Source organism: Leucobacter sp. (genome assembly GCF_053528595.1).
The window spans coordinates 1-55534 of record NZ_JAIVPF010000043.1; the positions used below are offsets into that span (position 1 = coordinate 1).

At 70.0% G+C, this 55534-nt stretch carries 57 protein-coding genes; 42 read left to right on the forward strand and 15 right to left on the reverse strand.

Annotation, left to right across the window (positions count from 1 at the left end; all coding sequences use genetic code 11):
- Positions 1-236: 236 nt before the first annotated feature.
- From ACWKZU_RS09045 to ACWKZU_RS09065, 5 genes are read left to right on the forward strand one after another with little or no spacing between them, the layout of a single operon-like run.
- Positions 237-1343 (forward strand): metal ABC transporter substrate-binding protein, encoded by a 1107-nt coding sequence (locus tag ACWKZU_RS09045; RefSeq protein ID WP_449281997.1) that lies wholly within the window; start codon positions 237-239, stop codon positions 1341-1343.
- Positions 1340-2146: a metal ABC transporter ATP-binding protein gene (locus tag ACWKZU_RS09050; RefSeq protein ID WP_449281998.1), complete on the forward strand. Its 807-nt coding sequence runs from the start codon at positions 1340-1342 to the stop codon at positions 2144-2146. The genes ACWKZU_RS09045 and ACWKZU_RS09050 overlap by 4 nt, the downstream gene beginning before the upstream one ends.
- Positions 2146-3165 carry a metal ABC transporter permease gene (locus ACWKZU_RS09055; RefSeq protein ID WP_449281999.1) on the forward strand — a complete coding sequence of 340 codons (1020 nt, stop codon included), beginning with the start codon at positions 2146-2148 and terminating at the stop codon, positions 3163-3165. Before ACWKZU_RS09050 ends, ACWKZU_RS09055 begins: the two co-directional genes overlap by 1 nt.
- On the forward strand, positions 3162-3989 hold the full coding sequence (locus ACWKZU_RS09060) for a metal ABC transporter permease (RefSeq protein ID WP_449282000.1): 828 nt from the start codon (positions 3162-3164) through the stop codon (positions 3987-3989). The genes ACWKZU_RS09055 and ACWKZU_RS09060 overlap by 4 nt, the downstream gene beginning before the upstream one ends.
- A gap of 32 nt (positions 3990-4021) precedes the next feature.
- Positions 4022-4423, forward strand: a complete 402-nt coding sequence (locus ACWKZU_RS09065; protein WP_449282001.1) for a Fur family transcriptional regulator — start codon at positions 4022-4024, stop codon at positions 4421-4423.
- A 40-nt stretch (positions 4424-4463) separates the two neighbouring features.
- Here ACWKZU_RS09065 and ACWKZU_RS09070 read toward each other — a convergent pair whose 3' ends face one another.
- The 3 genes from ACWKZU_RS09070 to ACWKZU_RS09080 form a co-directional block, all read right to left on the reverse strand.
- Positions 4464-5228, reverse strand: coding sequence for an anti-sigma factor (locus ACWKZU_RS09070; RefSeq protein WP_449282002.1), 765 nt, complete (start codon positions 5226-5228; stop codon positions 4464-4466).
- Positions 5225-5824 (reverse strand): ECF RNA polymerase sigma factor SigK, encoded by a 600-nt coding sequence (sigK, locus tag ACWKZU_RS09075; RefSeq protein WP_449282003.1) that lies wholly within the window; start codon positions 5822-5824, stop codon positions 5225-5227. Before sigK ends, ACWKZU_RS09070 begins: the two co-directional genes overlap by 4 nt.
- Positions 5825-5890: 66 nt before the next feature.
- Positions 5891-7612: a cytochrome c biogenesis protein DipZ gene (locus ACWKZU_RS09080; RefSeq protein ID WP_449282004.1), complete on the reverse strand. Its 1722-nt coding sequence runs from the start codon at positions 7610-7612 to the stop codon at positions 5891-5893.
- A gap of 214 nt (positions 7613-7826) precedes the next feature.
- Between ACWKZU_RS09080 and ACWKZU_RS09085 the strand changes: the two genes are divergently transcribed.
- The 6 genes from ACWKZU_RS09085 to ACWKZU_RS09110 all read left to right on the forward strand — a co-directional run bounded on the left by ACWKZU_RS09085 (position 7827) and on the right by ACWKZU_RS09110 (position 13575).
- Complete coding sequence (locus tag ACWKZU_RS09085; RefSeq protein WP_449282005.1) at positions 7827-8516, forward strand: fasciclin domain-containing protein; 690 nt, start codon at positions 7827-7829, stop codon at positions 8514-8516.
- A 423-nt stretch (positions 8517-8939) separates the two neighbouring features.
- A complete protein-coding gene (locus tag ACWKZU_RS09090; protein WP_449282006.1) occupies positions 8940-9716 on the forward strand; it encodes an amino acid ABC transporter ATP-binding protein in 777 nt (258 codons plus the stop codon).
- 100 nt (positions 9717-9816) lie between these two features.
- Positions 9817-10695 carry a glutamate ABC transporter substrate-binding protein gene (locus tag ACWKZU_RS09095; RefSeq protein WP_449282007.1) on the forward strand — a complete coding sequence of 293 codons (879 nt, stop codon included), beginning with the start codon at positions 9817-9819 and terminating at the stop codon, positions 10693-10695.
- Positions 10696-10779: 84 nt separating this feature from the next.
- Positions 10780-11430 carry an amino acid ABC transporter permease gene (locus ACWKZU_RS09100; RefSeq protein WP_449282008.1) on the forward strand — a complete coding sequence of 217 codons (651 nt, stop codon included), beginning with the start codon at positions 10780-10782 and terminating at the stop codon, positions 11428-11430.
- Positions 11427-12350: an amino acid ABC transporter permease gene (locus ACWKZU_RS09105; RefSeq protein WP_449282009.1), complete on the forward strand. Its 924-nt coding sequence runs from the start codon at positions 11427-11429 to the stop codon at positions 12348-12350. Before ACWKZU_RS09100 ends, ACWKZU_RS09105 begins: the two co-directional genes overlap by 4 nt.
- Positions 12351-12354: 4 nt before the next feature.
- Entirely contained in the window at positions 12355-13575 is a 1221-nt protein-coding gene (locus ACWKZU_RS09110) for a pyridoxal-phosphate dependent enzyme (RefSeq protein ID WP_449282010.1), read from the forward strand.
- Here the strand turns inward: ACWKZU_RS09110 and ACWKZU_RS09115 are convergent.
- The 3 genes from ACWKZU_RS09115 to ACWKZU_RS09125 all read right to left on the reverse strand — a co-directional run bounded on the left by ACWKZU_RS09115 (position 13561) and on the right by ACWKZU_RS09125 (position 16275).
- Positions 13561-14574, reverse strand: a complete 1014-nt coding sequence (locus ACWKZU_RS09115) for an aldo/keto reductase family protein (RefSeq protein ID WP_449282011.1) — start codon at positions 14572-14574, stop codon at positions 13561-13563. The two genes, ACWKZU_RS09110 and ACWKZU_RS09115, sit on opposite strands and share 15 nt — an antisense overlap.
- A gap of 81 nt (positions 14575-14655) precedes the next feature.
- Entirely contained in the window at positions 14656-15480 is an 825-nt protein-coding gene (locus ACWKZU_RS09120; RefSeq protein ID WP_449282012.1) for an SGNH/GDSL hydrolase family protein, read from the reverse strand.
- Positions 15481-15585: 105 nt separating this feature from the next.
- Positions 15586-16275 (reverse strand): GntR family transcriptional regulator, encoded by a 690-nt coding sequence (locus tag ACWKZU_RS09125; protein WP_449282013.1) that lies wholly within the window; start codon positions 16273-16275, stop codon positions 15586-15588.
- 97 nt (positions 16276-16372) lie between these two features.
- Here ACWKZU_RS09125 and ACWKZU_RS09130 point away from each other — a divergent pair, with 97 nt between their 5' ends.
- The 16 genes from ACWKZU_RS09130 to ACWKZU_RS09205 all read left to right on the forward strand — a co-directional run bounded on the left by ACWKZU_RS09130 (position 16373) and on the right by ACWKZU_RS09205 (position 29933).
- Positions 16373-17407, forward strand: a complete 1035-nt coding sequence (locus ACWKZU_RS09130; protein WP_449282014.1) for a flavin reductase family protein — start codon at positions 16373-16375, stop codon at positions 17405-17407.
- A complete protein-coding gene (locus ACWKZU_RS09135; RefSeq protein WP_449282015.1) occupies positions 17404-18966 on the forward strand; it encodes an aldehyde dehydrogenase family protein in 1563 nt (520 codons plus the stop codon). Before ACWKZU_RS09130 ends, ACWKZU_RS09135 begins: the two co-directional genes overlap by 4 nt.
- Positions 18967-19007: 41 nt before the next feature.
- The gene (locus ACWKZU_RS09140) at positions 19008-20060 is read left to right on the forward strand and encodes an LLM class flavin-dependent oxidoreductase (RefSeq protein WP_449282016.1); all 1053 of its coding nucleotides are present in this window, start codon (positions 19008-19010) and stop codon (positions 20058-20060) included.
- On the forward strand, positions 20057-20833 hold the full coding sequence (locus ACWKZU_RS09145) for an alpha/beta fold hydrolase (protein WP_449282017.1): 777 nt from the start codon (positions 20057-20059) through the stop codon (positions 20831-20833). The genes ACWKZU_RS09140 and ACWKZU_RS09145 overlap by 4 nt, the downstream gene beginning before the upstream one ends.
- Entirely contained in the window at positions 20811-21227 is a 417-nt protein-coding gene (locus ACWKZU_RS09150) for a carboxymuconolactone decarboxylase family protein (protein WP_449282018.1), read from the forward strand. Before ACWKZU_RS09145 ends, ACWKZU_RS09150 begins: the two co-directional genes overlap by 23 nt.
- Positions 21228-21285: 58 nt before the next feature.
- The gene (locus ACWKZU_RS09155; RefSeq protein ID WP_449282019.1) at positions 21286-22356 is read left to right on the forward strand and encodes an extracellular solute-binding protein; all 1071 of its coding nucleotides are present in this window, start codon (positions 21286-21288) and stop codon (positions 22354-22356) included.
- Positions 22353-23228, forward strand: coding sequence for an ABC transporter permease (locus ACWKZU_RS09160; protein ID WP_449282020.1), 876 nt, complete (start codon positions 22353-22355; stop codon positions 23226-23228). The genes ACWKZU_RS09155 and ACWKZU_RS09160 overlap by 4 nt, the downstream gene beginning before the upstream one ends.
- Before the next feature lies 1 nt (position 23229).
- A complete protein-coding gene (locus tag ACWKZU_RS09165) occupies positions 23230-24030 on the forward strand; it encodes an ABC transporter permease (protein ID WP_449282021.1) in 801 nt (266 codons plus the stop codon).
- Between the two features lie 29 nt (positions 24031-24059).
- A complete protein-coding gene (locus tag ACWKZU_RS09170) occupies positions 24060-25172 on the forward strand; it encodes an ABC transporter ATP-binding protein (RefSeq protein WP_449282022.1) in 1113 nt (370 codons plus the stop codon).
- Position 25173: 1 nt separating this feature from the next.
- Positions 25174-25596 (forward strand): cupin domain-containing protein, encoded by a 423-nt coding sequence (locus tag ACWKZU_RS09175; protein WP_449282023.1) that lies wholly within the window; start codon positions 25174-25176, stop codon positions 25594-25596.
- Positions 25593-26228: an amino acid synthesis family protein gene (locus tag ACWKZU_RS09180; RefSeq protein ID WP_449282024.1), complete on the forward strand. Its 636-nt coding sequence runs from the start codon at positions 25593-25595 to the stop codon at positions 26226-26228. Before ACWKZU_RS09175 ends, ACWKZU_RS09180 begins: the two co-directional genes overlap by 4 nt.
- 271 nt (positions 26229-26499) lie before the next feature.
- Positions 26500-26736, forward strand: a complete 237-nt coding sequence (rpmB, locus tag ACWKZU_RS09185) for a 50S ribosomal protein L28 (protein WP_105805590.1) — start codon at positions 26500-26502, stop codon at positions 26734-26736.
- Positions 26736-26903 carry a 50S ribosomal protein L33 gene (rpmG, locus tag ACWKZU_RS09190; protein WP_017884003.1) on the forward strand — a complete coding sequence of 56 codons (168 nt, stop codon included), beginning with the start codon at positions 26736-26738 and terminating at the stop codon, positions 26901-26903. The genes rpmB and rpmG overlap by 1 nt, the downstream gene beginning before the upstream one ends.
- Before the next feature lie 2 nt (positions 26904-26905).
- Positions 26906-27211, forward strand: a complete 306-nt coding sequence (rpsN, locus tag ACWKZU_RS09195) for a 30S ribosomal protein S14 (protein WP_017884002.1) — start codon at positions 26906-26908, stop codon at positions 27209-27211.
- A gap of 330 nt (positions 27212-27541) precedes the next feature.
- Complete coding sequence (locus tag ACWKZU_RS09200) at positions 27542-27820, forward strand: HU family DNA-binding protein (RefSeq protein ID WP_053383214.1); 279 nt, start codon at positions 27542-27544, stop codon at positions 27818-27820.
- A gap of 124 nt (positions 27821-27944) precedes the next feature.
- The gene (locus tag ACWKZU_RS09205; protein ID WP_449282025.1) at positions 27945-29933 is read left to right on the forward strand and encodes a cytochrome c oxidase assembly protein; all 1989 of its coding nucleotides are present in this window, start codon (positions 27945-27947) and stop codon (positions 29931-29933) included.
- 93 nt (positions 29934-30026) lie between these two features.
- Here ACWKZU_RS09205 and dcd read toward each other — a convergent pair whose 3' ends face one another.
- From dcd to ACWKZU_RS09240, 7 genes are all read right to left on the reverse strand, one after another.
- Positions 30027-30632 carry a dCTP deaminase gene (dcd, locus tag ACWKZU_RS09210; protein ID WP_449282026.1) on the reverse strand — a complete coding sequence of 202 codons (606 nt, stop codon included), beginning with the start codon at positions 30630-30632 and terminating at the stop codon, positions 30027-30029.
- 68 nt (positions 30633-30700) lie between these two features.
- On the reverse strand, positions 30701-31414 hold the full coding sequence (locus ACWKZU_RS09215; protein ID WP_449282027.1) for a helix-turn-helix domain-containing protein: 714 nt from the start codon (positions 31412-31414) through the stop codon (positions 30701-30703).
- A 58-nt stretch (positions 31415-31472) separates the two neighbouring features.
- Positions 31473-32528: a ketopantoate reductase family protein gene (locus ACWKZU_RS09220; protein ID WP_449282028.1), complete on the reverse strand. Its 1056-nt coding sequence runs from the start codon at positions 32526-32528 to the stop codon at positions 31473-31475.
- Positions 32525-32833: a Dabb family protein gene (locus ACWKZU_RS09225; RefSeq protein ID WP_449282029.1), complete on the reverse strand. Its 309-nt coding sequence runs from the start codon at positions 32831-32833 to the stop codon at positions 32525-32527. The genes ACWKZU_RS09220 and ACWKZU_RS09225 overlap by 4 nt, the downstream gene beginning before the upstream one ends.
- A complete protein-coding gene (locus tag ACWKZU_RS09230; RefSeq protein ID WP_449282030.1) occupies positions 32830-33921 on the reverse strand; it encodes a ketopantoate reductase family protein in 1092 nt (363 codons plus the stop codon). Before ACWKZU_RS09230 ends, ACWKZU_RS09225 begins: the two co-directional genes overlap by 4 nt.
- A gap of 67 nt (positions 33922-33988) precedes the next feature.
- Positions 33989-34711, reverse strand: coding sequence for an SDR family NAD(P)-dependent oxidoreductase (locus ACWKZU_RS09235; protein WP_449282031.1), 723 nt, complete (start codon positions 34709-34711; stop codon positions 33989-33991).
- Between the two features lie 117 nt (positions 34712-34828).
- Complete coding sequence (locus ACWKZU_RS09240; RefSeq protein WP_449282032.1) at positions 34829-35275, reverse strand: VOC family protein; 447 nt, start codon at positions 35273-35275, stop codon at positions 34829-34831.
- A gap of 213 nt (positions 35276-35488) precedes the next feature.
- On the opposite strand from ACWKZU_RS09240, the gene ACWKZU_RS09245 reads away from it, so the two are divergent.
- The 8 genes from ACWKZU_RS09245 (at position 35489) to ACWKZU_RS09280 (ending at position 46200) form a co-directional block, all read left to right on the forward strand.
- Positions 35489-36268 carry an SDR family NAD(P)-dependent oxidoreductase gene (locus tag ACWKZU_RS09245; RefSeq protein WP_449282033.1) on the forward strand — a complete coding sequence of 260 codons (780 nt, stop codon included), beginning with the start codon at positions 35489-35491 and terminating at the stop codon, positions 36266-36268.
- A gap of 247 nt (positions 36269-36515) precedes the next feature.
- On the forward strand, positions 36516-37538 hold the full coding sequence (locus tag ACWKZU_RS09250) for an ABC transporter permease (protein WP_449282034.1): 1023 nt from the start codon (positions 36516-36518) through the stop codon (positions 37536-37538).
- Positions 37539-37589: 51 nt separating this feature from the next.
- Positions 37590-38699, forward strand: a complete 1110-nt coding sequence (locus tag ACWKZU_RS09255; RefSeq protein WP_449282035.1) for a substrate-binding domain-containing protein — start codon at positions 37590-37592, stop codon at positions 38697-38699.
- Between the two features lie 77 nt (positions 38700-38776).
- Positions 38777-41278: an ATP-binding cassette domain-containing protein gene (locus ACWKZU_RS09260; protein WP_449282036.1), complete on the forward strand. Its 2502-nt coding sequence runs from the start codon at positions 38777-38779 to the stop codon at positions 41276-41278.
- A gap of 70 nt (positions 41279-41348) precedes the next feature.
- Positions 41349-42239 (forward strand): sugar phosphate isomerase/epimerase family protein, encoded by an 891-nt coding sequence (locus ACWKZU_RS09265; protein WP_449282037.1) that lies wholly within the window; start codon positions 41349-41351, stop codon positions 42237-42239.
- A 67-nt stretch (positions 42240-42306) separates the two neighbouring features.
- Positions 42307-43536 carry an MFS transporter gene (locus tag ACWKZU_RS09270; RefSeq protein WP_449282038.1) on the forward strand — a complete coding sequence of 410 codons (1230 nt, stop codon included), beginning with the start codon at positions 42307-42309 and terminating at the stop codon, positions 43534-43536.
- Between the two features lie 54 nt (positions 43537-43590).
- Positions 43591-44703, forward strand: a complete 1113-nt coding sequence (locus ACWKZU_RS09275) for a ketopantoate reductase family protein (protein WP_449282039.1) — start codon at positions 43591-43593, stop codon at positions 44701-44703.
- 138 nt (positions 44704-44841) lie between these two features.
- Positions 44842-46200 carry a M24 family metallopeptidase gene (locus ACWKZU_RS09280; protein ID WP_449282040.1) on the forward strand — a complete coding sequence of 453 codons (1359 nt, stop codon included), beginning with the start codon at positions 44842-44844 and terminating at the stop codon, positions 46198-46200.
- 56 nt (positions 46201-46256) lie between these two features.
- Here ACWKZU_RS09280 and ACWKZU_RS09285 read toward each other — a convergent pair whose 3' ends face one another.
- Entirely contained in the window at positions 46257-47018 is a 762-nt protein-coding gene (locus ACWKZU_RS09285) for an SDR family NAD(P)-dependent oxidoreductase (protein WP_449282041.1), read from the reverse strand.
- A gap of 379 nt (positions 47019-47397) precedes the next feature.
- On the opposite strand from ACWKZU_RS09285, the gene ACWKZU_RS09290 reads away from it, so the two are divergent.
- From ACWKZU_RS09290 to ACWKZU_RS09320, 7 genes are all read left to right on the forward strand, one after another.
- The gene (locus ACWKZU_RS09290; protein ID WP_449282042.1) at positions 47398-48189 is read left to right on the forward strand and encodes an SDR family NAD(P)-dependent oxidoreductase; all 792 of its coding nucleotides are present in this window, start codon (positions 47398-47400) and stop codon (positions 48187-48189) included.
- Positions 48190-48265: 76 nt separating this feature from the next.
- The gene (locus ACWKZU_RS09295) at positions 48266-49072 is read left to right on the forward strand and encodes an SDR family NAD(P)-dependent oxidoreductase (RefSeq protein WP_449282043.1); all 807 of its coding nucleotides are present in this window, start codon (positions 48266-48268) and stop codon (positions 49070-49072) included.
- 18 nt (positions 49073-49090) lie between these two features.
- Positions 49091-49519: a cupin domain-containing protein gene (locus ACWKZU_RS09300; RefSeq protein WP_449282044.1), complete on the forward strand. Its 429-nt coding sequence runs from the start codon at positions 49091-49093 to the stop codon at positions 49517-49519.
- A 267-nt stretch (positions 49520-49786) separates the two neighbouring features.
- A complete protein-coding gene (locus ACWKZU_RS09305) occupies positions 49787-51031 on the forward strand; it encodes a sugar ABC transporter substrate-binding protein (RefSeq protein WP_449282045.1) in 1245 nt (414 codons plus the stop codon).
- Positions 51032-51152: 121 nt separating this feature from the next.
- Entirely contained in the window at positions 51153-52133 is a 981-nt protein-coding gene (locus ACWKZU_RS09310) for an ABC transporter permease (RefSeq protein WP_449282046.1), read from the forward strand.
- A gap of 18 nt (positions 52134-52151) precedes the next feature.
- Complete coding sequence (locus tag ACWKZU_RS09315) at positions 52152-53684, forward strand: sugar ABC transporter ATP-binding protein (RefSeq protein ID WP_449282047.1); 1533 nt, start codon at positions 52152-52154, stop codon at positions 53682-53684.
- A gap of 34 nt (positions 53685-53718) precedes the next feature.
- Complete coding sequence (locus tag ACWKZU_RS09320) at positions 53719-54672, forward strand: aldo/keto reductase (RefSeq protein ID WP_449282048.1); 954 nt, start codon at positions 53719-53721, stop codon at positions 54670-54672.
- On the opposite strand, the gene ACWKZU_RS09325 is transcribed toward ACWKZU_RS09320, so the two are convergent.
- A complete protein-coding gene (locus ACWKZU_RS09325) occupies positions 54669-55277 on the reverse strand; it encodes a TetR/AcrR family transcriptional regulator (protein WP_449282049.1) in 609 nt (202 codons plus the stop codon). The two genes, ACWKZU_RS09320 and ACWKZU_RS09325, sit on opposite strands and share 4 nt — an antisense overlap.
- Positions 55278-55534: the final 257 nt, after the last annotated feature.

A 55534-nucleotide genomic window follows, 5' to 3' on the forward strand; every position in this document is an offset into this window, starting at 1 on the left:
CCTCCCTCCCTCCCGCCCTCCCCCGTCTGTCCGTCCCTCCCCCTTCGCACCTTCTTCGCGCGTCAGTAGTTGTCACCAAACCGCGCGTGAGACAGCCACTACTGGCGCCCGGAGGATGGCGTCCGGAGGATGGCGCGGGGTGCTGGCGCGGGGCGGAGTGCGGCCCCGCCGCTCGTGTTGCGAACGGTTCTCATCTGTCGCTATAGTGATACCGGTTCTCATTTAGAAAGTTCGGTATGCCACGCACCTCTCTCCCCCGCCACCCGCTCCGACTCGCCGCCCTCGGAGGCGCCGCGCTCGCCGCCGCGCTCCTGCTGAGCTCGTGCAGCGGCGGCGGATCCAGCGCCGCGGATTCGGGATCGGACCGCCTGCGAGTGGTCGCGACCACCACGCAGCTCGCCGATTTCGCGCAGCAGGTGGGGAGCGACGACATCGACCTCACCGGGCTGCTGGCGCCCGGCGCCTCGGCGCACCACTTCGACCCGACCCCGGCCGACCTGCTCGCACTCGGCGAGGCCGATGTGCTCATCGTGAACGGAGCGGGGCTGGAGACCTTCATCGACTCCGCGGTCGAGGCCTCGGGCTTCGACGGGGAGATCATCACCGCGAGCGAGGGCATCGACCTCGAGGAGGCGGAGGCGATCACCGCCGAGGGCGGCGATGCGCACGATCACGACCACGAGGCGGAGGAGCACGCCGCCGAGGATCACGACCACGCCGAGGAGGAGCACTCCGAAGACGAGCACGCCGAGGACGAGCACGACCACGGCAGCGTCAATCCCCACATCTGGACCTCGCCGCGCAATGCGGTGGGCATGGTGCAGGAGATCGCCACCGGGCTCGCGGCGGCCGATCCCGCCCACGCCGACGGCTACACCGAGCGCGGCGACGCGTACGTCGCGCAGCTCGACGAACTCGACGGCTGGATCTCGGCCCAGTTCGATCGCGTTCCGGCGGACGAGCGGGTGCTGGTGAGCGGCCACGACTCCCTGCGCTACTATCTGCACGACTACGGCATCGAGTTCGCGGGTTCCATCCTGCCGAGCTTCGAGGACAACGCCGAGCCGAGCGCTGCCGACATCGACGCCCTCGTCGCCTCGATCCGGGAGCACGGCGTCAAAGCCGTCTTCGTGGAGTCGTCGATGAGCCCGAAGCTGGCGCAGACCATCGCCCAGGAGGCCGGGGTGGAGGTGGTCGACGCGGAATCGCTCTACGCGGACTCGCTCGGCGCTCCGGGCAGCGAGGGCGAGACCTACATCGGCGCGACCCTGCACAACACCCGGGTGATCCTCGAGGCCTGGGGAGCCGAGGTCGACCCGGTACCCGCTACTCTGCAGGGATGACGTTCGCATCCTCCGACCGCCGCGGCATCGCTCTCTCGCTGAGCGATGCCGCGTTCGGCTATGCCGGGGAGACCCGCGTGCGGTCCCTCACGCTCGAGGTGCCCGAGGGCGCCGCGGTCGCGCTGATCGGGCCCAACGGATCGGGCAAGTCGACCCTGCTGCGCGGCATCCTGGGGCTCGCGGACCTCACCGCGGGGAGTGTGCGGGTGCTCGGCACCTCCCCGGACCGCGCCAGGCGCAGCGTCGGCTCGCTGCCGCAGGCCGACACCCGTGACGCCTCCCTGCCCGTCACGCTGCGGCAGGTGGTCGCGATGGGGCTGTACCGCTCCCGCGGCGCGCTGCGCCCGATCGGCCGCGAGGGGCGCGCGGCCGTCGCCCAGGCGCTCGAGCGCGTCGGGCTGGCGGCCTTCGCGGGGCGGCGCTTCGGCGAGCTCTCGGGCGGCCAGCAGCAGCGCGGGATCCTGGCGCGCGCCCTCGTCTCGGATCCCCGGCTGCTGCTGCTCGACGAGCCGTTCAACGGCCTCGACCGCGAGAACCGCGAGACGCTGCTGAGCCTCGTGCGCGAGCTGCGCGACGAGGGCCGCACCGTGATCGTCTCGACGCACGACCTCGAGATCGCCCAGCAGGCGTGCACGCACGTGCTGCTGCTCTCCTCCGGGCACCACCCGGGAGAGCCCGGGCACCCGGCCGCGTTCGGGCCCCTCGACGAGGCGCTCACCCTCGACGCGGTGCAGCACGCCTTCCAGGACACGACCGTCGAGCTCGATCAGCACACGGTGACCACCACGCGGGAGACGGAGTAGTGACCGCGGGGATCGTGGCGCTCGGCGCGGCGGTCGCCTCCGTCGACGGCGGATCCGGCTCCCTCGCCGCCGCATTCGCGCCGCTCGAGGTCTTCGCGCTGCCCTTCATGTGGCGCGCCCTGCTCACGGTCGCGGTCCTCGCGCTGGCCGCCGGCGTGGTGGGCCTCCTCATCAGCTTCCGCGAGCTCGAGTTCGTGAGCGACGGCCTCGTGCACGCCGTGTTCCCGGGCCTCGTGGTGGGCGCAGCGATCGGCGGCACCGCCGCCGTGCTGCCGGGGGCCGCGGTCGCGGCGGTGCTGGCGGCGGTGCTGTTCACGGTGATCGAGCGGCGGGGCGGGATCGGCGCCGACGCCGCGATCGCCGTGGTGCTGACGGGCCTCTTCAGCCTCGGCGTGGTGCTGGTCTCGCGCCAGGAGGGCTACGTCTCGCAGCTGCAGGAGCTCCTCTTCGGCCGGCTGCTCACCGTGACCGCGGCGCAGCTGTGGCAGATCCTCGTCGTCGCGGCGGTCGCGATCCTCATCGTCGTCCTCACCTGGCGGGCGCAGCTCTTCCGCGCCTTCGACGCGGCGGGCGCCGAGGCCGCCGGCTTCCGACCCCTCGCCGCCGATCTCGCGCTCGGCATCGCCGTGGCGCTGCTCGTGGTGGCGGGCGTGCAGGCGCTCGGCGTGCTCATGGTCATCGCGCTGCTCACCGTGCCGATGGCAGCGGCGCGGCTCCTCACCCGGGGCTTCGCGCTGCTGATCCCGATCGCGATCCTGCTGCCGCTCCTCGCGGGCGTGCTGGGGCTGTGGCTCTCGTTCGAGTGGTCGGTGGGGGCCGGGGCGACCGTATCGCCCGGCGCCGTGGTCGTGCTGCTGCTCGTGGCGCTGTACCTGGTCGCGGCGCTCGCGCGGGTCGTCACGACTCGGATCAGGATCCCCGCCCGGACGAGGAACGCGGATCCGGTCCGGGCGACGACCGGGAACCGCGCGGGGGCCGCCGCTTCCGCGGCGGGCGCGACGACCGGGAACGGCGCATGAGCTACTTCACGCTCGCCGCGCTCGAACTGGCCCTGCTCGGCCTGCTCTCCGGCCTCGCGGGCACGCTGATCGTGCTGCGCCGGCGCTCGTTCTTCGCGGTGGCGCTCAGCCACGCCACCTTCCCGGGTGGCGTCGTGTTCGCGATCGTCGGCTGGAACCTGCTGCTCGGCCAGGCGCTCTTCGCCCTGCTGCTCGTGCTCGTGATGACGCTGCTGGGCCGCATCCCCGGGCAGGGTCGGCAGGTGACGAGCGGCGTGGTGCTCTCGTTCGGCTTCGCGCTCGGGACGCTGCTCGCGAGCCTCAACCCCGGGCTGGGGGTGCCCGTCGAGGCGCTGCTCGTCGGCTCGCCGCTCGGGGTGACCGCCGGAGACGTCCTCGCCACGGCCGGTGTGCTGGCGGCGGCACTCGCGGTGCTCGCGCTGACGTGGCGCCGGATCCTGTTCCACACCTTCGACCCGGTCGGTTACGCCGCCGCGGGGTTCCGGGTGTGGCCCGTCGACCTGGTGGTCACCGCGGTGATCGCCGCGGCCGTCGTGGTGTCGATGCCGGCGGTCGGGGCGATCCTCGGTGTGGCCGTGCTCATCGGGCCGGCCGCCACCGCGCGGGTGCTCGTGTCGCGGCTCGAGTGGATCCCGCCGCTCTCCGCGGCGATCGGGATCGCCGGGGGCGTCGCGGGGCTCTGGATCTCGCGCGAATTCGGCGTCGCGGCGGGGGGCTCGGTGGGGCTCGTGATCACCGGGATGTTCCTGCTGGCGCTCGTGGCGAGGGCATGCCTGCAGCGAACCCGGCGCTCTTCTGCCCGGAACTTCGCTACGGTGGAGTGAGGATCGGCGGGAGGTGCGTGATGGAGCCGAAGATGCAGCCCAAGCGGAACACGTGGCAGCGCGAGGCGGTGCGGGCGGCGCTCGCCGAGCACCGGGGCTTCGTGAGCGCCCAGCAGCTGCACCAGGCGCTGCGCGACGGGGGGTCGACCATCGGCCTGGCCACGGTCTATCGAGCGCTGGCCGGTCTCGCCGAGTCGGGCGAGGCCGACTCGCTCCAGTCGCCGGAGGGTGAGAACCTGTTCCGGTCCTGCATCACGCCCGGCCATCACCACCACCTGATCTGCCGCAGCTGCGGGGAGACGCGGGAGCTCTCGGCCGCCGTGGTCGAGGAGTGGACGAGGCGGGTGGGCGCCGAGCACGGCTTCACCGAGATCGAGCACGTCGTGGATCTCTTCGGCCTCTGCGCGCGCTGCCGCGCCGCCGCTGACGCGTAGCCGGCCCCGGCGTGCGCGGATCCGCCGGGGCGATACGCTCCTAGGCGGTCGCGATGACGACGATCGGGTCGGTCGTCGGCAGACCCGTGGGCGAGCCGCCGCGATCCTCGACCGTCACCGCGAGCGCGTCGCCCGGTTCGAAGCCCTGAGCGAGCACGGCCGCGCCCCCCGTGTCGTCCGCGCGCATGACGCCGAGCGAGATGGGCCGGTCGCCGCGCACGATCCACAGCTCGTAGTCCCGCTCGGCGGGGGCGGCCGGCATCCCCTCGGTCACGAGCACCGCCTGCCGTACGGAGTCGGACCAGTGCAGCGTCGCCTCCCCGCCGCCCTCGAGCTCGATCGTCGCCGTGCGCGCATCGCCGGCCGATTCGACCTCCTGGAGGGCGACGGAGGCCGGGTCCTGCGGCGCGAGCGCGCCGCGCAGCGGCAGCGCGAGTGCCGCCACCAGCAGCACGGCGACCGACGCCGCCAGGGCGAACCAGCCCGCCAGGCGGCGGCGCGACCGGGCGATGCCCGTCCCGGCGCGCCTCGTGTCCTCGTCGGCCGCGTCGCTCCCAGGGGGTGCGGTCGCCTCGAACTGCGGGGTGCCCGAGATCAGATCGAGGATCGCCCCGCGCGCCGCGGCGGGCGGGGCGACCTCCGCGGCCGTCGCACCGAGCGCTGCGGCGGTCTCGCGGTCCTCGTCGACCACCGGCTGCCACTCCGGATGCGCCGCCAGCGCCTCCGAGAACGCCTGCTCCTGTTCGGGCGAGAGCGCGTGCAGCGCGCGCGCTGCGGAGAGCTCGCGGAATTGCCGCTCGTTCATCGCGTCGCCTCCATTTCGTTCCTGAGCCGGGTCAATCCATCTCGGATGCGTGTCTTGACGGTGCCGAGCGGGGTTCCGAGCAGCACCGAGATCTCGCTCTGGCTGTACCCGCCGAAGTAGGCGAGCACGATGGCGCGGCGCTGGGGTTCGGGGAGCCCGTCGAGCCCCCGCACCGCCCGGGTCCCCTCGATCAGGAGCTCCACCTCATCCTCGACGCCGGGCTGCGCCTGAGCCAGGTCCCTCGCCCCGGCTGCGAGATCCCTGCGCCGCGCGGCCTGAGAGGCGCGCACCCGATCGACGGCCCGGCGATGCGCGATGGTGAGGAGCCACGTGCGAGCGCTGCCACGATCCGGATCGAACGAGGCCGCGGACTGCCAGGCCTCGAGGAAGACCTCCTGCAGCACCTCCTCGCTCTGGGAGCGGTCGACCAGTACACGGAGGATCAGGCCGAACACCCGAGCGGAGAGCAGATCGTAGAGCCCGGCGAAGGCGCGCTGATCGCCGTGGGCGGCGCGCGCCAGCGCCTCGTCCGCGGGATCGGCCCCCGAGCCGTCGTCCGCCATCTCGATTCCGTCGATGACCATCGTGTCCAGCATGCCCCATTCACCTCCGATCCGTCCGGTCCCGTGCGTGCGAGTCGTCGTCGCCCCGCGGTACGGCGCCTACCCGAAGGTGAACGAGTAGACGCGCACGTCCTTCGGCACCCGCACCTCGAGGGTGCCGGAGCCGGGGTCGCGATCCTCGACGAGACGGTAGGAGCGCGGGGTGCCGGTGATCTCGACGGACCGCGTGCCGCCGCCCTCCACCTCGACGTCGAGGGTGCCGCTGCCCGCGATCACCGCGCGCACCTCCTGGCCGCGGTACTCGAGCCTGATCCCGCCGCCCTCGTCGGTCGTCGGCGTGGCGAACTGGGTCTCGATCGTCCACCTGCCGTCGAGAGCGAAGGTGTCGGGCCGCGGATCCTCCGGAAAGGCGTACTCGCGGTCGCCCGCGCGGTACTCCTCGGGGCCCGCGAAGTTGCGGTCCTTGGACCAGCCGAGGAAGGTCTCGGGGGTCGTGCTGCCGAGTTCGGGCGTGCGGTCGGCGACCTCCGTCTCGGGCGGGAGCCGCACATCGGGGTCCGCGTCTCGCAGCAGCTCGCGGATGAGCTGTTCGGTGGCCTCGTAGTTGCCCTCGCCGAACGAGATGTGGCGCACGACGCCCCGCGCATCGATGAGGTAGTGCGCCGGCCAATACCGATTGCGGTAGTTCGTCCAGGTCGACAGCCGGTTGTCGAGAGCCACCGGGTAGGTGATCCCGAACTCCCGGGCGCCCGCCTCGACGTTCGCGCGGTCCTTCTCGAAGGCGTACTCCGGCGAGTGCACCCCGATGACCTCGAGTCCCGCGTCCCGGTACGCCTCGTCCCACGCGACCACGTGGGGGATGGAGCGCTGGCAGTTGATGCACGAGTAGGCCCAGAAGTCGATGAGCACGACCTCTCCCCGCAGCTCCTGCAGATCGATGCCGCCGCCGTCGGGGGTGTTCAGCCAGCCGTCGATGCCCCTGATGGACGGGGCGGTCCCGCACGACTCCAGTTCTGCGGCGCCGTTCGTGCACCGGTCGAGTTCGCGGTTCTCGTCGGTGACGAGACCCCCGAGGTTCAGCGCGCTCCTGCCGGCATCGCTCTCGGCGAGCCCCTTCTGGAAGCCTGCGGTGTAGTCGGGCAGGAGCCGCTGCAGGGCCTGCGGCGCATCGAAGGCGAGCCCGACGGCGAGAGCGACCAGCGCGACGCCGCCCACGATGCGGACGGTGCGCTCGCGCCTGCGGAAGCCGCGGATGCGCTGCGCGACGCCGCGCCCCGCGAGCGCGAACCCGAGCAGCGGGATCGCGACGCCGATCGCGAACGAGACGGTGAGCAGCACCGTCTCCGGGCCGATCCGGCCGGTCGCGCCGGCGACGATGATCGCGGCGAGCACGGGACCCGCGCAGGGCACGAAGACGGTGCCGAGCGCGAGGCCCATGCCGAAGCCGTTGCCGCCCTCCCCGACCTTGCGGCGGGGCAGGCGCTGGAAGGGCTTCTCGAGCAGCTGCTCGAAGCCGGGGAACAGCATGCCGACGCCGATGACCAGCAGCACCGCCACCCCCGCCCAGCGGATCGCGCCCTGCGGGATCCCCAGCAACCCCAGCAGCAGAGAGCCGAGCAGGGTGACCACCGAGAAGCTCAGCACGAGCCCCGCGATGATCCAGTACGGTCGGCTGCGCTTCGCGGGAATCACCTCGGGCGTCTTTCCCGGCGCGGCGGGCTGCGCTCCCGCTGTCAGGAAGATGACCGGCAGCACCGGAAGGATGCACGGCGAGATGCCGGTGATGAGTCCGCCGAGCAGACCGATGAGCACGATATCCATGAGTAGCCCTCTCTGTTGCGGAAGTCTTCGGAGCGGAGGGCGGATCGGATGGGTGCGGCTCGGTGGCCCCGGTCGGCGTCCCCGCCGCCGTGATCCTGCCGGCGACGTCGTGTGCCGGAGAACGTTCTCGACGGATATCCCATCCGATCCCGCGACGGCTCCGAAGACGTTCACAAGCCGCGGAGATCCGCGGATCATCATCTGAGGAGGAACCATGTTCACGAAGAAGAAGACCCTCGGCGCCGCCTTCGCACTGACGCTGGCCGGGGCAGCGGTGCTGACCGGCTGCTCGATGGGTGCGCCGATGGACGATGCCGCCGAGGATCAGACCTCGGAGCAGCCCCGGGAGAACGCGGCCGGCGAGGACGCCGGCTCGTCGGATTCGTCGATGGAGTCCGCCGACCCGGCGGCGAACCTCGTCGGACCGGGCTGTGCGGCCTACGCCGAGGCGGTACCCGACGGCGCCGGCTCGATCCAGGGCATGTCGCAGGACCCGGTCGCGGTCGCGGCCTCGAACAACCCGATGCTCACCACGCTCGTCGCTGCGGTCAGCGGCCAGCTGAACCCCGACGTCGACCTCGTCGATACCCTGAACGGCGACGAGTTCACCGTCTTCGCTCCGGTCGACGACGCGTTCGGCGAGATCGACGCCGCGACCATCGACACGCTGAAGACCGACAGCGAGATGCTCGCCGGGATCCTGACCTACCACGTGGTGCCCGGTCAGATCGAGCCCGCCGATATCGCAGGCACCCACACCACCGTCCAGGGAGGGGACCTCGAGGTGACCGGTTCGGGCGACGAGCTCATGGTCAACGACGCGAGCGTCGTCTGCGGCGGCGTGCAGACCGCGAACGCGACCGTCTACCTGATCGACGGCGTGCTGATGCCCCCGGCCGAGTGAGTGCCCGGCGCCCGATCTCGCAGAGGCCCGGTGGCACGACGACGCGCCCGTTGCTCGCTCAGGCGAGGCGGGCGCGTCGCCGTGCGCGGCCCGGTCGTGCGCGTCTCGGCCGTGCCGCGAGTCCCGCGGCGGCGACCGGCGGCGACCGGTGCGGGCGCCGGTGCGGGAACCGGGCGCAGGCGCCGCCCGAGCCCCCCGCGTGCACTCCTCCGGCCCCGCTCGGGAGCCCGGCAACGGTCCCATTCCGATTGAGATACGGAATGGTAACGATTTCTCAGATTCGCGCGCGAGGGATCGGGTCCGGTCGCTCCCGATCCATGGTTTTGTGTCCCCTGAACAGGGGTTTCGTGCTCCCAATATTGCATTTGGAGGATGGGCGCAAGACCCTGTTCCCGGGCCGCGAATCGTCCTAGTATCTGCCCCATGGCAAAGACGACAGCGATCAGAGTGGCTCGCGACGATCGGGAACCACTGGTCATCATCAGCGACGTGAACAAGCACTACGGCGATCTGCACGTGTTGAACAACATCAACACCCAGGTGGGCCGGGGCGAGGTGGTCGTGGTGCTCGGCCCCTCGGGTTCGGGTAAATCGACCCTCTGCCGGGCGATCAACCGTCTGGAGACCATCGACTCCGGCACGATCACGATCGACGGACAGCCGCTGCCCGAGGAGGGCAAGGGGCTCGCGAAGCTCCGCGCCGACGTGGGCATGGTCTTCCAGTCCTTCAACCTCTTCGCGCACAAGACGATCCTCGAGAACGTGACGCTCGGCCCGATCAAGGTGCGCGGGCTGAGCCGGAAGGCCGCGGAGGAGAAGGCGATGGCGCTGCTCGACCGCGTCGGCATCGCGAACCAGGCGAAGAAGCTGCCCTCGCAGCTGTCCGGCGGCCAGCAGCAGCGCGTGGCGATCGCGCGCTCCCTCGCGATGGATCCGAAGCTGATCCTGCTCGACGAGCCGACGAGCGCGCTCGATCCCGAGATGATCAACGAGGTGCTCGACGTGATGATCAGTCTCGCCAACGAGGGCATGACGATGGTCGCGGTGACGCACGAGATGGGCTTCGCGCGCCGGGCCGCCGATCGGATCGTGTTCATGTCGGACGGGCAGATCGTGGAGGAGGCGACGCCGGAGCAGTTCTTCACCGACCCGCAGACCTCGAGGGCCAAGGACTTCCTCTCGAAGATCCTCAACCACTGACCACCCACCCCGTGCCGGCCGTGTGCCACCGCACCCGGTCGGAGCGAAATCAGAGGGACCGGCACGAACCGGACTCCAACGAAGAAAAGGCAGGAATCTCATGCGAATCGCAAAGTATGCAGCAGTGATCGTGGCCGCGGGGGCGCTGGCGCTCTCCGCCTGCGCCTCCGGATCCCCGAACGCGGGCGACGGCGAGGACGCCGGCCCGGCACCGGTCGAGGAGACCAGCTTCGAGGCCGGCACCACGATGGCCGAGCTGAACGAGGCGGGCAAGATCACGATCGGCACGAAGTTCGATCAGCCGCTGTTCGGCCTCATGGGCCCGTCGGGCACGCCCGAGGGCTTCGACGTCGAGATCGGCAAGCTCATCGCCGCGAACCTCGGTCTCTCCGAGGACCAGATCGAGTGGAAGGAGGCGGTCTCCGCGAATCGCGAGCCCTTCATCCAGAACGGCGAGGTCGACATCGTCGTGGCCACCTACACGATCAACGACGAGCGCAAGCAGGTCATCTCGTTCGCGGGGCCGTACTACCTCGCCGGTCAGGATCTGCTGGTGCTGCAGGGCAACCCGGACGGCATCGCGGGCGTCGACGACGTGAAGGGCAAGAAGGTCTGCTCGGTCACCGGCTCGACCTCGGAGCAGAACCTCAAGGACGCCGGCGTCGAGGTGCTTGCGACCGACACCTACTCGAACTGCCTCGAGCCGCTGCGCTCGGGCGAGGTGGTCGCGGTGTCGACCGACAACGTGATCCTCGCGGGTCTCGCCGACCAGAACCAGGGCGAGTTCGAGGTCGTCGACAACCCCTTCACCGAAGAGCCCTACGGCATCGGCCTGCAGAAGGACGACGAGGAGTTCCGCAACTTCATCAACGACGTGCTCGAGCAGTCGTTCGAGGACGGCGAATGGGCCGCGGCGTGGGAGCGGACGGCGGGCAAGGTGCTCTCGACGCCCGAGCCGCCGGCGATCGACCGCTACTGAGCGCGGCCGCCGGGTGAGCGCGACGACGCGCTCGCCCGGCGCACTCCTCAGACCCACCTGTTCCCAACGAAGGGATCCTCTACCGTGGACGTCCTGATCGCGAACGCCGGCGACGTGTTCGCCGGGTTCTTCATGACCCTCAGGCTGCTGCTCTTCGGCGGCCTCGGTGCGATGGCGATCGGCCTCGTCGTCGCCACCATGCGAATCTCCCCCGTGGCGTCGCTCCGCGCGTTCGCCACGGTCTACACGGAGCTCGTGCGCAACATCCCGCTCACGCTGCTGCTGTTCTTCATGGTGTTCGTGCTGCCGCTCATCGCCACGAGCAAACCCCCGTACGAGGTGCTCGCGTCGATCGGCCTCGCCATCTACACCTCGCCGTTCGTGGCCGAGGCGCTGCGCAGCGGCATCAACGGCGTGCCGGTGGGGCAGGCCGAGGCGGCCCGCTCGATCGGCCTCGCCTTCGGGCAGACGCTGACCCTGATCGTGCTGCCCCAGGCGCTGCGCATGGTGGTGCCGCCGCTCATCAACGTGTTCATCGCGCTCACGAAGAACACGTCGGTCGCCGGCGGCTTCTTCGTGGTCGAGCTCTTCGCGACGGCGCGGCAGCTCACCAACGCCAACGGGCAGGCGGTGATCCCGATCCTGGTCGGGGTCGCGTGCTTCTATCTGCTGATCACCATTCCGCTCGGCCTCATCGCCGGGCAGATCGAGAAGAAGGTGCGGGTGCTGCGATGAGTCACGCAACGGTTCTCTACGACGCCCCGGGTCCCCGGGCCCGCACGCGCTCGCGCATCATCTCGGTGGTCGGCGTGATCGCGGTGGCCGCGCTCCTCGGCTGGGTGATCTGGCGGCTCGCTCAGCCGCAGGTCGCCGTCAACGGCAACGTCACCCCGAGCATGCTCGACGGCTCCCGCTGGAACGTGCTCGCCTACGGCGAGGTGTGGCAATACATCGGCTCCGGCGTCTGGAACACGCTGCGTGCGGCGGCGGTGGCGATGGTCGGCGCGCTGCTCGTGGGCGTGCTCTTCGCGTTCGGGCGGCTGGCGGACACCGCCCTCATTCGCGTCCCCACGACCGTGCTGCTCGAGTTCTTCCGCGGCATGCCCGTGCTGCTGATGATGCTCTTCATCCTGCTGGTCGCCTCCACCGGCGCCTTCTGGGCCGTGGTCATCGCGCTCATCATCTACAACGGCGCGATCGTCGGCGAGGCGCTGCGCGCCGGCATCGTCTCGCTCAACAAGGGGCAGCGCGAGGCGGGTCTCTCCATCGGTCTCACCCCCGTGCGCACCCGGCTCATGATCGAGTTCCCGCAGGCCTTCGTGCAGATGCTGCCGATCCTCATCGCGCAGATGGTGGTGCTGCTGAAGGACACCTCGCTCGGATACATCGTCGCCTACCCCGAGCTGGCCAAGACGGTGAAAGACATGGCCAACTACTACGGCAACGGGTACATGTTCACCTTCTGGCTGGTCGCGGTGCTGATCTACCTGGCCATCAACCTCGCGGTGTCCTGGTTCGGGCGCCGCATGGCCCGGTTCGCAGCCGCCCGGGGCGGCAAGGCGGGCGCGGCACCCGGTGCGGTCGGGGGCGGTGGGGACGGCACGGCGGCGGCAGAGGGCGTCGCAGCACCCGGCGCCGCTCCGCAGAAACCCTGATCCGGTGACGCCGGCGAACGGGCGGGCGGGTGCGGCGGTCGGATCCTCGGCCCCCGCACCCGCCTATCTCGACCCCGCGACCGGTGATCACCACCCCCTGCACGAGCCGCGCTGGCGCTCGGCGACGGGCGGGCCGCTGCTCATCACCCCGAGCGAGGGGATGGGACCGGCCGACATCGACACGGCCGAGCGCAGCCTGTGGCGGTATCGCGCCGCCCTGGCGCTGGAGATCGAGCGGCCCATCAGCCTCGGCGAGGGGTGCACGCCGCTCGTGGAGCGCGAGTGGACGCACGGCCGACCGCTCTTCAAGCTCGAGTGGTTCTCGCCGAGCGGCAGCTTCAAGGATCGCGGCGCGAGCGTGATGCTCTCGGCGCTGCGGCAGCAGGGCGTGCGCGCGGTGATCGAGGACAGCTCCGGCAACGGCGGCGCGGCGATCGCGGCCTACGGCGCCGCGGGCGGGCTCGACGTCACGGTGTTCGCCCCCGCTTCGACCTCTCCGGCCAAGCTCGTGCAGGCGCGCGCGTACGGGGCGCGGATCGAGCCGGTCGAGGGCCCGCGCGAGGCGGCGCAGGCGGCCGCGATCGCGGCCGCCGAGCGGGGCGAGGGCTTCTACGCGAGCCACAACTGGCAGGCGTTCTTCCTCGAGGGCACGAAGACCCTCGCCTACGAGATCTGGGAGGACCTCGGCTTCCGCGCGCCCGACGCCGTGGTGATGCCGGTGGGCGCCGGGAGCAGTCTGCTCGGCTGCTTCTTCGGCTTCTCCGAGCTGCAGCGGGCCGGGGCGATCGAGCGCCTGCCGCGGTTGTACGCCGCGCAGCCGCTGCACTGCTCGCCCCTCGACGCCGCGCTCCGGGGCGAGACGGCGCGGCCCGTGCTGCCGACCATCGCGGAGGGCACCGCGATCCGGAACCCGCTGCGTCTCAGAGGACTCGTGGCCGCCGTGCACCACAGCGGGGGATCCTCCGTGGCCGTGCCGGAGGAGGGGATCGTCGAGGCGCACGCCGCTCTCGCCCGGCAGGGGCTCTACGTGGAGCCGACGAGCGCGACGGCGGCGGCCGCGTACGGGCGCCTGATCGCGACGAGCGAGATCCGCGCGACCGAGACGGCGGTCGTCATCCTCACGGGGTCCGGGCTCAAGGCCTCGGGCGCCGCTCCAGCCGCCGACCGAGCGAGCGGAGCGAGACGAGATCGAGGATCGCCGCGCGGCCCCTCAGCTCAGCCGTGACCGGGGCGCCATCGTGTCGGTGTGCCCGGGATCGTCGAAGACGGCGTCGCCGAGTGCGGCGTCGATCGCCGCGAGCGTGTCGGCGTCGAGTCGCACCCCCGAGGCCTTGACGGTCTCGGCGAGCTGCTCGGGGCGCGAGGCGCCGACGAGCGCCGAGGCGACGTTCGGGTTCTGCAGCACCCAGGCGATCGCCAGCTGCGGCATCGTGAGGCCGGCCTGATCGGCGATCGGCCGCAGTCGCTGCACGGCCTCGAGCACCTCGTCGCGCATGAACGACTCGATGAACTTCGCGCCGCCGTGCTCGTCGGTGGCGCGGGAGCCCGCCGGCGCAGCGGTCCCCGGTCGGTACTTGCCCGACAGCACGCCCTGCGCCATCGGCGACCACACGATCTGCGAGATCCCGAGCTCCTGCGACGCGGGAACCACCCTGCCCTCGATGACGCGCCACAGCATCGAGTACTGGGGCTGGTTCGAGATGAGCTGCACCCCGAGCGCCTTCGCCAGGGCATGCCCCTCGCGCAACTGCTCGGCGGTCCACTCCGAGACGCCGATGTAGAGCGCCTTCCCCTGGCGCACGATGTCGGCGAAGGCCTGGAAGGTCTCCTCCAGAGGGGTCTGCACGTCGAAGCGGTGCGCCTGGTAGAGGTCGACGTAGTCCGTGCCGAGGCGGCGGAGCGAACCGTTGACGGAGTCCATGATGTGCTTGCGGCTGAGGCCCGTGTCGTTCGGGCCCTTGGGGCCGGTGGGGAAGTACACCTTGGTGAAGATCTCCAGGCTCTCGCGGCGCTGCCCGCTCAGCGCCCTGCCGAGCACCTCCTCGGCCTGCAGATTGGCGTACGTATCGGCCGTGTCGAACGTGGTGATGCCCGCGTCGAGGGCCGCGTGCACGGTGGCGGTGGCCGCGGCGTCGTCGATCTGCGAGCCGTGGGTGATCCAGTTGCCGTACGTGATCTCCGAGACCTTGAAACCGCTGTTGCCGAGATACCTGTATGCCACCATGCTGTTCACACTAGCGGCGGGCGCGGCACGTGGCCAGGGCGCCGGGACGCTCGCCCGGTGCCCGCCGCGACCAGCGCCCGGTCAGCCTTGCGGGGAGCCTTCTCCGGTGCCGGCCTCGGCGTCGGAGAGTGGCGTCGGCGCGATCCACGTCCACTGCGCGAACTTCGCGGAGCGCCCGTCGCCGCTCGAGCGCCCGGTGAGGCGCCGCTGCACCCAGGGCACCACGTGCTCGCGGGCGTAGCGCAGCTGCTCCCTGCGGGTGGGGCGCGGGATCGGCGCGGCCTCGACCGCCCAGGTGCTCGGGGGCGCGAGATCCAGCGCGCGCAGCACGTTGGCCGCCACGCGATGGTGCCCGACCGGGGCCAGGTGCAGACGGTCGCGCGACCAGTACTGCAGCCCCGCGAGCTCGGGGTCGCTCCAGTTGTCGACGAAGCGGATCCCGAGCCGCTCGGCGATCCCGCTCGCGGCCCGCACCAGCTCGTCGCCCTTGGCCCGCACGCGGGCGCCGCCGGGCAGTCCCGCCGTGGGGTTGGCGCCGGCGAGGAGCAGCGGATCGGCGCCCGCCTCGCGGATCCGGATGAGCGCGCGTTCGGTCTCGGCCGTGATCCACGCGAGGTCGGTCCCGGGGCGCAGCATGTCGTTGCCGCCGCCGTTGAAGCTCACGAGCGTGGGGCCGAGCGCCAGCGCGGGCCCCAGCTGCTCCGCGATGATCGGGGCGAGCAGGCGGCCGCGGATCGCGAGGTTCGCGTACTGGATCGGCTCGCCCGTCGCGTCGGCGATCCCCTGCGCGACGAGGTCGGCCCAGCCGCGCACGGAGCCGTCCGGCCGCTCGTCGCCCACGCCTTCCGTGAAGCTGTCGCCGATCGCGACGTAGCGGATCCGCGCGCGTGCCTGCCCTTCGATCACCAGTCCAGCCTATGCCCACCTCGACCGCTGACAGCTGCGAGGGGCTGCGGGGCCCGCTGCGCGAGTTCGGCGCGGCCCTGCAGAGCGCGAGCCCCGCGCGCGGGGTCAGGAGGCGTCCTCCTCCATCGCGCGGAACTCCGCGACGGTGCGGGATGCGGCCTGGATGTGCGCGAGCGTGAGCCGTTCCGCGGCGTCGGCGTCGCGGCGCGAGATCGCCGCGACGATCTCCTGGATCTCCTGCAGCGACGTGCGGCTGCGTCCGGGGATCGAGAGGGAACTCGCCTGCGCCAGCATGATGCGCTGGCGCAGGCCGTGGCTGATGCGCTGCAGCTCGGCGTTCCCGGCGCCCTCGAAGAGGATCTCGTAGAAGTCGGTTTTCAGCCGCGTCATGTCGGCGGGGCTATCGGCCACCTCCGCGAGCTCCTCGACCGACGCCTCGAGTGCGCGGAGCAGCCGCGGAGAGGCTCGCTCGACGAAGAGTCGAGAGGCGAGCGCCTCCAGGCGCCCGCGGATCTCGTAGATGTCCTGCGCCTCCGCGGTGGTGAGGCCGGCCACGATCGTGCCGCGGCCCTGCGCCGAGCGCACGAGGCCCTCCGACTCCAGCTGCCGGATCGCCTCGCGCACGGTCGCCCGCGACGCCGTCGTCGCCTCGCAGATCTCGCGTTCGATCAGCGGGGTGCCCGGCGCGAGTGCGAGGCGGAAGATCGCGTCGCGGAGATAGTCGGCGACCTGATCTCGCACGAGAGATTCGGGGCGCTTGATGTGCCGTTCAGGGAGAGAGATCGAGCTGGCCATGCCTGAGTGTAACATCTCAGACATCCACATGGTTGACATGTCAGACAGCAGACAGTAACTTGGCCTCCAAGCGATCACCGACGGAGGGATTTCAGCTGTGAGCACAACGCCAATGGGGGCTATCGGTTCAGCGGTGGACGGGAAGATCGAGGACATCGGGAGCTACCGTCAAGTGCTCGGCTCCTTCATGACCGGCGTCACGGTCATCACCACCGTGGACGCGGAGGGTCGGCAACGGGGGATCACAGCGAACTCCTTCACCTCCGTCTCGCTCGATCCGCCGCTCGTGCTGTTCTGCGTCGACTATCGCGCAGCGAGCTACGAGACGTTCCAGCAGTCCCGCGGCTTCGTCATCCACGTGCTGTCGTCCGAGCAGCAGGATCTCGCGAAGACCTTCGCGTCGAAATCCGAGACGAAGTTCGCCGGTCTCCAGACGGAGGAGGGATTCGGCGGCGCGCCGATTCTGCAGGACGTGCACGGCTGGCTCGAGTGCGAACTCCACGACACCGTCATCGCCGGGGACCACGCCATCATCATCGGGCAGGTGCGGCGCTACAGCTCCGAGCCCGCGCGCCCGCTCGGCTTCTACCAGGGCAGGTTCTTCGGATTCAACACGGACGGCGAGATCGCCGCGCTCGCCGGGAGGTCCAGTCCGGTCTCGATCACCTGGATGATGCAGACCGCCGAGGGGGAGATCGTCGCCCGCGATCTGGGCGATGCGGGCTTCGAGCTCCCGCGGCTCACGGCCGCGGCCACCGACGTGCACGCCCGCGCGCTCGCACGACTCGCCGAGCAGCAGTTCGCGAGCGAGGTCAGCGTCGAGTTCCTGTACTCGGTGTTCGAGGACGAGCACGAGCGCCTGGGCCTCACCTATCGCGGTCAGGTCTTCGGGAGCGCGGAGGCGCTCGCCGAAGCCGGCTTCGCCTGCATCGCACCCGGGGCGGTGGACCCCGGCCGCTTCGCGCGGCCCGGGGAGGAGGCGATCGTCGAGAGGTACATCGACGAACTCGCGAACGCGAGGTTCGGCGTCTACGCGGGCACCCTCGCCGAGGGCGCCATCGCACACGTGACCGAGGTCTCCCCGGACCGACGGCCGGCGCCGGTGCGCGCCGGGGAAGGAGCATGGACATGAGGGCGCTGCCCGAGGGAACCGACCGCAGACTCGCCGACGAGATCAGCCGGAGCGGGGTGCGGCTCTGCATCGGAGGCGCATTCGTCGAGGCGGAGAGCGGCGCGGTCTTCGGCGCGGTCGACCCCTTCGACGGCCGGGTCTGGCACGAAGTCGCGGACGCGTCGAAGGCCGATGTCGATCGCGCGGTGGCGGCTGCAGCGCAGGCGCAGCCGGCCTGGGGGAGCCGCCCGGCGGCGGAGCGTGCGCGCGTGCTCCTCGATGTCGCGGACGCCGTGGAGGGATACGCCGAGGCCCTCGGCGTGCTCGACACGCTCGACAACGGCAAACTGCTCCGAGAGACCTCGGCGCAGGCCGACGGTGTCGCGCACGCCCTCCGCTTCTCCGCCGGAAGCGCGGAGAAGGTGACCGGAGTCACCGCCCCGGCCTCGAAGCCCGACGTGCTGGCGATGACGATCCGGCAGCCGATCGGCGTCATCGGCGTGATCGTCCCCTGGAACTCTCCCGTTCCGCTCCTCATGTCCGCCGCGGCTCCCGCGCTCGCCGCGGGCAACGCCGTCGTGGTGAAGACCTCGGAGGATGCCGCGGCATCGATCGCGGCCTTCGCGAAGATCGCCGCGGAGGCGGGATTGCCCGACGGCGTGCTCAACGTCATCTCGGGACGCGGTCCCGCAGCGGGCGACGCGCTCGTGCGTCATCCGGGGGTCGCGAAGATCGTGTTCACGGGCGGCGACGCCGTCGGCCGCAAGGTCGCGATGGCCGCCGCAGAGCGGCTGGCTCCCGTGCTGCTCGAACTCGGGGGCAAGTCGCCGCAGCTCGTCTTCCCCGATGCCGATCTCGACCTCGCCGTCAACGGGCTCATCGGCGGTGTCTTCGCCGCGATGGGGCAGACCTGCGTCGCGGGTTCCCGGGCCATCGTGCACGAGGACATCCACGATGCGGTCGTCGCCCGGCTGGCCGAGCGCGCGACCTCGCTCCGCTTCGGCGATCCGCTCGACCCCGGCACGCAGATCGGCCCGCTCGGGTCGTCCCGCCAGCTGAGCCGCGCACAGGGGTTCGTCGAGTCGGCGATCGCCGACGGAGCCCGGCTCGCCGCCGGTGGCGGCACCCGGCCGACCGGCACGGGAGCGGGCGAGTTCTTCGAGCCCGCGGTCTTCGCCGGAGTATCGCCGCAGCACCGCCTCTTCCGCGAGGAGGTGTTCGGGCCGGTGATCGGATTCACCACCTTCCGCACGTTCGACGAGGCGATCGCGCTCGCGAACGACTCCCGCTTCGGTCTCGCCTCCGGAGTGTGGACCGGCAGTCTCGACATCGCCATGCGGGCCGTGCAGCGGATCGAGAGCGGCACGGTGTGGGTGAACACGTATCGGGCGCCAGAGGCATCCACCTCCTCCGGAGGTGTGAAGGACAGCGGTTACGGCCGTCTCGGAGGGCATCGCGAACTCGAGGAGTTCACGATCGAGAAGACCGTCATCGTGAACTACTCCGGGATCGGGAACGATCCGTTCGTCATGGGAGGCGTCGCCGTCGACGGGCCGGACGGCCCCGTCGGTGCGTCGTGACCCGGAACCGACCTCTCGACACGTCTCATCAGGAGCACACCATGGAATTCTCGATCATGTTCGACCTCGGACGACGCACGCCCGACATCACCTTCGAGGAGAATCTGGAGCAGATCACCGCCCTCGCCAGAGCGGCCGAGGCCGCGGGATTCGCGGGCATCTACGTGGGCGAGCACCACGGTCACGAGATGACCATCGCGCCGGCGCCCTTCACGCTGCTCACGCACCTCGCCTCCGTGACGGAGCGGGTGCGCCTGGGGACCGCGGTGCTCTGCGCCCCCTACTGGCATCCGATCCGCCTCGCGGGCGAGGCCGCGCTCTTCGACCACATCAGCGGGGGACGGCTCGAACTCGGGATCGGTCGCGGCGCGTACCCCTACGAGTTCGCACGCATGGCCGGCGGCATTCCGCCCGAGGTGGCCCGCGAGCAACTCGCCGAGCTGCTGCCGGCGCTCAAGGGCCTGTGGCAGGGCGACTACGCGCACGACGGCACGCTCTACGCGTTCCCCGAGACCACCTCGACGCCGCGCCCGCGCGGGGGGCAGCCGCTGCCGCTCTGGGTCTCGGCGCGCCACCCGGACGTGTTCGACATCGCGGTCGAGAACCGCGCGAACGTGATGGTCGCCCCGCTCTCTCAGGGGATCGAGGAGGTGGCGTCGCTCCGGGAGCGCCTCGACGCGGCCGTCGATCGCGCCGGGGCGGATTACACACCCCGCATGATGGTGCTCCGGGACACCTTCGTCGCCGAGTCGGAGGCGGAGGTCGACACCGCCGTCGACGCGCTGCGGCACGGCGAGGGATACTTCTCGAACCTGTTCCGAACGGACGGCGAGGTGCACGACGGCTGGGTCACCTGGATCGATCCCGAATCGGTGGAATCGCAGCAGGGAACCTTCTCCCGAGAACGCATCCGCGAGACGCAGATGTTCGGAACCGCCGACGACGTGCGCGAGCGTCTGCGCGAGTACGAGGCGCTCGGCACCGATGTCTACCTGTACAACGCCACCTGGGGGCTCGACTTCGAAGCGGAACTGGCGTCGATCGAGCGCTTCGGGAGCGAGATCATCGCGCGGCACGGCGCGGGAGCATCATGACGACCCGGTTGCTGATCGCCCCGGACGCTCCGGGGCTCCCGCTCGTGCTGGTGCACGGGGTCGGCGCGTCCATGGAGTCGTGGCGCGGTGTCGCGGATCGGCTGACCACGCACCGCCCGGTGCTGATGTACACGCTGCGCGGTCACGAGATCGACGCGCCGAACCCGGCTCCTCCCTATTCCATGGAGGACTTCGTCTCCGACCTCATCGAGCTCGTGGACGCGCACGGGTTCGAGCGGGTGGTGCTCGCGGGCTTCTCGCTCGGCGGGCTCATCGCCCAGGCCGCCGCGCTCGCGCACCCCGATCGGATCGCCGGCTTGATCGTCGTCGGATCGGTCGCGGGGCGCACGGACGCGGAGCGCGAGCGCGTGCTCGAGCGCGCCGCGGTCGTCGCGGCGCGCGGCCCCTACGAGGTCGCGAAGCTCAGCGTCGAGCGCTGGTACACGCCGCAGTACCTGGCCGAGCACCCGGAGGCGGCAGCGGAGACGCTCGAACGCATGCGCGCACTCGATCCGGCCTGCTACTCGGCGGCCTACCGCGTGCTGGCGACCAGCGACTTCGCCGGCGAACTGCATCGGCTGCGGATGCCGGTGCTCGCGATCGCCGGGGCGGGGGATGTGGGATCGCCCCCGCACATGTCGGAGCGGATCGCCGCGTCCGTGGACGACGGCGCCGTCGTCGTCGTGCCGGACGTCAAACACGAGCTGCTCCAGGAGGCCACGGACACGATTGCAAAGGAGATTGATCGATTTGTCGAACACACGGGACTATGAGCCCCTCTTCTCGGAGGGGATGCGGATCCGCCGGAACGTGCTCGGAGACGCGTACGTCGACTCGGCGGTCGGCTCGGACGATCCGCTGACCCAGGCCTTCCAGCCCTTCATGGTGAACTACTGCTGGGGCGAGATCTGGACCGACGACACGCTGCCCCCGGCGACGCGCAGCATGCTCGTGCTGGCGATGACGGGGGCGCTCGGCCGGCACGAGGAGTTCGAGATCCACGCCAGGGGCGCCCTGCGCAACGGGGTCTCACCCGACGAACTGCTCGCCCTGCTCAAGCAGCTGACCGTCTACTGCGGCGTTCCCGCGGGCGTCGGCGCCATGAAGATCCTCCGCCGCATGATCGCAGAGTTCGAGTCGTCGCAGGCTCAGAGCGCCGGCGATTGACCGGGACCCGCACATCCGTACACCGATATCCACACCGACACAGAACAGGAATACACGCATGCGCAAGCGATCTGCAACAACAGTGGCGTTGGGCGCCGCTTCGCTCCTCATCGGACTCACGATGGCGGGCTGCGCTCCCGGAGACGGCACCGCCGAGGGCGGCGAGCCCCTGACCCTGGTCACCTGGGGCGGCACCACCGAAGAGGGCTATCGGACGGCGCTCGCCGAGCCGTTCACCGAGGAGACCGGCATTCCCACGGAGATGGTCAACCCCGTCGACTACGGCAAGTACGCCGCACAGATCGAATCGGACCAGGTCAGCTGGGACTGGGTGGACCTCGAGGGCTGGTTCCCCGTGCAGCACCCGGACTGGTGGGCTCCGATCGACACGGACGTGGTGGAGATCGACCCGGCCGACGTGATCGAACTCCCCGGCCAGGAGAAGCTCGACGTCGACTGGGCGCTGCCGAGCGGCTCCTACTCCTTCGTCATGGCGCACCGCACCGATACGGATGCGGCCATCCCGTCGACCTGGGAGGAGTTCTTCGACACGGAGAGCTTCCCGGGCAAGCGGGCGGTCTACAACTATCCGTACGGCATGCTCGAGGTCGCGCTGCTGGCCGATGGCGTGGCGTACGAGGAGCTGTACCCGCTCGACATCGATCGCGCTCTGGCGAAGCTGGAGACGGTGCGATCCGACCTGGTCTTCTGGAACTCCGGCGCCGAGCTGCAGCAGATCATGACGAGCGGCGAGGCCGACTTCTCCTTCGCGTGGAACAACCGCATCGCGAACCTCGCGAAGCAGGGCGAGCCGGTGGCGATCGAGTGGAACGAGAACCTGCAGGACGGCGGCTACTACGTGACCGCGAAGAACAACCCGCAGGTCGATGAGACCATGCAGCTCTTCTCGCGGCTCATGAACACCGACGTGCAGGTGCAGATCGCGGGCGCCACGGGATACTCGCCCTCGCTGCGCTCCGCGATGGAGGCGCTGCCCGAGGACGAGCAGCCGTGGTACAACGCGTATCCCGAGAACATGGATCAGGCGATCGGGTCGATCAACCTCCAGTGGTGGGCCGACAACTTCGACGACGCCGTCGAGCAGTGGTCGAGCTGGGCGGGTCAGTGACCACCGACGTCATCTCCCTCCGTGCCCGGGCCGGCCGCTCTCGAAGCGGTTCGGCCTGGTACACGGCTCCGGGGCTGCTGTTCGTCCCCGCGCTCCTCGTGCTGGTGCCGGTGTTCGTCGTGCCGACGGTCATCCTGCTCGCCACGAGCTTCACCGGGGCAGACGGGCCGTTCTCCCAGTACGTGCGCATCGTCGAGACCGATCTCGTGCGCGCCGTCTTCCTGCGCAGCCTGCGCATCGCCGCGATCGTCACCCTCATCTCGCTCGTGCTGGCGGTCCCCTACGCGTCGATCGCCCTCAAGTCCGGCGCCCGCCTGCGCAGCCTGCTGCTCGGCGCGGTGACGGCATCGCTGTTCTTCAGCGTGCTGGTGCGCGCCTACGCGTGGTTGGCGCTGCTCGGCCACAACGGCCCCGTGCTGAACTTCCTGGACGCCCTCGGGATCGACACCGCGGACCTGCAACTGGTCAACAGCCCCACCGGCGTCATCATCGGGATGGTGCAGTACGGATTCCCGTTCATGGTGATCTCGCTCATCGACGTGATGGCGCGCCAGGACGGGAGCTTCGAGCGGGCGGCGGCCGTGCACGGGGCCGGCCCGGTGCGCCGGTTCTGCACGGTGACCTTCCCTCTGCTGGTGCCCGGTGTGCTCGCCGGATCGACGATCGTCTTCGTGACGACGCTCGGGTACTTCGTGATCCCGTCCATCCTGGGATCCCCGCGCGAACTCATGATCGGTCAGCTGATCAGCGACCAGGTGGGCACCACCCTGGACTGGAGCTACGGCGCCGCGCTCTCGGCGGCACTGCTCGTGGTCACCTTCGCCGTGATGGTCGCGCTCCGATTCCTCGCACGTCTCGTCGGAAGGAGCTGAGATGCCGCAGGGCACCCTCACGCGGATCCTCGGAGTCGCCCTCGCGCTGCTCCTCGCCGCCTACCTCATACTTCCCGCCCTCGCGGTGATCCCCATGGCGTTCAGCTCGAGCATGTTCCTCGAGTTCCCGCCCCCGGGATTCTCGATGCGCTGGGTCGAGCGCTTCTTCTCCGACCCGGCCTGGACCGCCGCCCTGACGAGGAGCCTGGTGGTCGCGGGCTGCACGGCCGTGCTCGCGGTGCCGCTCGGCACGCTCGCCGCGTACGCCATGGTGCGCGCGCACGCGCGCACGGGCCGCCTCGCGGACCCCATCATCATGATGCCCATGATGGTCCCGGTCGTGATCTCGGGTTTCGCGCTGTACCTCCTCGTGCTGCTCCTGCGCGTGCAGGGCGGGCTGCCCCTCGTCGTGCTCGCGCACGTCGGCCTCGCGATCCCGTTCGTCGTGACGACGGTGACGGCCTCGCTGCGCACCTTCGACTTCAAGCTGGTGCAGGCGGCGCGGGTGCACGGCGCGAGTGCGGTGCGCGCGTTCCTGGGAATCGTGGTCCCGGTCATCATGCCCGGGATCGGGGCGGCGACGCTGCTCTCGATCATGGTCTCGCTCGACGAGCCGGTGATCGCGATGTTCGTCGCGGGGGACCGCGAGCCCACCCTGCCGGTGAAGATGTTCGCCAGCATCACCTACGAGCTGAACCCGGTCGTCCCGGTCGCCGCCACGGTGCTCACACTGGCGACCTTCGTCCTGCTCGGACTGAGCCTCGCGCTGAACCGGATCGCGAAACGGCGGGGCGCACGATGAATCATCAGCGACTGAGAAACGGAATCATCATGGATCGATCTGAACATGAACACCGGCGGGAGCCGGTCGGGCTCGAGCTCGTCGGAGTGCAGAAGCGCTACGGCGACGTGCTCGCGGTGCGCGACGTCAGTCTTTCGGTGCAGCCGGGCGAGTTCCTCACGCTGCTCGGGCCCAGCGGTTCGGGCAAGACCACGACGCTCAACATGGTCGCCGGCTTCGAGACGCCGACGGCCGGCAGGATCCTCCTGGGCACGACGGATATCACTCGCGTGCCGACCCACAGACGCGGTCTCGGCATGGTGTTCCAGTCCTACGCGCTCTTCCCCCACATGTCGGTGCTCGAGAACGTGATGTATCCGCTCAAGCGCGAGGGCGGAGCGGGATCGGCGAAGCGCAAGCGAGCGCTCGCCGCACTCGAGTCGGTCTCGCTCGACCATCTCGCGCAGCGCAGGCCGGCGCAGCTGTCGGGCGGTCAGCAGCAGCGGGTCGCGCTCGCCCGGGCGTTCGTGTCGAATCCTCCGATGCTGCTGATGGACGAGCCGCTGAGCGCGCTCGACAAGTCGCTGCGCACGCAGATGCAGGAGGAGATCAGGAGGTTGCACCGCGAGATCGGCACCACCGTGCTGTTCGTGACCCACGATCAGGAGGAGGCGCTCGCGCTCAGCGATCGCATCGTGATCATGCGCGACGGCGACATCGCTCAGGTGGGCACCCCGACGGAGATCTACGAGTCGCCGAACTCGAGTTTCACCGCGAAGTTCCTCGGTGCCGCGAACTTCGTCGACGCGACGGTCGCCGCGGTGGAGGCGGACGGGGCTGTCGCGCTCTCCCTCGGCAACGGCGAGACCGCGTCGGCGCGGGCGACGGGGGACCTGGCCGAGGGCGCACCGGTGCGGCTGGTGCTGCGCCCGGAGGACGGCTATGTGGTCGAACCGGGCGCGCGCGACGGCAATCGCGTCTCCGCGGTGTTCGACGAGATCGTCTTCCTCGGGGACCGCCTGCGCTGCAGCGGTCGATTCGCCGATGGCTCGCCGTGCCTGCTGTGGCTCTCGCACCGCGAAGCGGCGAAGGTCCAGCCGGGGCGCGGCGTGATGCTGAGCTGGGAACCCGCGCGCAGCGTCGTCGTGCCGAGGGAGGCGTGACGTGTCGCGGACCGTCCGAGTGGAACCGGCCGTCGCCCCGCCCGACGCGGAGGCCGGCGACCCGGTGACGTTCACGCCGCTGGCTCCGGCCGGCTCGGGTGCGAGCCTGTTCCTCGTGCGAATGGGGGCCGGCGCCGACGTCGGCGGATGGCATCGTCACGATCAGGGCCAGTACCTCGAATCCATCGACGGGGTCGGCTGGGCGGAGGAACTCGGGGGCGATCGCTGGGAACTCGCTCCGGGTGACCGCCTGTGGTGCCCGCCGGGCACCATCCACGCCCACGGGGCGGCCGCTACGGGTGCGTGGACGCAGTTCTCGCTCACCCCTGGGGGGACCGAGTGGTTCGCGTCCCGCGCCGAAGCCGAGGAAGCCGCCGCCGGGAGCGTCCCGACCCGGCGCACAGAGGAAGGAACCATCGCATGACCATCGCGGAGCTGCGCATTCGCAAACTCTCGACGACCACGGAGCGCGTCTTCATCGAGGGCGGGAGGGCGCTCGATGGAGAGCTCCGGCTCTGCGCGGCCGCGGCGGTGATCGAGAATCCCTGGGCCGGGCGCTACGTCGAGGACCTGGGACCGGAGGTGCGCAGGTTGGCGCCCGAACTCGCGCTCCTGCTCACCGAGGAGATCATCGCGTCGTTCGGAGGAGCCGACCGGGTCGCCGCGTACGGAAAGGGCGCCATCGTCGGGGCCGACGGCGAACTCGAGCACGGTTCGGCCTTCCTCCACACCCCGTACTTCGGCAACGTGATCAGGGAGCGGCTGCTGAGCGATCAGTACATCAGCTACGCCGACACCCGGGGTGCGCCTGGAACGCGGCTCACCGTTCCGCTCGCCGACACGGTGACCTCGGGCCTCCGATCGCATTTCGTATCGTTCGGGTTCTCGGTTCCCGACGCGCCGGCCGCGAACGAGCTGGTCATCGCCGTGGCGGCGGCGACCGGCGGGCGACCGCACGCCCGCATCGGGGACCGCACGACCGACCCGGTCGTGCGCCTCGCCGACTTCCGCGGACGGGCGGCGCGCCTCGGCCTCCGCATCGAGGAGACGGACTGAGAGGTTCGCCGAGGCCGGGATCCCGCCGCGCGGCCGGCGGCTCCCGTCGGCGAGAGACGCTTCCGCGTCCGCCGAGCGATCTCGCGCGACACGCCCGGCTTGCGCGGATGCGGATCCTGACATAGAGTTGGTCTTTGGCTGTGCGCCGTCCCAGTGCGCAGACCGCGGGAGCCGCTCGGCTCGAGACCGGAATGACTCGTCAGGCCGGGGTTCCTGCAGACAAGAAATCTTGGGTGAGGCCGTCCGGTCTCACGGTATGAGAGGAAACACCATGGCAGCAGTGTGCCAGGTGACCGGCGCCGTTCCCGGCTTCGGTCACAACATCTCGCACTCGCACCGTCGCACCAAGCGCCGGTTCGATCCGAACATCCAGAAGAAGACCTACTACGTGCCGTCGCTCGGCCGCAAGGTGACCCTCACCCTGTCGGCCAAGGGCATCAAGGTGATCGATGCCCGTGGCATCGACGCCGTCGTGGCTGATCTGCAGAAGCGTGGGGTGAAGTTCTAATGGCGAAGGACAAGGACGTACGTCCGATCATCAAGCTCCGCTCGACGGCAGGCACCGGGTTCACCTACGTGACGAAGAAGAACCGTCGCAACACCCCGGACCGTCTCGTGCTCAAGAAGTACGATCCGGTCATCCGCAAGCACGTCGAGTTCCGAGAGGAGCGTTAATCATGGCGAAGAAGAGCATGATTGCGAAGAACAAGCAGCGCCAGGCGATCGTCGACCGCTATGCGGAGAAGCGCGCTGAGCTGAAGAAGGCCCTCGTGGACCCCAACGGGACCGACGAGAGCCGCGAGGCCGCACGCGTGGGCCTGCAGAAGCTGCCCCGCAACGCCTCGCCGGTGCGCGTGCGCAGCCGCGACGTCATCGACGGCCGCCCCCGCGGCGTGCTGTCGAAGTACGGCGTCTCGCGTGTGCGTTTCCGCGACATGGCGCACCGCGGCGAGCTGCCCGGCATCACCAAGTCGAGCTGGTAAGCACGACGGACCTCCTGCCGTCGCAGGGCTCGTTCGAGCCGACGCGCAGGCCGTTCCGGATGCGGCCGAGCCGAGCGGCGGGGCTGCGTTTCACCACGGGCGCGGATCCTTCGGGATCCGCGCCCGTGGTGCGTTTCGGGAGCCGCGAAGGCCGCGATCGGGCCCGCGCGACACGCCGCACCGCGAAATCCCAGCGAAGTTCCGCAGAATTCTGCCGAATTGGGGTAGATTCGTAGCGATCAACCGATCGGACCCTTCCAAACCGGGAGGGATACCTGAACTCGATCAGGGGCTGGGGGGCATTGCGTCTTCGCCCTGGAAGGACACAACATGGCACTCAACAAGACTGAGCTTGTCGCGAAGATCGCTGCCGAGACCGGCCAGAGCCAGGCCGCTGTTTCCAGCGTCGTCGACGGCTTCTTCGCCGCCGTCTCCGAGACCGTCGCCGGTGGCGACAAGGTTTCGATCCCCGGCTGGATCTCCTTCGAGACCGCGACCACCGCTGCTCGCACGGGCCGCAACCCGCGCACCGGTGAGACCATCGACATCCCCGCGGGCAAGCGCGTGAAGGTGTCGGTCGGCTCGAAGCTCAAGGCTGCCGTGAAGTAACACGCCTCCTCGGAAACCCCCGGTCGGTGCTCGTCACCGCCCGGGGGTTTCTGCGTGTCCGGGGCGACGGCCCGCCCCGCCGTCCCCGGGCGCCCTCCCACCCGGCGGCGCGTAGGCTTGAGGGGTGCCACGATACCTGCGCGTTCTCGCTCCCGCCCTGCTGATCGCGGCGACCTTCGCCGCGCTCCTCGTGGGGCTCGGGATCGGGGGCGCTGCGGCCGAGCGCACCCTGGCCGATCCGGGAGCGCTGGTGCGCTTCGGCATGCCGGTGATGCGCACGCTCGTGAACCTCTCGATGGCCGGACTCATCGGTTCCGTGGTGATGACGGTGTGGGCGCTCTCGAGCGAGCGGCGCGAGGCCCGAGTGGCGATGGATCTCGCCGCCGGATCCGCGGCGGTGCTCACCGTGGCCAGCGCGGCGACGCTGATCCTCACCTTCGTGGACGTCTCGGGCCTGGCCTTCTCGGGCGAGGCGAGCTTCGGGGCGGCGCTCGCCCAGTTCGTCACCGAGGTCGAACTGGGGCAGCTGTGGCTGATCCAGCTGCTGCTCGCGGCCGTCACCACGGTCCTGGCCTTCGCGATCCGGGAGCGCCGGCTCACGCTCCTCGTGCTCGTGGCCGCGATGGCCACGGCCCTGCCGCTCGCCCAGCAGGGGCACGCGGCGGGCGCCTCGGGCCACGGCCAGGCGGTCAACTCTCTGCTCGTGCACCTCATCGGCGCGGCGGTGTGGCTGGGAGGCCTGCTGACGCTCGTCTTCGTGGGCCGCGTCACCGATCGCCGGCGACTCTCCGTGCTCGCCGCCCGCTACTCCGCACTCGCGCTCTTCGCGTTCATCGGCGTCGCCGCCTCGGGGGTCGTGAGCGCGTGGCTGCGCGTGGGATCCCTCGACGCGCTCCTCGGCACGGGCTACGGGCAGCTCGTGCTGATCAAGACCGCGGCGCTCGTGGTGCTCGGCGGCTTCGGCGCGGTGCAGCGGGCGCGGCTGATCCCGCGCATCGCCGATTCGGCCCGGGGCGATCGCGCGTTCATGTGGTTCGTGCTCGCCGAACTCGCCGTGATGGGGGTCGCGAGCGGGATCGCGGGGGCGCTCGGGCGCACGGCCACGCCGGTGGCGCTGGAGCCCGCGCGCGATCAGGGCGACCGGATCGGCCCGGCCGAGTGGCTCACGGGCGATCCGCTGCCTCCGGAGCTCACACCCGCGAGCTACCTCACCACCTGGAAGTTCGACCTCGCCTGGACGCTCGTCTGCGCCTTCGGGATCGCGCTCTACCTCGCCGGCGCGCTCCGGCTCGCCCGCCGCGGCGACCGCTGGCCGGTCGGCCGCACGATCGCGTGGACCCTCGGCATGCTGCTGCTCTTCTACACGACCAACGGCGCGCTCAACGCCTACGAGCAGTACCTCTTCAGCGTGCACATGCTGGCCCACATGATGCTGACGATGCTCATCCCGCTCGTGCTGGTGCTGGGCGCCCCGGTGACCCTCGCGCTGCGGGCCGCCGAGAAGCGCACCGACGGCTCGTGGGGCGGACGCGAGTGGATCCTGTGGGCCGTGCAGACCCCCTATTCCAAGGTCATCACGCACCCGGCGGTCGCGGCGGTCGTCTTCGCCGGCTCCCTGTGGGTGTTCTACTTCACGCCGATTGCGCGCTGGGCCGCCTCCGAGCACCTCGGGCACCAGTGGATGATCATCCACTTCCTCATCTCGGGCTACCTCTTCAGCCTGTCGATGATCGGGATCGATCCCGTGCCCTACCGCTTCCCGTATCCCCTGCGGCTCGTCACCCTCTTCGCCACGATGGCCTCGCACGCGTTCTTCGGGGTGACCCTCATGACCGGCGACGGGCTGATGCTCGCCGACTGGTACGGCGCGATGGGGCGCACCTGGGGGGCGACGCCGCTCGAGGATCAGGCGACCGGGGGCGGCATCGCCTGGGGGATCGGCGAACTGCCGACGCTCGCGCTCGCGCTCATCGTGGCCGTGCAGTGGTCGCGCAGCGACGCCAAGGAGCAGAAGCGCAAGGACCGGGCCGCGGATCGCTCGGGCGACGCCGAGCTCGAGGCCTACAACGCGATGCTGGCGCGTCGGGCCGGCAGCCAATCGCATCGCGATTGACTGCCCGACGCGGCGGTGCCACCGCGCCGGGACCGCGGAACGGGCGCGTCGCTGGAGCGGAAGCGCAGCGTCCGATCGCCCCGCGGGGAGGCCTCAGCCTCCGAGCTGGCCCTCGTCGCTGACGGTCACGTCGGCGCGGTGGAAGTTGAGGTGCGAGCGCGACGCCGTGGGCCCGCGCTGCCCGAGGTAGCGAGAGAAGGTCGCCCCCGATCCGTAGGGCCGCTCGGCGGGGGAGGAGAGCTTGAAGAAGCAGAGCTGACCGATCTTCATACCGGGCCAGAGGCGGATCGGCAGGGTGGCGACGTTCGAGAGCTCGAGGGTGACGTGCCCCTCGAAGCCGGGATCGATGAAGCCGGCCGTGGAGTGGGTGAGCAGGCCGAGACGGCCGAGCGAGCTCTTGCCCTCGAGGCGGGCCGCGATGTCGTCGGGCAGGCCGACCTGCTCGAAGGTCGAGCCGAGCACGAACTCGCCGGGGTGGAGGATGAACCCCTCCTCGGGGTCGACCTCGATGAGCCGGGTGAGCTCGGGCTGCTCCTCGGCGGGGTCGATGACCGGATACTTGTGGTTGTCGAAGAGCCGGAAGTAGCGGTCGAGCCGCACGTCGACGCTCGACGGCTGCACCATCGAGGGGTCGCTGGGCGAGAGGCTGATGCGCCCGGAACCGAGCTCGGCGTTGATGTCGCGATCTGAGAGCAGCACGTGACGATTCTAGCGCGAGGGCGGGGCGCCCCAGAGGCCGCCGATCCCCGAGCGCCCGCCCGGAGGCATCAGTCGCGGAAGGCCCGGAGCACGTCGACGGCCGAGTTCAGCTGAGACGGGGCCGACCCCTCCCGGCGCTTCTCCTCCGCCGTGGCCTGCGCGGCCGCCGCGCGGCCGAACACGTACCAGATGCCGACCACCGGTTCGTTGCCGTTGTTCACGAAGAGGTGCGCGCGCTGGGAATCGAAGGCCATCGAGTCGCCGGCCCGGATGAGGTGCTCGTCGAACTCGAGCTTGAGCGTGAGCTCACCGCTCAGGAGGTACACGTGCTCCACTCCGAAGTGGCGCATCAGCTTCCCCTCGATCGAACTCGAGGCCCCGGGCTGGTAGGTGACCCGGAGCGCCTCGACATCGGTGCCCTCGAGCACCGACAGCCGTTCCCACTTCACCCCGTTGTCCATCTCGAGCGTGGGGTTCTCATCCGAGGCCTGGTAGTGGAAGGGGGTCATCGGCCGCGGCACGACATGGGGCACCTGCACCACCTGCTGCGGCTCCGCCACCTGCCGCAGGCGCGACGGATCCTCGCGTCCCAGCAGCGCGTCCGTGGAGATGTCGAGCTGCGACACGAGGGAGTAGAGCGTGCTGACCGAGGGCTTGGTCTTCCCGGTCTCGACCTGCGAGAGCAGGCTGGGAGAAACGCCGATCGCGGAGGCGAGCGAGCGCAAGCTCATGCCGCGTGCCTCCCGCGCCTCCCTGAGGCGTGCACCGATGGAATCCGACATGAGGTCTCTCCTATTGTGTTGACTGTACGTCTCCAGCACCGGGGTACCGGACGTGTGACTACTTCAGTGTAACTTCACAGCGGACCTGCACAGGGCCGGCCCCACCGCTCAGCAGGAGATCGCGGTTGTGCACCCCCGCTTCGGCCTCGCCGCGTTCGATGGCCTGCGCGAGTGCGAGCACACGACTGTTCAGCGGCGCGGAAGCCTTCCCGCCCGCCGTCGCGACGACGCGTCCGTTGAGATCGTCGATCTCGGCGCGACGTCCCTTCCGCCAGTCCTGCAGCACGGTCGTCAGGGTGGAGGGGAACGTGTACGCGTCGAGGACGACCCCGAGCAGATGCTCCACGTACGCGTCGCGGGTGAGCGTCTCCGGGTCCGCCTCCCGGGTGAAGATGGGCACGATGCGCCGTCCGTCCGCGAGCGCTGCATCGAGCGCCTCCTGGCCGGTGGCGAGCATCATCTCGTACATCCCCGGCAGCGCGATCGCCTCCGCGAGCGGAAGGTCCAGGATCGCCGACGGCACGAGCTCGCAGGCATTGGCGACGAGCTTCATCCACTTCGCCGAGCGGATGTCGGGAGTCGTGACGACATCCGCCGCGGCCCGCAGCACGGGGGCGATGGCCTCGGCGCGCGCCTGCGCGGCGGGAGTCTCCCCGCCCAGTGCGAGCCACAGCGGCGCCTCCTGCACGATGCGGCCCGGATGGAACATGTTCGCCGCGACCTCGACCACGGCGCCGACGCTGCGGTCCGACCCGAAGACCCGGGCGACCGCGTCGAGGGTGATGCCGTTTTGGATGGCGACGATCGAGCCGTCCGGGGCCAGGTGCGGGCGCAGCAGTTCACATGCCCAGACGGTGTCGTAGGCCTTGACGCCGAGCACGATGAGGTCGAACGACTCGGTCGGCTCGGCGAGCCGGCAGAGATGCCGGGCCCGCATCGGCGTGACGCGCACCTCGCCCGCGCGATCGACCCGCAGTCCGTGCTCGCGCATGGCCTCGACGTGGGCCGGCCAGGGGTCGTAGACCGTGACGTCCGCTCCCGCGTGCTGCAGGCCCTCGGCGATCGCGCCCCCGTTGGCGCCCGCGCCGAATACCGCGATACGGACGGGGGTCATGCCGGCGCGAGTTCGTAGTCGACCACGGACTTCTCGGCGACGAGCTCGCCGACCACGGCGAGCGCGGCGACGTGATCCGGGTGCACCTGATAGTCGGCCAGCGCCTCGTACGAGTCGTGATGCGAGACGAGCACGGCGTCCCAGTGCCCCGGGACCGCGGCGTCGTCGACGCCGATCTCGAGCGACTGCACTCCCGGAACCCGGTCGGCGAGCGGCTCCAGGGCGGCCCTCAGCGCCTCGGCGGAGCGCGCTCGGCCTGCGGCGTCCCGGGCTGAGAACTTGAAGGTGACGATGTGGCGGATCACGGGAGCTCCATTCTGCGCTGGGCGGGGCGCGCGGCGGTTCGGGCGGGCACGGCCACGGGTTCGCGGATGATGGCGCGCATGAGGTTCACGTTCGCCAGGCTGGGGACGAGCTCGCCGCGTTCGATGCGTTCGCCGATCCGGAGAATCGCCTCGTTGACCGGCGCCTCCCCGCCGAGGCGCTCGCGGAGCTCGACGATGTAGCCGTTGAAGCCGTCGAGCTCGGCGCGTCGCCCCTTCTCCCAGTCCTGCAGCACCGCGACCCGCGTGTCCGGCCGGGAGAACGATTCGAGTACGGCGTCGAGCAGGTCGAGTGCGTACTGGTCCGAATCGGGCACCTCCGCCGCGGTCTTGCCGAAGATGGGCAGCATCGTGATGCCGGCGTCGATGGCGAGCCGGTAGGCCTCCCGAGCCGCCGCGTCCATGACCGCGCGCATGTCCGGCTGCGCGACGGCCGTGAGGAGCGGGACGCCGAGGATGGCCGAGGGGAGCATCTCGGGGATGTTGGCGATGAGCTTCATCCACTTGGACGAGCGGATGTCGTCCGAGATCTCGGTCCTCCCGGCGTGGCGCAGGGTCTCGGCGACCGCGTCCAGCTGCGGGGTGCGCGCGCCGTCGAGGGTGCCCACGCCGAACCAGGTGTCCTCCGGGGCGTACTGACGCACCACGTGCCCCGGGTCGAAGAGGTTCGCGGCGATGCCGAGCACCGCTCCGATGGTGCGCTCGGGCCCCACGACGTCGGCGATCGTATCGATCGTCATGCCGTTCTGCAGGCCCACCACCATCGATCCCTCGTGCAGCAGGGGGGTGATGAGCTCCACCGACCACCGGGTGTCGTAGGTCTTGGTCGAGATGAACACGATGTCGAACGGCTCTCGCAGCTCCGCGACCTCGCAGAGGTGGCGGGCGTCCACCCGAGTGACCTCGGTGCGGTCCGGCATCTCGACGGTGAGCCCGCTCGCGCGCATCGCCTCGACGTGGGCGGGCCACTGGTCGATGAGGGTGACATCGAGCCCGGCCCGAACCAGGTCGGCGCCGATGGACGCGCCGTTCGCTCCGGCGCCCAGCACCGCTATTCTCTGATCGCTCACTGCATCGCCTCGCACGGTCGGGTGGTGGGGTCGGGGCTCATCGAGATCATGCCGATTCGTCTGCGCTCTACTGGGCCGTGTAGCCGCCGTCGAGCACCAGCTCCGCGCCGGTCATGTAGCTCGACTCGTCGCTCGCCAGGAACAGGACGCCGTTGGCGATCTCACGGGGTGATCCGAGCCGGCCGAGCGGCACCTTCGCGAGCACGTCGGCCGTGATGTCGGGGGCCTGCGCGTCGATGAGGGGCGTGTCGATGAGGCCCGGGTGCAGCGAATTGCAGCGTACGCCGTCGCCGATGTACGAGAGGGCGACGTTCTTGCTCAGCGACCGCACGGCGGCTTTGGAGGCGGTGTACGCGGAGACTCCCGCAGCGCCCGCGATCCCCCAGATCGAGGAGGTGTTGATGATCGATCCGCCACCGTTCTCGACCATGACGGGAACGACCGTGCGACATCCGTAGAAGACGCCGTTCAGGTTGACGTCGACGACGAGGTTCCAGTCGTCGAGCGAGATCTCGCTCACCGGCTCGTAGGCCTTGACCACTCCGGCGTTGTTGAACAGCACGTCGATCCTGCCCCGCGCCGAGACGATCTCGCTCACGACGCGCTCCCACTGCCCCAGGTCCGTCACGTCGAGCTGCACGTACGTGATCGCGTCCGACTCGTAGGGGGCCGCCGCCTGCACATCGGCGGCGTACACCTCGGCGCCCTCCTCGGCGAACCGCTCCGCCGTCGCCCGGCCGATCCCGCCGGCCGCCCCCGTGACGAGCGCGATCTTTCCCTGAAGCCTCATTGCTCTCCTCCATGCAGGCGGTCGCCCGCCTCAGATTTGTTTAGTAAGAGTAGACAATGTGTTGAGTGCTGCTGTCAAGCCGGGGTGGGCGAAGTGCGCGCGGCGCCTCGGCGGCGATCAGCGCGGCCACTGCCACAGCTCGAGCTGCACGCCGTCCGGATCGCGCAGGTAGGCCCACTGCGAGCCGGCGAGGGCGCCGTCCTCGAGCCTGACCGGCGGTGCGTTGAACACCGCTCCGCGCTCGGTGAGTGTTCGATACGCCTCGTCCATGTCGTCCACCTGCAGGCAGATGTGGGCCGCCCCCACGTCGCAGTTGCGGAGCGCGAAGTCGTCGCCCTCGGGCTCGGCGTACTCGAGGAACTCGATCCGGGTGGACCCGATCTCGATCATCGAGTAGTCGAGCACCGCGCCCGGCACCTCGACCCCCGCTTCGAGCGCGGCCCCTTCGTTGTGGTTGACGGGGCCGGGCTCCAGGCCGAACATCGTGCGGTACCACTCGAACGAGCGCTTCATGTTCCGGACGGTGATTCCGATGTGGTGGACGCCTTCGACGGTGAAGGGCATGCGAACTCCTCTGCTCGACCGGTGTTGTGAACACTGCCAGTGAACAACATTGTCCGCGGATGTTCAATAGCCCGGCATCCGCAGAAGGCCGCGCCGAGGCGCACCGGCGTTTCGGCGGGAAGGCGCAAACCCCTCGCGCAATGCCCTGGGGTGTAGTTATAGTGAACGCTGGGCGCCGTGCCTGGTGCCGTGCGAAGAGCAAAGGAGCTGAACATGACGGGAAGACTCGAGGGTCGCACGATCGTGGTGACCGGTGCGGGATCCGGCATCGGGGCCGGGATCAGCCGCGGCATGGCCGCCGAGGGGGCCAACCTGGTCGTCTCGGACCTCGACGCCGATGCGGCGCGGGCGGTGGCGCGGCAGATCGAAGACGCCGGAGGGTCGGCGATCGGCGTGCAGGCCGACGTCACCGACCGCGTCGGCGTCCGCGCCTCGATCGCGGCGGCGGTGGAGCGATTCGGGCGCATCGACGCCTATTTCAACAATGCGGGGATGAACGCGCCCCTGCGGTTCCTCGACATCACCGAGGCGAACTTCGAGCTCATCATGAAGGTGAACGCGCTCGGCGTGCTGATCGGCACCCAGGAGGCGGCCAAGCAGTTCATCGCTCAGGGCACGCCCGGGAAGGTGATCAACACGGCATCGATCGCGGGCCGCACCGGTTTCCCCAACTTCGCGCCCTACAGCGCCGCGAAGTCGGCGGTGATCGCGCTCACGCAGTCGGCGGCTCGCGCGCTGGCGCCGCAGCAGATCACCGTGAACGGCATGGCGCCGGGCGTGGTCGCCACTCCGCTGTGGGACAAGCTCGACGCCGACCTCGAGGCGATCGGCGAGGGCGACTCCGGTTTCGCGTCGATGTCGGGCGACATCCTGCTCGGCCGTCCCGCCCAGCCGGAGGACCTGGTGCCCACCGCGATCTTCCTCGCGGCCCCGGACTCCGACTACATCACGGGTCAGATCATCCCCATCGAGGGCGGGATGATCCTGGTCTGACCGACGCGGCCCCTCGCGGGGCGCATCCGTCCCGGATCCGCTGTTCGGCGTCACGGGACACTCCGAACGGGGCGCCCCGCGGGCGGCGGCTCGCGGCGGGGTGCGCCCTCGCGACCGGATGTAACGAAACAGCATCGAAACAATGTTCACCAGTTCTGCACTTGTGTGTTCATCTGTATAGTCCTACTCAACGTTGAACGGTGACTCGGTCGGTCGCCGGACGGCACAGGTTTTCAAAGGAGAAACGATGACGTCAGATCCGTCTGAGACGCGCGCCCTGTCGGGCGCGCGGTTCCCCGTATCGCAGGGGCTCATCACGATGGTCATCGCCCTCGCCGGGGTGCTGCTCCTCGGCCTCGTCTTCGCGCCGTCGAGCCTCGCGCCGAACGTGCTGCTCGGTGTGATCCCCTTCGCGTCGGTGCTCGCGATCGCCGGTCTCGGCCAGATGCTCGTCGTGCAGCAGGCCGGCATCGACCTCTCGGTGCCGGGGGCGGTGTCCCTCGCGGTGGTGCTCGCCACCCACGTGACGAACGGCGATTCGAGCAGGCTCGGCCTCGCAGTGCTCTACTGCGTCGCCTTCGCCCTGGTGGGGGGCGCGGTCAACGGCTTCCTCGTCGGGGTCATGGGCCTCAACGCCATCATCACCACGCTCGGCACCAACGGCCTCATGTTCGGCGCCGTCCTGGTGATATCGGGCGGCGTGCCCCGCACGACGACATCGCTGCTCCAGAGCATCACCAACGGCAATGTGCTCGGGGTGCCGAACACCCTCCTGCTGCTGCTCGTCACGCTGGTGCTCGTCTCGCTGCTGCTGAAGAAGACGGTCGTGGGCCGCCGGTTCGAGGGGATCGGGGCGAGCCCCGACGCCACGCGCTCGATGGGTCTCCGCGTGCGCACGCACAAGGTCGGGGCCTACATCGGGGCCCAGCTGCTGTACACCTTCGCCGGTCTCATCCTCGCGGGTGTGGTGACGCAGCCCACGCCCTATCTCGGCAACAACTACCTGCTGCCCACCGTGGCGGTCGTGGTGCTGGCGGGCACCTCCCTGCGGGGCGGCCGGGGATATCCGGTCGCCACGATCGTCGCCGCCTTCTTCCTCACCCAGCTCGAGCAGTTCTCGCTCGCGCTCGGGATCCCCTACGCGGCCCGCACGCTGATGCAGGCGGCGGCCTTCGTGATCGGAGTCGCGATCTACACCATCGACTGGGGCAGGGTCCGGCGCTGGATCGCGGGGCGCGCGGATCGCGCCGCCCGCCCGGCGGCGGTCTGATCCCGGCATCGAACCTCAACCAGAACACCGCGTTCAGACGAAAGGAATCACATGAAACTCAACAAGAGACTGTTGACGGGAGCAGCGGCGCTCTCGGCGGGCCTGCTCCTGCTGACCGCCTGCTCGGGCGGCGGCGACACCGCGGGCGGAGAGGCCGGCGGAGGCGCGGCCAACGCGGACGCACCCGCGTGGTGCGGGCCGGACGAGGCCAGCCTGACCTTCCTCGACGGCTACATCGTGAACGGCTGGCGCATGATCGCGGCCGAGACGGCGCGGATCGAGGCGGCGAAGTGCCCGACCATCACCTCCTTCGAGGTCATCGACGGTCAGGGCGACACGCAGAAGGCGATCTCGGACATCAACGGCGCGGTCGCGACCGGCTCCGATGCGATCGTCGTCCACACGGCCTCCGGCGAGGCGGTGCTCCCCGCGCTGCGATCGGCGTACGAGGCCGGAGTGGTGACGGTGCCCTACCGGGACGGCGTGGGCGGCGCGGCCGGCGAGGACTACGACATCTGGATCGGCGCCGACTACGTCGAGGACGGACGCACCTTCGGCAACTGGATCAAGGAGCAGTTCCCCGACGGCGCCAAGGTCCTCTTCCTCAGCGGTCCGGCCGGCACCACCCAGGGGCTCGACGAGAAGGCGGGCCTCGACGAGGTGCTGAGCGACTCGAAGTACGAGTTCATCGGGGAGCAGCCCTTCGAGGTGACCGAGTGGGACCCCTCGAAGACGCAGCAGGTGCTGACCGCCGCGATCGCGAAGCATCCGGAGATCGACGTCATCGTGTCGGACTACGGCCCCTCGCTCGTCGGCGCTCTGCCCGAGTTCGAGAAGAGCGGCCGCTCGATCCCGGCGCTCGCGGCTTCCGACGGCAACGTGCTCGGCTGCTTCTGGGAGGCGCACCAGGAGTCGAGCCCGGACTTCAAGATGATGACGATCAAGACCGGCACCGACAACATCGCGCTCGCCGTCCAGCACGCCGCGGCCCGCGCCACCGGCGGCGAGGTGCCCGGCGACGAGGCCTACGTCGGCGGGGTCTTCGAGGACTCGACCTCGGATGACAAGCCGGTGCAGTGCAACCCCGACCTGCCCGACGACACCTACCTGTCCTCCTCCGCCCTGACCGGCGAGGAGCAGGCGGAGCTCATCGGCGGCTGACCCCGGTCGAGTCGGCGGGGATCCGACCGGATCCCCGCCGACTCGCTCACGATCAACGACATTTCGAAGGAAGCAACGTGCAGCAGAGCGACGCCACCCCGCAGACGCCGGTCATGTCTCTTCGCGGGATCGCCAAGAGCTTCGCGGGGGTTCCCGCGCTCACGGACGTGTCCCTCAACATCTACGCGGGCGAGGTGCACGCGCTTCTCGGCGAGAACGGCGCGGGCAAGTCCACGCTGATGAACGTCGCCACGGGCTCATTGGCCCCCGACGGCGGCGCGATCGCCATCGGCGAGGAGGAGTTCCAGGCGCTCACGCCGACGCAGGCGGCCGGGCTCGGGATCGCGATCGTGCATCAGCACCCGGCCGTGCTGCCCGACCTCACCGTGCTGGAGAATCTGCGCGTGGCGCTGCCGCCCGCGGTGTTCGCCGGCCGTCCGAGCAGGGACGTGGCCGAGGAGCTGCTCAAGCGCGTGCGCCTCAACGTGCACCTCTCGGATCGCGTCGAGAACCTCAGCGTGGCGCAGAAGCACCTGCTCGAGATCGCCAAGGCGCTGGCCGTGCACCCGAGGGTGCTGGTGCTCGACGAGCCGACCGCCCCGCTCGGCAGCGACTCCGTCGAGATGCTCTTCGATCTGGTCGCCGAGTGGACCGCCGAGGGGACCGCGATCGTGTACATCACGCACCGGATGGCGGAGGTGCGGGAACTCGCGAGGCGCGTCACCGTGCTGCGGGACGGGCACGTCGCCCGCGCCGACGCGCTCATCGACGAGGTCACCGATGAAGACATGCTCGCACTGATCGTCGGCAGGCGACTCGCATCGACCTTCCCCGAGAAGCGGGGCGGCGGTCCGGCCGAGCCCAACCTGGTCGTCGAGCATCTCAGCGCGGACGGCATCCACGACATCTCGTTCTCGGCGCTGCCCGGAGAGATCGTCGGGATCGCCGGAGTGGTCGGCAACGGGCAGGAGGAGCTCATGCGCGCGCTCGCCGGCCTGGCCCCGCACGAGGGACGGGTGCTCATCGACGGTCGCGACTTCAGCTCGAAGGATCTGCTGCGCGCCTCCGGATACATGCCCGCAGATCGCCACCACGAGGGGCTGATCATGCCGCTCACGGTGCGCGAGAACGCGGCGATCTCCGCCCTCAAGCGCTTCCGCAAGGGTCCGCTGCTGAGCCGGCGCCAGGAGGTCGACCTCGTCACCGAGCAGCTGCGGTCGCTGGCGGTGAAGGCGCCGTCGCTCGACGCGGAGGTGTCGTCGCTCTCCGGCGGCAACCAGCAGAAGGTGGTGATGGCGCGCACCGTGCTCTCCGGCCCGCGGCTCGTGCTCGCGCACGAGCCGACGCAGGGTGTGGACGTCGGGGCCCGCGCCGAGCTCTACCGCATCATCCGCGAGATCTCCGCGCAGGGCACGCCCGTGATCGTCGCCTCGTCCGACGCGAAGGAGCTCGAGGGGCTGTGCGATCGGGTCATCGTGCTGTCGCGCGGTCAGACGGCCGCCGAGCTCACCGGCGACGAGATCCAGGAGGAGCGCATGGTGCACACGGCGGTCACGTCGCGGACCGCGAGCCTGCGGACCGTCTCGGCCGAACGGGCCGGCTCGGGAAGGATCTCCCGATTCCTGCAGGGCGACTACGCTCCCGTGGCGCTGCTCGCCGTCGCGATCCTCGGGCTCGGCGCCTACATCCTCACGCAGAACGACAAGTATCTGAACGCCTTCAACATCACATCGATCCTCACGCTGACGGCCGCACTCGGGTTCATCGCCCTCGGGCAGACGATGTCCCTGCTGCTGGCGGGGATCGACATGTCGGTCGGGCCGCTGGCCGGGCTGCTCGTCGTCATCGCCTCGTTCCACTTCTCCGGGGGTGCGACGGCGGGGTCGATGCTGCTGGGTCTCGCCGCCATGATCCTCGTGTCCGTCGCCACGGGTCTCGTCAACGGCCTGCTCATCAGATACCTGAGGTTCACGGCCATCGCGGCGACGCTGGCGACGTACTTCGCGCTCCAGGGGTTCAGCTTCATCCTGCGGCCCACGCCGGGCGGGAACATCGACCGGGCCGTGTCCGACGCCATCCAGTTCAAGATCCTCGGGGTCGTGCCGGTGGCCTTCGTGGTGCTGATCCTCCTGGCCGTCGGGCTCGAGTTCGCGCTCAAGCGGAGCCGCTGGGGCTGGAGGCTCCGCGCCATCGGCTCGGACGAGCCCAACGCTCGGCGCGTCGGCGTCAAGATCAACCGCACGGTCATCGCGGCGTACATCTTCTGCTCGCTGCTCACCCTGCTGGGCGCGCTGATGCTGATGGCCCAGCTGGGGGTGGGCGACGCGGCGCAGGGCGTGAACTACACGCTCACCAGCATCACCGCGGTGGTCCTCGGCGGGACGAGTCTCTTCGGAGGCCGCGGCACCTTCGTCGGCAGCCTCCTGGGATCCCTGCTGCTGGTGCAGGTGCTCAACGCGATGTTCTTCCTGAAGCTGGACCAGTCCTGGCAGTACTTCCTGCAGGGCATCATGATCCTGGCGGCCGCGATCGTGTACTCGGTGGTGCGCGCCCGCGTGAAGAACCGGGTCGCCGCCTGACCGGCACCGTCTGACCGGCACCGCCTCACCGGCGCCGCCATCCACCCCCCCCCGACGACGAGGAGACACCATGTCCGTTCCGCCCTTGCTCGCCTCCTGCTGGACGCACGCGGGCGACGCCTTCCCGGAGAGCGGGGACGAGCGCTCGCCGTTCGACATCCTGGACCGGGTGCGCGCCGTCGCCGAGGCGGGCTGGAGCGGCCTCGGGCTGGTGCACGCCGACCTCGTCGAGACCGCGCGCACGATCGGCCTGGAGCGCCTCGCCGAGGAGATCCGCGCCGTCGGGCTCGAGTTCGTGGAGGTCGAGTTCCTCGGCAACTGGTGGACGGCTGGCGAGGAGCGCCGGGCCTCCGACGCGCGGCGCAGAGACCTGCTCGAGGCGGCCGAGGTGCTGGGGGCCCAGACCATCAAGGTCGCGGGCAAGATGTACGCCAGAGAGGCCGACCTCGACGTCATGGGCGAGGAGTTCGACCGGCTCGCGGACGAGGCCCGGAACGCGGGCGCGAGGATCGCGATGGAGTTCCTCCCCTTCACCAACTTCTCCGACGCCGCGAGCGCATCGCGCTTCGTGAGCGGGGTCGGCAACCGGAACGGCGGGCTGATCGTCGACATCTGGCACGTCTACCGGGCGGGCGACACTCCCGACGAGCTGCTGACGGTACTGGATCCCGACCACCTCTTCGCGGTGGAGCTCAACGATGCGCTCGAGCCGGCGCCGGGCGACTCGGATGAGGCGCTGTGGGCCGACACGATCAACGAGCGCCGCCTGCCCGGCGAGGGCGACTGGGACGTCCCGCGCTTCATCAACGTGATCCGGGAGCTGGGCTTCACCGGAGCCTGGGGCGTCGAGATCCTCTCCGCCGAGCATCGCCGGAAGTCCCTCGGCGACGAGGTCGCCTCCGCCATCGACGCGACCCGGCGCGTGTTCGCCGAGGCCGACCGCCAGAGCGCGCAGCGCTGACGGCCATGGCCGATCCCGGGCCGGCCCGCCGGCGGGCTCGTGCGGTCGCCCGGGGAGAGGGGGCGCGATGACGAGCGGATCGCGTCGCGCGAGCGGTCGCGGGGCGCAGCGCGTGCTCATCGCGGCGCTCGTGTGCGGCTCCTTCGGCATCGGCGTCAGCGAGTTCCTGGTCATGGGGCTGCTGCCGGAGATCGCGGCCGACCTCGCGCCCGCGCACTTCTCGGCGCACCCGGACTCGGCGGTGGCGGCCGCCGGCGGCATGGCGTCGGGCTACGCGCTCGGGGTGGTCGCGGGCATGGTGCTCATGCCCGTCGTCCTGCGCCGACTCTCGGAGCGCGCGATCGTCGCGGTCTGCGCGGCCGCGATGCTGCTGCTGACGGTGCTCACGCTGGCCGCTCCCACCCTGCCCGTGGCGATCGCGCTGCGCTTCATCGCCGCCCTTCCGCACGCGAGCTACGTCGGGCTCGCCTCGCTGATGGCCGCCCGGGCGCTCGGCTCCCGGCATCACGGCCGAGGTGCCGCCATCGTGGTCGGCGGCCTCACCCTGTCGAACGTGCTCGGCGTGCCCGTGCTGATCGCGTTCGGAAGCGAGGCCGGCTGGCGGGCGGCGCTCGTCGTGTGCGCCGCGCTCTTCGCGGTGCCGCTGCTGGCGCTCGCCAGGATCGTTCCCCGTGCGGCGGAGGGCGCGGAGGCGCTGCGGGTGCAGCGGGCGCGCGGGGGCGGGCGGAGACTGGTGTCGGCGATCGTGATGATCACGAGCCTCGCCAGCGGCGCCTTCGCCGTCAGCACCTTCGTGGCTCCGGTGTCGGCGCATGTGCAGGGTGTTCCGCCGTCGATCCCGGTCTCGGTGCTCATGCTCGCGTTCGGCGTCGGCATGAACATCGGTAATTTCGGGGGCGGGGTGATCGCGGACCGCTCCGCGCCCCTGATCCTGCTGCTCAGCGGCGCCTCCGGGCTCCTGGGCGCAGGTCTGCTTCTGGCAGGCGCGACGACGAGCGCGCTCGCCATCGCCGGGATGCTCCTCGTGGGTGCGGGGCTCGGGTCGCTGACGCCCGGCGCGCAGGTCGTGTACCTGCGCCTGGCCCGTCGTCGTCCCCGCCTCGCGGCCTCCCTCGCGCCGGGGACCATCAACCTCGGAAGCTTCGTAGGCGCTCTCGCCGGCGGGGCGGGTCTTGCGGCCTTCGGGGCCCAGGCGGTCGTGATCGCCGCGCTGGGCCTCTACGGGATCGGCCTGGTACTGCTCGCCGGGGGAGGCGCCGCGCGCGACAAGATGGTAAGTTCTGCAGTACATGTTTAGTATTTATTAACGTTAGCGTCGCGATCGACGCACGAGTTCTGAGGAGATGTGCACATGAGTGAGGCGCGAACCGCTTCCCCTCGCGTGGCCGTGCTGGGAACGGGGGCGAACGGCTCGGTGATCGGCGCCGATCTGGCCGACGCCGGCGTGGATGTCACCTTCATCGATCAGTGGCCGGCGAACGTCGAGGCGATCCGCGAGCACGGGGTGCGGGTGCAGCACGGGCACGAGGGCGAGATCGTCACCACGCGGGTGCCCGCCTATCATCTCTGCCAGGTCGCGGAGCTGCGCGAGCCGTTCGATGTGGTGCTGCTGCTGGTGAAGGCCTACGACACCCGTTGGGCGACCGAGCTGATCAGGCCCCTGCTGCACGATGACTCCGTGGTCGTCGGAGTGCAGAACGGCATGACGGCCACCGTGATCGCCGATGTCGTGGGCGCCGAGCGCACGCTGGGCGCGGTGATCGAGGTGACCTCCGCGATGTACGAGCCGGGTCTCGCCGAGCGGCACTCCGGCCGCGACCGCTCCTGGTTCGCCGTCGGGGCCCTCGACGAGAGCGCCGAGCGGCACGTGGCGCCGGTCGCGGAGCTCATGCGCCACGTGGGTGTCGTCGAGGAGACGGGGGACATCCAGTCGGCGAAGTGGATGAAGCTCGTGCTGAACGCGGCCGAGCTCGTGACCTCGGCCGTGCTCGACCTCTCGATCTCCGAGTGCGCGCGCTTCGAGGGGATGCGGGAGGTGATGCTCGAGGCGGGCGACGAGGCGATCGCCGTCGCCCGGGCCCAGGGGCTCACGATCCGGCCCATCTTCGGCATGGAGGGCGATGCGGCGGCGTCCCCCGACACCTATGTCGCGACGATCCTCGACGAGCTGGTGCAGAACTACATCCTGCCGCACTCGCGTGCGACCGTGCTGCAGGACTGGATGAAGCAGCGGCGGAGCGAGGTGTTCGAGCTCAACGGCGAGGTGGTGCGCGCGGGCCGCGAGCACGGGATCCCCACGCCCGTCAACTCCGCGATCGTCGAGATCGCGCGGAAGATCGAGGTGGGGCTGCTGCAGCCGAGCACGGCGCATGTGGCGCTCATGCGGCGCGCGCTCCGCGAGCCCGTCCCGGTGCGCGCGCGAGAGCGCAGCGCCCCGCGCGCGGGCACGCGGTTCCCCGAATGAGGGTCGAAGCTCGCGGCCCCGCGGGACTTGCGTCCAGCTTCACAAACGTTTAGTCTTGCTGAACAAAAGGGTTCAGTATCTGTTACCTGCAATACGCGACGACAAGGGTGTGGTGGTATGCCGATTCCGACTTACGGTATGAACGCGGTCGATTGGGAGCAGCGGATCGATCGCGACGTGCTGCGCAGCGGTCGGGTCGCGAGGCTGCGGTCCGAACTGGAGAAGAGCGACCTGGGCGCCCTGCTCGCGTTCGACTTCTCGAACATCCGCTACATGTCCTCCACGCACATCGGCACCTGGGCCATGGACAAGGCGATCCGATTCTCGCTCATCACGCGCAACAGCGATCCGATCGTGTGGGACTTCGGATCCGCCGCCAAGCACCACGACCTCTACAACCCCTGGCTGCACACGACGACGACCGAGATGGACGCGGATCCGCATCAGCCGCATCACGGCGCCGTGAAACCGCGCGCCGAGTCCGGTGCCCGGGCCGGCATCTCGACGCTGCGCGGCGCGTTCCACCCCGACGCCGGGATCGCTGAGGAGGTCGCGCGGAAGATCCGTCGCGAGCTCGAGAAGTTCGGGCTGCTCGGCGAACCGCTGGGCGTGGACATCGTCGAGATGCCGATCCTCGCCGCCATGCAGCGGGCCGGGATCTCCGTCGTGGACGGGCAGCAGGTGTTCCTCAATGCGCGCGCCGTCAAGATGACGGAGGAGATCCAGCTGCTCACGCAGGCGGCCTCCATGGTCGACGCCGCCTATGACGAGCTCTACCGGTTCCTGAAGCCCGGCGTTCGCGAGAACGAGACGGTGGGCCTCGTCTCGAAGGTGCTCTACGATCTCGGCTCGGAGTACGTCGAGGGCGTCAACGCGATCTCCGGCGAGCGCTGCTCGCCGCATCCGCACGTGTACAGCGATCGTCTGATCCGGCCCGGCGATCCCGCCTTCTTCGACATCCTGCACAGCCACCAGGGCTATCGCACGTGCTACTACCGCACGTTCGCGGTGGGGTCGGCGAGCCGCGCGCAGGTCGACGCCTACAAGCGGGCTCGCGAATACATGGATCGTGCGATCGCGCTGGTGCGGCCGGGAGCCACGACCGCCGACATCGTCGCGGTCTGGCCGAAGGCGGAGGAGTTCGGATTCCCCGACGAGGAGGCGGCGTTCGCACTGCAGTACGGGCACGGCGTCGGGCTGTCGATCTGGGAGAAGCCGATCTTCTCGCGCCTCGTGTCGTTCGATCACCCGGAGGTGCTCGTCGAGGGCATGGTGTTCGCGCTCGAGACGTACTGGCCCTCCGCCGACGGGATCGGCGCCGCCCGCATCGAAGAGGAGGTGGTCGTCACCGCCGACGGGTGCGAGGTCATCACGAAGTTCCCGGCCGAGGAGCTGCTCGTGGCGGGCCCGAAGTACCACGCCGTCGGATTCGACCTCGCGACGCTGCGCGACTCGCAGTCGCACTTGAACACCCCCTGGGGCCGCGGCGAGGCGTAGGCCGGGCGCACGCGAGCGGGGCCCGGGGATCCCGGGCCCCGCTCGCGTCGTCCGCCCTACTTCGACGCGAGGTAGCCGCCGTCGGCGATGATGGTCTGGCCGGTGATGGCGCTCGCGTCGTCGGAGGCCAGGAAGGCGACGACCTTGGCGATCTCGGCGGGCTGCATGAGCCGGCGCTGCGGGATCTGGGACAGCCAGCTCTCCACGGTCTCCGGGCTGTTCGCACCGACCCCGTCGAGGATCGGCGTCGCCGCGTACCCCGGCGCGACGGCGTTCACCCGCACGCCGTGCCCCGCCCACTCGACCGCGAGCGTGCGGGTGGCCGCGACGACACCCGCCTTGGAGGCGTCGTAGCCGACGTGCACCTCCGGGCGCACCCCGGCGAACGCGGCGATCGAGGAGAAGTTGACGACCGCGCCCGAACTCCCGATCAGCGCCGGTCCGAACTCGCGGCAGGCGACGATCGTGCCGAAGAGGTTCACCCCGAGCACGTGCTCCAGGGTCTCGTCCGGGACGGCGATGCTCGCCGACTGCTCCGCGATCCCGGCCGCGTTGACGAGCACATCGACACGGCCGAACCGGGCGAGCACCTGCTGGGCCGCGGCTGCGAGGTCGGCGGACACCGCCACGTCCACCCGCAGTGCGATCGCCTCGGTGCCGGTGCGCTCCTCGATGCGCTCGGCCTGCTCCCGGCCGGCATCGATGTTGACGTCGGCGACCGCGATCCGGAAGCCTCGCGAGGCGAGCTCGTGCGCGACGGCGGCCCCGAGGCCCTGTGCGGCGCCGGTCACCACGGCGACCTTCTGCGTGCTGTTCATGTGATTTCCTCTCGTGTGTGCGATGTTCTCCAGCCGCGGGCCGGATCCCGACCCGGGGTGGTCGTCCCGGCGCGGTCGTCCCGGCGCGAGTCCCGACGGAGGGGTCCGGGCCGCGGGCCGGTCGCCGGCGTACCGCGGCGCAGCGCGATCGATGAGCGGGGCGCGGGCGGCCGCCGGCGGCCGCCGGGCCTGCTCCCGCCGGCGTCGCTGCGGGCGGGAGGGGTTCGACCAGCCATTCACCATGACTGTACATACGTGGACCGCGCTGCGCAAGAGAACCGCGGATTCACCGCTTGACAAGCCACGGATCAGTTGCAAGAGTTTAACTGCAATGAACGCAGGTGTTCACTGAAAGCAATTGATGGTGCAAAGGAGCAACATGGGTAACTCGGCATCTTCCGTCCTCATCACGGGCGCGACCGGAGGCATCGGGCGGGAGACCGCCATCCGCTTCGCGGAGGAGGGCGTTCGGGTCGCGATCGCCGATCTGAGCCAGGAGGCCGTGGACGGCTTCGCGACGGAGCTGCGCGAAGCCCACGAGGGGATCGACGTGCTGCCGCTCGTGCTCGACCAGTCGTCGGAGGAGTCGCTCCGCGAGGGTGTGCGTCGCGTGCGCGAGTGGACCGGCGGCGAGCTGACGAGCCTCGCGCTCGTGGCGGGCACCGTGCAGTCCGAGGGGCTCTCGGTCGTCGACCTGCCGGTCGAGGAGTGGGACCGAGTGCACAACACCAACCTGCGCGGAGTCTTCCTCGCGTCGAAGCACTTCATTCCGCTCATCGCGAGGGACGGGACGGGGTCCATCACCGCGGTCGCCTCGTACTGGGGGCGCGAGGCGCACCCCTTCTACGCGTCGTACTGCACCTCGAAGGCGGGCGTGATCAGCTTCATCCAGGGGCTGGCCCGAGAGCTCGCCGACGAGGGCATCCGGGTGAACGCGGTGGCGCCCGGCAACATCAACACGCGGATGCATCAGAAGGCGCTCACCGACGAGGCCGCGGCGCGCGGCATCGGCTTCGAGGAGATGCGCGACATCGAGTGGGCGAAGATCCCGCTCAAGGTCGCGGGTCCGCCGCGGTCCATCGCCGACGGGGTCTACTTCCTGTCGAGCGCGAACGCGGGCTACATCACCGGCGCCACGCTCGACGTCAACGGCGGCGTGGTGATGACCTGAGCCGGACGACTCGTCGCCGGCCCGATCGGCGTGCGCGGCGACCGTACATCTGCATCGAAGACCGAGGAGGAGAAGGATGGATCTGAAGCTTGCGGGAAAGAAGGTGCTCGTCACGGGCGGCGCCTCGGGAATCGGCGACGCCGTGGTGCGCGCCTTCGCCGCGGAAGGGGCCCACCCCGTCGCGGTGGACATCGACGAGGCGAAGCTGGCGAGCCAGGGCCAGCAGCTGAGCGCGCAGGGACTCGATGCCGGTGCGATCACAGCGGATCTCTCGAGCCTGGCGGGCATCGAGGGGGCGGTCGCGGAGGCGGAGGCCATCTTCGGCGGCGTGCCGGACATCCTGGTGAACAACGTCGGCTCCGGCACCCTGCGCACGCTCGAGGAGACCACGGACGAGCAGTTCCACCGCACCATGGAGCTGAACTTCTTCGCCATGGTCCGGCTGTGCAAGCTCCTCCTCCCCGGCATGCAGGCGAACGGCGGCGGCTCGGTGGTGAACGTCACCTCCGACCTCTCGCGGCAGCCGGAGGACTCGATCACCGACTACGCCGCGTCGAAGGCGGCGGTCGCGTCGGTCTCGAAGTCGCTCTCACGGCTCTATGCGCCGTCGATCCGCCTGAACTGCGTCGCTCCCGGCCCCATCTACACGCCGTTCTGGTCCGACGAGGACTACGGCTGGGTGAAGACCGTCGAGCAGGCCTACGGCAAGGAGGGCATGGACGCGATCCAGGCGCTCATCGACGATCGCGGAATCCCGCTGGGCCGCATCGGAACGCCCGAGGAGGTCGCGAACGCGGTCGTGTTCCTCGCATCGGACGCCTCATCGTTCACGACGGGGGTCACCCTCGGCGTCGACGGCGGCAGCATCCGCTCAATCTTCTGACGAACGGGGACCATCATCATGGACAACATCCAGCGGCGCAGCGCGGAGTACATCTCCGAGCACAACGACACCGTGCACAGCATGTTCTTCTTCAAGATGGAGGAGCTGCGCGACGAGGTCGCCGGCGGCTATCTCGAGTTCGCGAACGAGTTCATCGTGCGCGAGGGCTCGGCCATCGAGCCGCACTCCCACAACAGCGATGAGTTCTACTTCGTGCTGGAGGGGAGCGGCACGATGACGATCGACGGCGAGAGCGCGCTTTTCAGTCAGGGTGAACTCGTGCGCATCCGCCCGCACCAGATCCACTCGCTGGCCGCCGACCGCGGGGGCGATATCAGGTGCTTCTGCTTCGCCATCAGCTACATGCCGGAGGACGAGGTGGGCTTCACCGCCTACCCCGTCGACGGCGGCGAGCCCCATTTCGTGTCGACTCGCTACTGGGGCTGAGGGACGCTCCGCCGTGCTCCCACGGCCGCAGGAGGCGGCCGGGAGCGCGGCGGAGCGGTGCCGAGCGGGCGTCGGGGCGGCGCTGCCGAAGCGTGCCGGAGGCGCCTGGTCCGGGCGCCGTCCGCAGGCCAGCTCCCGAGGGCAATGTTTACCCACTCGTTACACATCACTGATCACTTGTACTGAATGGTGTGTATTGTTACTTAACGAAAGAGATCGCGTTTCGGTCTCGTTTCGCACTGGCAGACCCAACACAAAGGAGTGCACATGCCACAGAAGAAGAGACTCATCGGGGCGGGGATCCTCGTCGCGGGGCTCCTGCTCACCACCGCCTGCAGCGGCGGTGGCGGCGGGAACGGCGGCGGGGAGGCGCCGGCGGCCGACCTCCCCGAGGAGGTGAACCTCCAGGGCGAGACGGTCGTCTCCCTGTTCACCAGCATGAACAACGACTACTACTCGAGCTGGAACGAGGGCGCCGAGCGCGCCGTGGCCGCCTTCAACGGCGAGTACGTCGCGATGACCAACGAGGGCGACCCCGCCACCCAGATCGCGCAGTTCCAGCAGCAGGTCGACGCCGGCGTGCGCATGATCTTCGTGACCGCTCCCGACCCCTCGAGCGTCGGCGAGATGGCGCGCATCGCCAATGAGAACGACGTGTGCTTCGTGAACACCTGGGAGTCGGACTTCTGGGATTCGCCCTTCAACTACGGCGACAACTACACCGCCTACCACTCGCCGGATTCGGAGCAGAGCGCGTACGAGCTCGCGAAGGCCCTGTTCGAGGAGATGGGCGGCGAGGGCAACTTCGTGCACCTGACGGGTCATCCGGGCGCCACCCCCGACTTCCAGCGCACCAACGGCGTGGACCGTGCGCTCGAGGAGTACCCCGACATCACGCTCGTCGACCGTCAGCCCGGCGAGTGGAACCGCGACGACGCGCGCAACGCCATGGCCGGCATCATCAATCGGCACGGCACCGACATCGACGGCGTCTTCGGTCAGAACGACGACGTGGGGATCGGCGCGCTGAACGCCCTCACGGAGGCCGGCGTGACCGATGTGCCGATCACGGGCATGGACGGCAACCAGGGCACCATGGAGCTCATCCAGTCGGGCGAGTTCTTCGGCGTGGCCTCCTCGCTGCCGCAGTGGCAGGCGGGATTCTCGTTCGTCCGGGCGCTCGACGCCTGCGTCAGCGGCGAGGCTCCCGACCCGCTGAACCGCCAGCTGTGGACCGGCGCCATGGTCGTCACCGCGGACAACGTGGACGAGTACATCGACACCTACACCGGCGGCAACGACCCCTACGACTGGGTCAAGATGAGCCGGGTGGCGCATCCGGACGACTGGGATCCGCAGAACTCCGTCAAGGTGATCGACATGGAGAAGATGTGGTCGTGGGCCGACCAGCCCGCCGGCTTCGAGCTCCCGCAGCCCTACGCGGACGCGGTCGGCGACATGGACGCCACCAACGCCGAGTGGGACGAGCACTGGAAGGAGCTCCGCCGCTAGCGGCGGGCCGATCCGGTACCGCAAGAGCAGCCCGGGTCGCGCGGCCGGCCGGCGCCGTCAGAGCCGCGCCGGCCGCGCGACCCGAGCGATCCCGAATCCCATCCGAAGGGCACACACCACCATGTCAGCTACTCAGGCCATCACCATCGGGCGTGCGGAGAGACGAGAGACGTTGAAGTCGGTCGGCCTTCCCCTGGTGGCCATCGTCTTCCTCATCATCCTCTTCTCGGTGCTCAGCCCCACCTTCCTGCAGCCGAGCACCTTCCTGACGATCCTCCGGGAGTCGTCGGTCCTCCTCGTCGTCGCCGTCGGCATGACCCTCGTGATCATCCAGGGCAGCATCGACCTCTCCGTGGGAGCCACGGTCACCCTTGCGGGCCTGGTCGCCGCGACGGTCACCAAGGAGACGGAGAGCGTCTTCCTCGCACTGCTCGCGGCGCTCGGAGTGGGTCTGCTCGTCGGATTCGTCAACGGCGCGATCTTCGCCTACGGCAAGGTGCCGAGCTTCCTCGTCACCCTGGGCATGTCGATGGCCGTCGGCGGCGTCGGCACCTGGCTCGTCCAGGGGCGGCCGGTGCAGGTGTCGGACCAGGCGCTCCGATGGGTCGCCCAGGGGCAGCTGCTGGTGGTGCTCCCGAACCTGGTGCTCTGGGCGGTCATCGTCTGGCTCATCTTCACCTTCATCAGCATGAAGACCCGCTTCGGCCGGTACGCGTTCGCGATCGGCGGCGCCGAAGCCGTCAGCGCACTCGCGGGGATCCCGAACCGCCGCGTGAAGCTGTGGGCGCTCACCATCGCGGGACTCTGCGCCGCCATCGCCGGCGTCCTGCTGACGTCCCGCATCGGCTCGGCCACTCCGGGCATGGGCGACGCGCTCACCCTCAACTCGATCGCGGCGGTGGTCATGGGCGGCACGGCCATCACGGGCGGCGTGGGCGGCGTGCAGCGCACGGTGCTCGGCGTGCTCGTGATCACCACGCTCACCGTCGGTCTCAACTCGCTCGGCGTCATGCCCTACATGCAGCTGATCATCCAGGGCCTGGTCGTCGTCGCCGCCGTGGCGCTCACCCTCGACCGCTCGAAGCTCACCGTCATCAAGTAGTCCCGAATCGAGACGATCATGGAACACACCCCCATCCTGGTGGCACGCGGGCTCGACAAGCGCTTCGGCCCGGTCCACGCCAACAAGTCGGTGGATCTCGACATCCGCGTCGGCGAGGTCCTCGGCCTGGTCGGCGAGAACGGGGCGGGCAAGTCGACGCTGCTCTCCATGCTGAGCGGCACGCTGCAGCGCGACTCCGGCACCCTGACCCTCAACGGCCGGGAGGTGGCCTTCAGCAGTTACTACCAGTCCGCGCTGAGCGGGGTGTTCCGCGTGTACCAGCATCAGGCGCTGGTGCCCAACATCACGGTCGCGGAGAACGTGTTCCTCGCACAGGAGAAGCGCTTCGCGACGGTGGGGGTGCTGAGCCGCCGCGAGATGGTGCGGAGGACCCGGGAGATCTTCGACGAGTTCGACGTGACGCTCGACCCGACGTCCGTGCTCAGCCGCCTGAGCTTCGCGGAGCGTCAGGTCGTCGAGATCGTGCGATGCCTCGCGCAGGCCCGCCTGCTCGGGATCGAGCACCCGGTGATCCTGCTCGACGAGCCCACGAGCGCGCTCACGCGCGGGCAGATCGAGTTCTTCTTCGCCTTCGTGAACCGGATCAAGGATCACGCGGCGCAGGTGTTCGTATCGCACCGCCTGGAGGAGATCGTGAGCCTGTGCGATCGGCTCGTCGTGCTGAAGGACGGCGAGAAGGTGGCCGAGAACGACGACCCGCGGTCGCTGAGCGAGGGCGAGATCCACTCGATGATGGTGGGTCGCACGATCGCCATGCACAAGCGCGAGCGCCGCGGCCAGGACGAGCTCCACGCCGCCGTGCGGGAGCCGGTGCTGTCGCTCGAGGGGCTGTCGAGTCCCACCTTCCGGGACGTCTCGCTGACGGTCGCCCGGGGAGAGGTCGTCGGCATCGCCGGCGTCGTGGGCTCGGGGAAGTCCCACCTCGGCCGGGCCATCTTCGAGCTCGGGGCGGGGTGCACCGGCGAGATCCGGATCGAGGGCAAGGTCCCCAGGGCCACCGGACCCCGGCAGGGCATCCGCATGTCCGTCGGGTACGTGCCGACCGAGCGGCATCGGGAGGGGCTCGTGCTGAGCCTCTCCGTCGCCCAGAACCACTCGCTGCCGTACGTGGGAGCCGCGATCGCGCCCTCCCCCGTGATCGACGGGAGGAAGGAGCGCGCCGAGGCGAACGCCGCGATCGAGCAGCTGAGCATCAAGACCCCGAGCGCCAACACGCTGATCCGCAATCTGAGCGGCGGCAACCAGCAGAAGGTCATCCTCGCCCGGTGGCTCACGCTCGGCTCGCGGCTGCTCGTGCTGGACAACCCGACGAACGGCGTCGACGTCGGCGCCAAGGGCGAGATCTACGCGATCCTGGACCGGATCACCGCGACAGGGGTGTCGGTGGTGCTGATCAGCGACGACCTGCCCGAGCTCATCACGATGTCGGATCGGATCCTCGTCATGCGCGACGGAATGATCAGGGCCGAGCACGTCGTCGACCCCGACGACCCCCCGGCAGAGGTCGACCTGGTCGCAGAGATGGTCTGAGGGCCGCGCCCTCCGAGGAACACAGGAGCTCATCGTGGAGTATCGCCCGTTCGGCAGCACCGGTTTCGAGGTGTCGGCCGTCAGCTTCGGAACGGCGCCGTTCGGCCAGCTGTTCGGCCCCGTGTCCTTCGAGCAGGGGCGCGAGGCGCTCTTCCGGGCGATCGATCTCGGCATGAACCTGGTCGACACCTCGTCCTACTACGGCGACGCCGAAGAGCGCCTCGGCCGGGTCGCCGGGGAACTCCCCGACGATGTCTGGCTGGCGACGAAGGCCGGTCGGCTGGGGTGGAGCGAGTTCGATTTCTCGCCGGCCGGCATCCGCAAGAGCCTCGAGCGGAGCCTCGCGCTGCTGCGGCGCGATCAGGTCGACCTGTTCCAGCTGCACGACATCGACTTCGTGCGACTGGGGCCGATCTTCGACGACTCGGTCGCCGAACTGCTGCAGCTGCGCGACGAGGGCAAGTGCCGGTTCATCGGCATGACCTGCTATTCGCTGCCCACCACCCGCCGGGTGCTGCTGGAAGCCCCCGTCGACGTGGCGCTCAACTATGCGCACGGCACGCTGCTGGACGACTCCCTGACCACGGAGCTGGCTCCGGTCGCCGCCGAGAAGGGCATCGGCCTGATGAACGCGGCCGCGGTCTCGCTCGGCCTGCTCGTGCCCGCGGTTCTGGAGAAGACCGAGCACAACATCGCGTCCGACGCGTCGCTCGCGGCGGCCCGGCGCATGGCCCGGGCGGCCGCAGACGCCGGCGTCGACATCGCTTTCCTGGCCAACCAGTACGCCCTGCAGCGCGTGGACTGCGCCACGACCGTCATCGGATCGACGAGCGCGAAGCACATCGAAGAGGCCGCGCGGGCACTCGAGGCGCCGATCGAGGAGGAGATCCTGGAGACCCTGCTGCGCCATCGTCTGCCGCTCGCCGATCAGCAGTGGTCGGTGGGGCTGCCGGAGAACGAGGACTGGTACTGGCTCGAGGGGTCCTAGGCCCGGCCGGGCGCCCGCACGCCCGTGCAGTACACCGCGAAGAGCTCGTCCGCGACCTGCTCGTGGCTGAGATCCCGGCCGGGGCGGTACCACTGGTACGCCCAGTTGCACATGCCGAAGAGCGCGAAGGCGGCGATCCTCGGGTGCGCCGCCGCGAGAGCGCCGGAGGCGATTCCGCGCTCGATGCGATCGAGGACGATCGCCTCGTAGCGGTCGCGCTTGGCGACCGCTACGGCTCGCAGGTCTCCGGGGAGTTCGCGGTAGTACTCGAAGAACACCCGCACGTGGTCCGACTTCGTCTCCATCAGGAGGAGGATGTCCCGGAACACGCCTCGGAGGAAGTCCTCGGGCGACAGCTCGGCGGGGCGGTCCGCCGCCCGGCGGAGCAGATCCTCGATCCACTGGTCGTGGATCTCGAAGAGGATCTCCGGCTTCTTCTGGAAGTAGTGGTAGACGGTGGCCTTGGCGCAGCCCACGCGTTCGGCGATCTGGGTGGTGGATGCGCTGTGGTAGCCGTGCTCGTTGAAGAGCTGCGCGGCCGCGTCGATGATCGCGTTGCGGCGCTGCACTCCGCCCGGGGTGAGCGCGTTGTCCAACCGAGCCATGCGGCGGGTCCTTCCTGAGCGGACGTCGGGAGGACGTCGGGGCGAGCGGCGGCCGGCCCCGCGGGGCCGGCCGATGCTTCATCGTGTCGCCTTCTCCGAGGGGAGTCAAGCTCGTGGGGCGTGCGGGATCGCCGGGCGGCGCGGCCGATCGGCCAGCCGACCGACCAGCTGGCCGGTCGGTGACTCCCGGAAAGTCCTGATGATCGCGGAAAACAGAGTCCCAAGCGTTAAGTTAAAATTAACGATGTGCAACGGAG

Excerpts from the sequence above, each read along its gene's own strand:
- ACWKZU_RS09045 (WP_449281997.1), top strand. The coding sequence starts at position 237 with ATGCCACGCACCTCTCTCCCCCGCCACCCGCTCCGACTCGCCGCCCTC.
- ACWKZU_RS09050 (WP_449281998.1), top strand. The coding sequence starts at position 1,340 with ATGACGTTCGCATCCTCCGACCGCCGCGGCATCGCTCTCTCGCTGAGC.
- ACWKZU_RS09060 (WP_449282000.1), top strand. The coding sequence starts at position 3,162 with ATGAGCTACTTCACGCTCGCCGCGCTCGAACTGGCCCTGCTCGGCCTG.
- ACWKZU_RS09065 (WP_449282001.1), top strand. The coding sequence starts at position 4,022 with ATGCAGCCCAAGCGGAACACGTGGCAGCGCGAGGCGGTGCGGGCGGCG.
- ACWKZU_RS09070 (WP_449282002.1), bottom strand. The coding sequence starts at position 5,228 with ATGAACGAGCGGCAATTCCGCGAGCTCTCCGCAGCGCGCGCGCTGCAC.
- sigK (WP_449282003.1), bottom strand. The coding sequence starts at position 5,824 with ATGCTGGACACGATGGTCATCGACGGAATCGAGATGGCGGACGACGGC.
- ACWKZU_RS09080 (WP_449282004.1), bottom strand. The coding sequence starts at position 7,612 with ATGGATATCGTGCTCATCGGTCTGCTCGGCGGACTCATCACCGGCATC.
- ACWKZU_RS09085 (WP_449282005.1), top strand. The coding sequence starts at position 7,827 with ATGTTCACGAAGAAGAAGACCCTCGGCGCCGCCTTCGCACTGACGCTG.
- ACWKZU_RS09090 (WP_449282006.1), top strand. The coding sequence starts at position 8,940 with ATGGCAAAGACGACAGCGATCAGAGTGGCTCGCGACGATCGGGAACCA.
- ACWKZU_RS09095 (WP_449282007.1), top strand. The coding sequence starts at position 9,817 with ATGCGAATCGCAAAGTATGCAGCAGTGATCGTGGCCGCGGGGGCGCTG.
- ACWKZU_RS09105 (WP_449282009.1), top strand. The coding sequence starts at position 11,427 with ATGAGTCACGCAACGGTTCTCTACGACGCCCCGGGTCCCCGGGCCCGC.
- ACWKZU_RS09115 (WP_449282011.1), bottom strand. The coding sequence starts at position 14,574 with ATGGTGGCATACAGGTATCTCGGCAACAGCGGTTTCAAGGTCTCGGAG.
- ACWKZU_RS09125 (WP_449282013.1), bottom strand. The coding sequence starts at position 16,275 with ATGGCCAGCTCGATCTCTCTCCCTGAACGGCACATCAAGCGCCCCGAA.
- ACWKZU_RS09135 (WP_449282015.1), top strand. The coding sequence starts at position 17,404 with ATGAGGGCGCTGCCCGAGGGAACCGACCGCAGACTCGCCGACGAGATC.
- ACWKZU_RS09140 (WP_449282016.1), top strand. The coding sequence starts at position 19,008 with ATGGAATTCTCGATCATGTTCGACCTCGGACGACGCACGCCCGACATC.
- ACWKZU_RS09145 (WP_449282017.1), top strand. The coding sequence starts at position 20,057 with ATGACGACCCGGTTGCTGATCGCCCCGGACGCTCCGGGGCTCCCGCTC.
- ACWKZU_RS09155 (WP_449282019.1), top strand. The coding sequence starts at position 21,286 with ATGCGCAAGCGATCTGCAACAACAGTGGCGTTGGGCGCCGCTTCGCTC.
- ACWKZU_RS09165 (WP_449282021.1), top strand. The coding sequence starts at position 23,230 with ATGCCGCAGGGCACCCTCACGCGGATCCTCGGAGTCGCCCTCGCGCTG.
- ACWKZU_RS09170 (WP_449282022.1), top strand. The coding sequence starts at position 24,060 with ATGGATCGATCTGAACATGAACACCGGCGGGAGCCGGTCGGGCTCGAG.
- ACWKZU_RS09180 (WP_449282024.1), top strand. The coding sequence starts at position 25,593 with ATGACCATCGCGGAGCTGCGCATTCGCAAACTCTCGACGACCACGGAG.
- rpmB (WP_105805590.1), top strand. The coding sequence starts at position 26,500 with ATGGCAGCAGTGTGCCAGGTGACCGGCGCCGTTCCCGGCTTCGGTCAC.
- rpmG (WP_017884003.1), top strand. The coding sequence starts at position 26,736 with ATGGCGAAGGACAAGGACGTACGTCCGATCATCAAGCTCCGCTCGACG.
- rpsN (WP_017884002.1), top strand. The coding sequence starts at position 26,906 with ATGGCGAAGAAGAGCATGATTGCGAAGAACAAGCAGCGCCAGGCGATC.
- ACWKZU_RS09200 (WP_053383214.1), top strand. The coding sequence starts at position 27,542 with ATGGCACTCAACAAGACTGAGCTTGTCGCGAAGATCGCTGCCGAGACC.
- ACWKZU_RS09215 (WP_449282027.1), bottom strand. The coding sequence starts at position 31,414 with ATGTCGGATTCCATCGGTGCACGCCTCAGGGAGGCGCGGGAGGCACGC.
- ACWKZU_RS09220 (WP_449282028.1), bottom strand. The coding sequence starts at position 32,528 with ATGACCCCCGTCCGTATCGCGGTATTCGGCGCGGGCGCCAACGGGGGC.
- ACWKZU_RS09235 (WP_449282031.1), bottom strand. The coding sequence starts at position 34,711 with ATGAGGCTTCAGGGAAAGATCGCGCTCGTCACGGGGGCGGCCGGCGGG.
- ACWKZU_RS09240 (WP_449282032.1), bottom strand. The coding sequence starts at position 35,275 with ATGCCCTTCACCGTCGAAGGCGTCCACCACATCGGAATCACCGTCCGG.
- ACWKZU_RS09245 (WP_449282033.1), top strand. The coding sequence starts at position 35,489 with ATGACGGGAAGACTCGAGGGTCGCACGATCGTGGTGACCGGTGCGGGA.
- ACWKZU_RS09250 (WP_449282034.1), top strand. The coding sequence starts at position 36,516 with ATGACGTCAGATCCGTCTGAGACGCGCGCCCTGTCGGGCGCGCGGTTC.
- ACWKZU_RS09255 (WP_449282035.1), top strand. The coding sequence starts at position 37,590 with ATGAAACTCAACAAGAGACTGTTGACGGGAGCAGCGGCGCTCTCGGCG.
- ACWKZU_RS09265 (WP_449282037.1), top strand. The coding sequence starts at position 41,349 with ATGTCCGTTCCGCCCTTGCTCGCCTCCTGCTGGACGCACGCGGGCGAC.
- ACWKZU_RS09270 (WP_449282038.1), top strand. The coding sequence starts at position 42,307 with ATGACGAGCGGATCGCGTCGCGCGAGCGGTCGCGGGGCGCAGCGCGTG.
- ACWKZU_RS09275 (WP_449282039.1), top strand. The coding sequence starts at position 43,591 with ATGAGTGAGGCGCGAACCGCTTCCCCTCGCGTGGCCGTGCTGGGAACG.
- ACWKZU_RS09280 (WP_449282040.1), top strand. The coding sequence starts at position 44,842 with ATGAACGCGGTCGATTGGGAGCAGCGGATCGATCGCGACGTGCTGCGC.
- ACWKZU_RS09285 (WP_449282041.1), bottom strand. The coding sequence starts at position 47,018 with ATGAACAGCACGCAGAAGGTCGCCGTGGTGACCGGCGCCGCACAGGGC.
- ACWKZU_RS09290 (WP_449282042.1), top strand. The coding sequence starts at position 47,398 with ATGGGTAACTCGGCATCTTCCGTCCTCATCACGGGCGCGACCGGAGGC.
- ACWKZU_RS09295 (WP_449282043.1), top strand. The coding sequence starts at position 48,266 with ATGGATCTGAAGCTTGCGGGAAAGAAGGTGCTCGTCACGGGCGGCGCC.
- ACWKZU_RS09300 (WP_449282044.1), top strand. The coding sequence starts at position 49,091 with ATGGACAACATCCAGCGGCGCAGCGCGGAGTACATCTCCGAGCACAAC.
- ACWKZU_RS09305 (WP_449282045.1), top strand. The coding sequence starts at position 49,787 with ATGCCACAGAAGAAGAGACTCATCGGGGCGGGGATCCTCGTCGCGGGG.
- ACWKZU_RS09310 (WP_449282046.1), top strand. The coding sequence starts at position 51,153 with ATGTCAGCTACTCAGGCCATCACCATCGGGCGTGCGGAGAGACGAGAG.
- ACWKZU_RS09315 (WP_449282047.1), top strand. The coding sequence starts at position 52,152 with ATGGAACACACCCCCATCCTGGTGGCACGCGGGCTCGACAAGCGCTTC.
- ACWKZU_RS09325 (WP_449282049.1), bottom strand. The coding sequence starts at position 55,277 with ATGGCTCGGTTGGACAACGCGCTCACCCCGGGCGGAGTGCAGCGCCGC.